Origin of the sequence: Hyphomonas sp., assembly GCF_016125515.1 — a bacterium.
Lineage (GTDB): Bacteria > Pseudomonadota > Alphaproteobacteria > Caulobacterales > Hyphomonadaceae > Hyphomonas.
Map to the genome: position 1 here is coordinate 1 of NZ_WGLO01000017.1, position 56,911 is coordinate 56,911.

The 56,911-nt window shown below is 62.5% G+C and carries 50 protein-coding genes, 2 tRNA genes and 1 pseudogene (1 of these 53 cut by a window edge); 24 read left to right on the forward strand and 29 right to left on the reverse strand.

Features of this window, described 5'->3' with window-relative positions; genetic code table 11:
* Positions 1-116 precede the first annotated feature (116 nt).
* Genes ccoS through ccoN form a run of 8 tightly spaced genes read right to left on the reverse strand, consistent with a single transcriptional unit; the run spans position 117 to position 8,013 of the window.
* The gene (gene ccoS, locus GC148_RS12815) at positions 117-305 is read right to left on the reverse strand and encodes a cbb3-type cytochrome oxidase assembly protein CcoS (protein WP_291071245.1); all 189 of its coding nucleotides are present in this window, start codon (positions 303-305) and stop codon (positions 117-119) included.
* Positions 302-2,518, reverse strand: a complete 2,217-nt coding sequence (locus tag GC148_RS12820) for a heavy metal translocating P-type ATPase (RefSeq protein ID WP_291071247.1) — start codon at positions 2,516-2,518, stop codon at positions 302-304. The genes ccoS and GC148_RS12820 overlap by 4 nt, the downstream gene beginning before the upstream one ends.
* Positions 2,515-3,036, reverse strand: coding sequence for a FixH family protein (locus tag GC148_RS12825; RefSeq protein ID WP_291071249.1), 522 nt, complete (start codon positions 3,034-3,036; stop codon positions 2,515-2,517). Before GC148_RS12825 ends, GC148_RS12820 begins: the two co-directional genes overlap by 4 nt.
* A 2-nt stretch (positions 3,037-3,038) precedes the next feature.
* Complete coding sequence (ccoG, locus tag GC148_RS12830; RefSeq protein ID WP_291071250.1) at positions 3,039-4,505, reverse strand: cytochrome c oxidase accessory protein CcoG; 1,467 nt, start codon at positions 4,503-4,505, stop codon at positions 3,039-3,041.
* The gene (gene ccoP, locus GC148_RS12835; protein WP_291071252.1) at positions 4,505-5,392 is read right to left on the reverse strand and encodes a cytochrome-c oxidase, cbb3-type subunit III; all 888 of its coding nucleotides are present in this window, start codon (positions 5,390-5,392) and stop codon (positions 4,505-4,507) included. Before ccoP ends, ccoG begins: the two co-directional genes overlap by 1 nt.
* Positions 5,385-5,546 (reverse strand): cbb3-type cytochrome c oxidase subunit 3, encoded by a 162-nt coding sequence (locus tag GC148_RS12840; RefSeq protein WP_291071254.1) that lies wholly within the window; start codon positions 5,544-5,546, stop codon positions 5,385-5,387. The genes ccoP and GC148_RS12840 overlap by 8 nt, the downstream gene beginning before the upstream one ends.
* Before the next feature lie 11 nt (positions 5,547-5,557).
* Complete coding sequence (gene ccoO, locus GC148_RS12845) at positions 5,558-6,325, reverse strand: cytochrome-c oxidase, cbb3-type subunit II (RefSeq protein ID WP_291071255.1); 768 nt, start codon at positions 6,323-6,325, stop codon at positions 5,558-5,560.
* Between the two features lie 11 nt (positions 6,326-6,336).
* Complete coding sequence (gene ccoN, locus GC148_RS12850; RefSeq protein ID WP_291071257.1) at positions 6,337-8,013, reverse strand: cytochrome-c oxidase, cbb3-type subunit I; 1,677 nt, start codon at positions 8,011-8,013, stop codon at positions 6,337-6,339.
* A gap of 142 nt (positions 8,014-8,155) precedes the next feature.
* Between ccoN and GC148_RS12855 the strand changes: the two genes are divergently transcribed.
* From GC148_RS12855 to GC148_RS12870, 4 genes are all read left to right on the forward strand, one after another.
* Positions 8,156-8,431: a hypothetical protein gene (locus GC148_RS12855; protein WP_291071259.1), complete on the forward strand. Its 276-nt coding sequence runs from the start codon at positions 8,156-8,158 to the stop codon at positions 8,429-8,431.
* Between the two features lie 43 nt (positions 8,432-8,474).
* Positions 8,475-9,620 (forward strand): PAS domain-containing sensor histidine kinase, encoded by a 1,146-nt coding sequence (locus GC148_RS12860; RefSeq protein WP_291071261.1) that lies wholly within the window; start codon positions 8,475-8,477, stop codon positions 9,618-9,620.
* Entirely contained in the window at positions 9,620-10,246 is a 627-nt protein-coding gene (locus GC148_RS12865; RefSeq protein WP_291071263.1) for a response regulator, read from the forward strand. Before GC148_RS12860 ends, GC148_RS12865 begins: the two co-directional genes overlap by 1 nt.
* A gap of 71 nt (positions 10,247-10,317) precedes the next feature.
* Positions 10,318-10,701, forward strand: coding sequence for a response regulator (locus GC148_RS12870; protein ID WP_291071265.1), 384 nt, complete (start codon positions 10,318-10,320; stop codon positions 10,699-10,701).
* 9 nt (positions 10,702-10,710) lie between these two features.
* Here the strand turns inward: GC148_RS12870 and GC148_RS12875 are convergent, their stop codons facing one another.
* From GC148_RS12875 to GC148_RS12885, 3 genes are read right to left on the reverse strand one after another with little or no spacing between them, the layout of a single operon-like run.
* Entirely contained in the window at positions 10,711-13,974 is a 3,264-nt protein-coding gene (locus GC148_RS12875) for an error-prone DNA polymerase (RefSeq protein ID WP_291071268.1), read from the reverse strand.
* On the reverse strand, positions 13,971-15,572 hold the full coding sequence (locus GC148_RS12880) for a DNA polymerase Y family protein (protein WP_291071270.1): 1,602 nt from the start codon (positions 15,570-15,572) through the stop codon (positions 13,971-13,973). The genes GC148_RS12875 and GC148_RS12880 overlap by 4 nt, the downstream gene beginning before the upstream one ends.
* The gene (locus tag GC148_RS12885; RefSeq protein ID WP_291071272.1) at positions 15,472-16,206 is read right to left on the reverse strand and encodes a hypothetical protein; all 735 of its coding nucleotides are present in this window, start codon (positions 16,204-16,206) and stop codon (positions 15,472-15,474) included. Before GC148_RS12885 ends, GC148_RS12880 begins: the two co-directional genes overlap by 101 nt.
* A gap of 185 nt (positions 16,207-16,391) precedes the next feature.
* Here GC148_RS12885 and GC148_RS12890 point away from each other — a divergent pair, with 185 nt between their 5' ends.
* Complete coding sequence (locus GC148_RS12890) at positions 16,392-17,612, forward strand: alpha/beta fold hydrolase (RefSeq protein WP_291071274.1); 1,221 nt, start codon at positions 16,392-16,394, stop codon at positions 17,610-17,612.
* 10 nt (positions 17,613-17,622) lie between these two features.
* Here the strand turns inward: GC148_RS12890 and GC148_RS12895 are convergent, their stop codons facing one another.
* A complete protein-coding gene (locus GC148_RS12895; RefSeq protein ID WP_291071276.1) occupies positions 17,623-18,489 on the reverse strand; it encodes an alpha/beta hydrolase in 867 nt (288 codons plus the stop codon).
* A 163-nt stretch (positions 18,490-18,652) separates the two neighbouring features.
* Between GC148_RS12895 and GC148_RS12900 the strand changes: the two genes are divergently transcribed.
* Entirely contained in the window at positions 18,653-20,620 is a 1,968-nt protein-coding gene (locus GC148_RS12900; RefSeq protein ID WP_291071277.1) for an alkyl sulfatase dimerization domain-containing protein, read from the forward strand.
* Between the two features lie 6 nt (positions 20,621-20,626).
* On the opposite strand, the gene GC148_RS12905 is transcribed toward GC148_RS12900, so the two are convergent.
* From GC148_RS12905 to GC148_RS12935, 7 genes are all read right to left on the reverse strand, one after another.
* Entirely contained in the window at positions 20,627-21,004 is a 378-nt protein-coding gene (locus tag GC148_RS12905) for a hypothetical protein (protein WP_291071279.1), read from the reverse strand.
* A 75-nt stretch (positions 21,005-21,079) separates the two neighbouring features.
* A complete protein-coding gene (locus tag GC148_RS12910) occupies positions 21,080-22,087 on the reverse strand; it encodes a DUF3137 domain-containing protein (RefSeq protein WP_291071281.1) in 1,008 nt (335 codons plus the stop codon).
* Between the two features lie 67 nt (positions 22,088-22,154).
* The gene (gene ilvD / locus GC148_RS12915) at positions 22,155-23,882 is read right to left on the reverse strand and encodes a dihydroxy-acid dehydratase (RefSeq protein ID WP_291071283.1); all 1,728 of its coding nucleotides are present in this window, start codon (positions 23,880-23,882) and stop codon (positions 22,155-22,157) included.
* A 116-nt stretch (positions 23,883-23,998) separates the two neighbouring features.
* A complete protein-coding gene (locus GC148_RS12920; RefSeq protein WP_291071285.1) occupies positions 23,999-26,722 on the reverse strand; it encodes a valine--tRNA ligase in 2,724 nt (907 codons plus the stop codon).
* 86 nt (positions 26,723-26,808) lie between these two features.
* Positions 26,809-27,453, reverse strand: a complete 645-nt coding sequence (locus GC148_RS12925) for a DUF2497 domain-containing protein (protein ID WP_291071288.1) — start codon at positions 27,451-27,453, stop codon at positions 26,809-26,811.
* A gap of 112 nt (positions 27,454-27,565) precedes the next feature.
* On the reverse strand, positions 27,566-28,846 hold the full coding sequence (locus GC148_RS12930; RefSeq protein ID WP_291071289.1) for a TolC family outer membrane protein: 1,281 nt from the start codon (positions 28,844-28,846) through the stop codon (positions 27,566-27,568).
* Between the two features lie 102 nt (positions 28,847-28,948).
* Positions 28,949-29,602, reverse strand: a complete 654-nt coding sequence (locus tag GC148_RS12935) for a protein-L-isoaspartate O-methyltransferase (protein WP_291071291.1) — start codon at positions 29,600-29,602, stop codon at positions 28,949-28,951.
* A 149-nt stretch (positions 29,603-29,751) separates the two neighbouring features.
* On the opposite strand from GC148_RS12935, the gene GC148_RS12940 reads away from it, so the two are divergent.
* Together GC148_RS12940 and GC148_RS12945 are read left to right on the forward strand one after the other, a co-directional pair.
* Positions 29,752-29,825 (forward strand) — tRNA-Cys (locus GC148_RS12940).
* A gap of 292 nt (positions 29,826-30,117) precedes the next feature.
* A tRNA-Asn gene (locus tag GC148_RS12945) sits at positions 30,118-30,193 on the forward strand.
* 30 nt (positions 30,194-30,223) lie between these two features.
* On the opposite strand, the gene feoB is transcribed toward GC148_RS12945, so the two are convergent.
* Both feoB and GC148_RS12955 read right to left on the reverse strand, forming a co-directional pair.
* On the reverse strand, positions 30,224-32,053 hold the full coding sequence (gene feoB, locus GC148_RS12950) for a ferrous iron transport protein B (protein WP_291071293.1): 1,830 nt from the start codon (positions 32,051-32,053) through the stop codon (positions 30,224-30,226).
* Positions 32,050-32,283, reverse strand: a complete 234-nt coding sequence (locus GC148_RS12955) for a FeoA family protein (protein ID WP_291071295.1) — start codon at positions 32,281-32,283, stop codon at positions 32,050-32,052. Before GC148_RS12955 ends, feoB begins: the two co-directional genes overlap by 4 nt.
* Positions 32,284-32,686: 403 nt before the next feature.
* Here GC148_RS12955 and GC148_RS15980 point away from each other — a divergent pair.
* The 5 genes and pseudogenes from GC148_RS15980 to GC148_RS12975 form a co-directional block, all read left to right on the forward strand.
* Positions 32,687-32,770 (forward strand): annotated as a pseudogene (locus GC148_RS15980) (plasmid stabilization protein); the annotation flags it as partial.
* A gap of 124 nt (positions 32,771-32,894) precedes the next feature.
* Positions 32,895-33,359, forward strand: a complete 465-nt coding sequence (locus tag GC148_RS12960; RefSeq protein ID WP_291071297.1) for a PIN domain-containing protein — start codon at positions 32,895-32,897, stop codon at positions 33,357-33,359.
* A 158-nt stretch (positions 33,360-33,517) separates the two neighbouring features.
* Complete coding sequence (locus GC148_RS12965; RefSeq protein ID WP_366063872.1) at positions 33,518-33,790, forward strand: transcriptional regulator; 273 nt, start codon at positions 33,518-33,520, stop codon at positions 33,788-33,790.
* A 227-nt stretch (positions 33,791-34,017) separates the two neighbouring features.
* Positions 34,018-34,374, forward strand: coding sequence for a helix-turn-helix transcriptional regulator (locus GC148_RS12970; RefSeq protein ID WP_291071301.1), 357 nt, complete (start codon positions 34,018-34,020; stop codon positions 34,372-34,374).
* Positions 34,364-35,653 carry a HipA domain-containing protein gene (locus GC148_RS12975; protein WP_291071303.1) on the forward strand — a complete coding sequence of 430 codons (1,290 nt, stop codon included), beginning with the start codon at positions 34,364-34,366 and terminating at the stop codon, positions 35,651-35,653. Before GC148_RS12970 ends, GC148_RS12975 begins: the two co-directional genes overlap by 11 nt.
* A 312-nt stretch (positions 35,654-35,965) precedes the next feature.
* Here GC148_RS12975 and GC148_RS12980 read toward each other — a convergent pair whose 3' ends face one another.
* The 6 genes from GC148_RS12980 to GC148_RS13005 form a co-directional block, all read right to left on the reverse strand.
* Positions 35,966-37,570: an AMP-binding protein gene (locus tag GC148_RS12980; RefSeq protein ID WP_291071305.1), complete on the reverse strand. Its 1,605-nt coding sequence runs from the start codon at positions 37,568-37,570 to the stop codon at positions 35,966-35,968.
* Positions 37,563-38,339: an SDR family oxidoreductase gene (locus tag GC148_RS12985; protein WP_291071307.1), complete on the reverse strand. Its 777-nt coding sequence runs from the start codon at positions 38,337-38,339 to the stop codon at positions 37,563-37,565. Before GC148_RS12985 ends, GC148_RS12980 begins: the two co-directional genes overlap by 8 nt.
* A complete protein-coding gene (locus GC148_RS12990) occupies positions 38,332-40,230 on the reverse strand; it encodes a CocE/NonD family hydrolase (RefSeq protein WP_291071308.1) in 1,899 nt (632 codons plus the stop codon). The genes GC148_RS12985 and GC148_RS12990 overlap by 8 nt, the downstream gene beginning before the upstream one ends.
* Positions 40,227-41,279 carry a phytanoyl-CoA dioxygenase family protein gene (locus GC148_RS12995; protein WP_291071309.1) on the reverse strand — a complete coding sequence of 351 codons (1,053 nt, stop codon included), beginning with the start codon at positions 41,277-41,279 and terminating at the stop codon, positions 40,227-40,229. The genes GC148_RS12990 and GC148_RS12995 overlap by 4 nt, the downstream gene beginning before the upstream one ends.
* 91 nt (positions 41,280-41,370) lie before the next feature.
* Positions 41,371-42,012, reverse strand: coding sequence for a TetR/AcrR family transcriptional regulator (locus GC148_RS13000; protein ID WP_291071310.1), 642 nt, complete (start codon positions 42,010-42,012; stop codon positions 41,371-41,373).
* Between the two features lie 9 nt (positions 42,013-42,021).
* Positions 42,022-43,041, reverse strand: a complete 1,020-nt coding sequence (locus GC148_RS13005; RefSeq protein WP_291071311.1) for an NAD(P)-dependent oxidoreductase — start codon at positions 43,039-43,041, stop codon at positions 42,022-42,024.
* A 102-nt stretch (positions 43,042-43,143) separates the two neighbouring features.
* Here GC148_RS13005 and GC148_RS13010 point away from each other — a divergent pair, with 102 nt between their 5' ends.
* From GC148_RS13010 to GC148_RS13030, 5 genes are all read left to right on the forward strand, one after another.
* Complete coding sequence (locus tag GC148_RS13010) at positions 43,144-43,977, forward strand: metal-dependent hydrolase (protein WP_291071312.1); 834 nt, start codon at positions 43,144-43,146, stop codon at positions 43,975-43,977.
* A 40-nt stretch (positions 43,978-44,017) separates the two neighbouring features.
* Positions 44,018-44,566 carry a 2,4'-dihydroxyacetophenone dioxygenase family protein gene (locus GC148_RS13015; protein ID WP_291071313.1) on the forward strand — a complete coding sequence of 183 codons (549 nt, stop codon included), beginning with the start codon at positions 44,018-44,020 and terminating at the stop codon, positions 44,564-44,566.
* Between the two features lie 11 nt (positions 44,567-44,577).
* Complete coding sequence (locus GC148_RS13020; protein WP_291071314.1) at positions 44,578-45,630, forward strand: zinc-binding dehydrogenase; 1,053 nt, start codon at positions 44,578-44,580, stop codon at positions 45,628-45,630.
* Complete coding sequence (locus GC148_RS13025; RefSeq protein WP_291071315.1) at positions 45,627-46,526, forward strand: alpha/beta hydrolase; 900 nt, start codon at positions 45,627-45,629, stop codon at positions 46,524-46,526. The genes GC148_RS13020 and GC148_RS13025 overlap by 4 nt, the downstream gene beginning before the upstream one ends.
* Before the next feature lie 272 nt (positions 46,527-46,798).
* Complete coding sequence (locus tag GC148_RS13030) at positions 46,799-47,947, forward strand: hypothetical protein (protein WP_291071316.1); 1,149 nt, start codon at positions 46,799-46,801, stop codon at positions 47,945-47,947.
* A gap of 12 nt (positions 47,948-47,959) precedes the next feature.
* On the opposite strand, the gene GC148_RS13035 is transcribed toward GC148_RS13030, so the two are convergent.
* Positions 47,960-49,513: a class I adenylate-forming enzyme family protein gene (locus GC148_RS13035; RefSeq protein WP_291071317.1), complete on the reverse strand. Its 1,554-nt coding sequence runs from the start codon at positions 49,511-49,513 to the stop codon at positions 47,960-47,962.
* A 143-nt stretch (positions 49,514-49,656) separates the two neighbouring features.
* Here GC148_RS13035 and GC148_RS13040 point away from each other — a divergent pair, with 143 nt between their 5' ends.
* Positions 49,657-51,825: a TonB-dependent receptor gene (locus GC148_RS13040; RefSeq protein WP_291071318.1), complete on the forward strand. Its 2,169-nt coding sequence runs from the start codon at positions 49,657-49,659 to the stop codon at positions 51,823-51,825.
* A gap of 61 nt (positions 51,826-51,886) precedes the next feature.
* Here GC148_RS13040 and GC148_RS13045 read toward each other — a convergent pair whose 3' ends face one another.
* The gene (locus tag GC148_RS13045) at positions 51,887-52,525 is read right to left on the reverse strand and encodes a TetR/AcrR family transcriptional regulator (protein ID WP_291071319.1); all 639 of its coding nucleotides are present in this window, start codon (positions 52,523-52,525) and stop codon (positions 51,887-51,889) included.
* Between the two features lie 209 nt (positions 52,526-52,734).
* On the opposite strand from GC148_RS13045, the gene GC148_RS13050 reads away from it, so the two are divergent.
* The 5 genes in view from GC148_RS13050 to GC148_RS13070 are tightly spaced (at most 18 nt apart) and all read left to right on the forward strand, a layout consistent with a single transcriptional unit that may run on beyond the window.
* The gene (locus tag GC148_RS13050; protein ID WP_291071320.1) at positions 52,735-53,940 is read left to right on the forward strand and encodes an acetyl-CoA C-acyltransferase; all 1,206 of its coding nucleotides are present in this window, start codon (positions 52,735-52,737) and stop codon (positions 53,938-53,940) included.
* On the forward strand, positions 53,940-54,755 hold the full coding sequence (locus tag GC148_RS13055) for an enoyl-CoA hydratase/isomerase family protein (protein ID WP_291071321.1): 816 nt from the start codon (positions 53,940-53,942) through the stop codon (positions 54,753-54,755). Before GC148_RS13050 ends, GC148_RS13055 begins: the two co-directional genes overlap by 1 nt.
* Before the next feature lie 4 nt (positions 54,756-54,759).
* Positions 54,760-55,224, forward strand: coding sequence for a MaoC family dehydratase (locus GC148_RS13060; RefSeq protein WP_291071322.1), 465 nt, complete (start codon positions 54,760-54,762; stop codon positions 55,222-55,224).
* Positions 55,225-55,242: 18 nt separating this feature from the next.
* Positions 55,243-56,178, forward strand: coding sequence for an SDR family NAD(P)-dependent oxidoreductase (locus tag GC148_RS13065; RefSeq protein WP_291071323.1), 936 nt, complete (start codon positions 55,243-55,245; stop codon positions 56,176-56,178).
* A 1-nt stretch (position 56,179) separates the two neighbouring features.
* Positions 56,180-56,911 carry the 5' portion of an MFS transporter gene (locus GC148_RS13070; protein WP_291071324.1) on the forward strand. It continues 585 nt past the right edge of the window, so only the first 732 of its 1,317 coding nucleotides appear in the window; its start codon is at positions 56,180-56,182; its stop codon lies beyond the right edge, outside the window.

Sequence of the window (56,911 nt, forward strand, 5' to 3'; positions counted from 1 at the left end):
CAAGAATAGCTCGGCGCAGAAGCCGAAATCGAAAAAGGAGAAGGCATCGTCTTGACCCGCAAATGAAACTCGAAAGATAGTCTAAAGGCGGGTCAGTTCTCGATGGAAACCCCGGGTCAGTTCTCAGCAGAAATCAACAGCCCAGCGGAAGTATCAGCCAAGGGTTCGTCCGGCGAGATCAGGATGCGAACCGCCGACCCTTCGGGGTCGTCGAATTGACCCGTGCGAACCGCCCAGAAGAAGGCCACGAGGCCGGTAAGCCCCATGAGCAATGCGATCGGGATGAGCAAGACGAGTCCGGTCATGCGGCCACCTTTTCTTTGACGTTGAGGCGCAGGGCGTTGAGGCAGACGATGGTTGAGGAGGTGGACATGGCGATTGCGGCGACAAGTGGTGTAGCGTGGCCCAGCACGGCAATCGGAACGGCCACAAGATTGTAGGCTGCCGCAAAGCCGAAATTCTGCAGCATGGCGGAGCGTGCGCGCCGTGCGGTGCGGATCAACACGGGCAGCGATGCGAGGCCGTTCGAGTACACGGCGTCAGACGCGGACTGACTGATGTCCAGCGCGCCGCCTGGCGCTGCCGATGCATGTGACAGCGCCAACGCGCCGGCATCATTCAGACCATCACCCACCATCAGCACGCGCCGGCCCGCCGATTCGAGGGCGCGTAGCCGCTCGACCTTGGCCTGCGGAGACGCCGCTGCCGTCCAATGCTCGACGCCCAGCCGCCGCGCGGTCTCCTCGACTGCGCTGGTGTGGTCGCCCGAGACGATCTCGAAAGAAAGGCCCAGTCGCTGAAGCTGCACGATAGTCGCGTCTGCGCCGGGTTGGATATCGTCTTCAAAACGCAACTCGACGGGCAATTCGTTGCCACGCACGAAGAACAAGGAGGCGCCGGTGTGTCCCGAAGCGCGCGCTCCGGTCCATTCCGCGGAGCCGAGCCGGCACATGGTGCCGTCGATCTCCGCTTCGAGGCCGAGGCCTGGACGTTCTTGCACGTCGCGGGCAACCGGGCCGGGGCCTGCAAGGGCGGTCAGCGCGCGGGAGAGGGGATGACGGCTCGCGCGTGCAAGACGGGCGGCGTCAGCAAGAATGGCCGGATCGACGTTGGTGGATGAAAGGCGCGGTGTGCCGAGCGTGAGCGTTCCGGTCTTGTCGAACACAATATGGTCGCACGCCGCTATGCGCTCGAGCGCATCGCCAGAGCGCAGGAAAATACCGCTGCGGAACAGACGGCCGGCTGCGACGACCTGCACCACCGGGGCGGCCAGTGCGAGCGCGCAGGGGCAGGTGATGATCAGGGTCGAGACCGCGATCAGGATGGCTTCGCGCACGCCGGTTCCGGTGAGCCACCAGCCTAGGAACGTGAGCAGGGCCGCAGAATGAACAAAGGGCACATAGAACGTCACTGCCCGGTCGGCGATCCGGCGATAGGTCGACCGTTTCTGTTCGCCTGCATCAAGCATCCGGCCGATGTCGGACAGAAGGGAGTCGGCCGCCGCGGCGGTCGCGCGGCCGGTCAGCGTGTGGGTCAGGTTGATCGCGCCCGCGAGCATTTGTGAGCCCGGCGCCGCGCAGCGTGGCAGGCTTTCGCCGGAGACCAGGCTCTCATCGACTTCGGATGTTCCCTCTTCGATGACCATGTCCACAACAGCGCGCTCTCCCGGCGCCAGCAGGATACGGTCGCCGGGCCGCACATCTTCGGCGCGCGCTGGTATCGGCGTGCCGTTGGCGCCCAATCGTGTGACCGTGCGGTTCGACAGGGCGGCGAGATCGCGCGCTGCGGAATAGGCACGACGGCGCACGCGGGCATCCAGGAAACGTCCGATCAGCAGGAAGAACAGCAACATGCACGCCGCGTCGAAATAGGCGTGCTCGCCGCCCGAGATCGTTTCGGCGACGCTGACGCCGAACGCCAGGATCAGGGCGAGCGAGATCGGCACGTCCATGTTCGTACGGGCGTGTTTCAGCACGTTCCATGCGGAGCGGAAGAAGGGGCGGCCGGAGAAAAGGAGCGTCGGCAGGGCGATCAAGCCAGAGAGGGCATGGAGGCCTCGGCGAGTCGCCTCGCCCATCTCGCCATGACCGCCCCAAACCGAGACAGACAGAAGCATGATGTTGGCGGTGGCGAAACCGGCGACACCCATCGCCAGCAGCAGTGATTGTTCGTCCTTCCGGTTGGCGTCGTCGCCCTTGCCGGTGTCCAGCGGCGCGACACCGTAGCCGAGTGCGCTGACGGTTTCAGAGATACGCCGCGCGGCAAGATCGCCGCGCCAGCTGATGTCGAGCTGTCCAGAGGACAGGTTGAGGCGAACCGCGTCAACGCCCGGCAGCTTGGTCAGCGCCCCCTCGATCTTGGACATGCAGCCGCCGCATTTGGCGCCGCGCACAGACAGTGACAGGCGGTTCTGACCGCCAACCCGGCGGACGAACGGCGCCGGGTCCGTTACGTCTGATCCGCTGGGTGGGGCGAGGCCGCTCGGGCATCCCTCTGCGCTGAACGCTGCGTCGGTCATTGAATTTCGAGCTGCTTGCGGGCTTCGAACTCGAAGCCGTCCTTCTCGGGATCAATATCAGCCTCGACCCGCGCGGTCCATGTTCCGGCCTCCAGACCGGACAGGGCGCCAACATACTCACTGCCGCCTATTGCGGTCAGCTCGACCACCTGATCGAGGTTGCGGTCTGCCGGGTGGCGAAGCGTCACCGACACCGTTTCGGCGGCGAGCGGCGCATCCGCGCGGTTCAGCAGGCGGACCCGGAGCTCGGACGCCGCGCCGGCGGGCTCGACGCCGACCTCCGCGTGCCAGCCTTGTTCGGACTGGTAAGCCCGGCGGGCGAGTTCCTGATTGTAGTCAACACCGGCGAGATAGGACTTGTCCACGTCCTCGCCGGGGAAGGTGGTAATGGCGGTCCAAAGGAAGATGCCATTCACAACGAACATGAAGCCGAAGAAACCCCCAAACCACATCAGGGCGTGCCAGCCTTTCAGGGTGCCTTTGGGCGGCTTCGGGACGGCAGGGGATAAGGCGGTCATGGTCAGCGGTCTCCCATGGAGAAGGGGGCATCGGCCCGGGCGATTTCACCCGTCTGGGTGTCTTTGATCTCGACCGTGAGCGTGCCACGTCGCTCACTTTCGTTCTCCGGAACTGTGACGAGCAAGCGGTAGCGCCCAACGCCATAGGCTTGGGTCTCGATGTCGAGCGTACCGTTGGCCGGAGCCTCGCCGATGCCAACAATTTCAAATTCGGCATCATCCAGGCCAGACACAGACACGGTAACAGAAGACGGATCCGAATTCTTGTTGACGATCTTGAGCGTATAGCCGTTGCGGATGCGGCCATCCGACAACTGGATATAGGGCGGCGAGCGGTCCTTGAGCACGTTGAACTCATAGGTCGACTTGGACGCATAGGCCCAAAGCAGGAGCGATCCGATGAGCGCGATCAGGACGGCGTAGAGCACGGTCCGGGTGCGGAACAGGTGATAACGCGGCTTCTCGCCAGCGACGCGCAGGCTGACGGCCTTGTCGGTATCGTAGGCAATCAGACCGGTCGGTCGGCCGACCTTGCGCATCATGTCGTCGCACGCGTCGATGCAGAGCGCGCAGTGAATGCACTCCAGTTGCGCCCCATCGCGGATGTCGATTCCCATCGGGCAGACCTGGACGCACTGATTGCAGTCGATGCAGTCGCCGCGGCCTTCCCACGGTTCACCCTTGCGGTGAGGCCCGCGCGGTTCGCCGCGGTCGTAGCGGTAAGTGACGTTCAGCGCGTGTTCGTCGGTCAACGCGCCCTGGATGCGGGGCCAGGGGCAGAGATAGGTGCAGACCTGCTCGCGCATGGTTCCCGCCAGAGCATAGGTCGTGAAGGTCAACACGCCGGCGAAGAAATAAGCCGTGAGCGGGGACTCGCCCTTGAAGAAGGTGCGGGCGATGGTGGGCGCATCATGCCAGTAGAGGATGAAAGCGCCGCCCGTCAGGAAGGCGATGAGCAGCCAGACTGCATGCTTGCCAATCTTCCGCGAGGCCTTGTTGAAGGTCCATGAGCTCTTGTCGAGACGCATGCGCGCGGCGCGGTCGCCTTCGAAGGCGCGCTCGACCCAAATGTACAGGTCCGTCCATACCGTTTGCGGGCAAGTATAGCCGCACCAGACGCGCCCGAAGAGGGACGTGACCAGGAACAGGCCCAGCGCTCCCAGGATCAGCAACCCGCCCAGGAAGTAGATCTCCTGCGGCCAGATCTCAAGGAAGAAGAAGTAGAATTTTTCGCCCTCGAAATCGGCCAGCACGGCCTGATCCGGGATCCCGTCGCCGCGCGGCCAGCGCAGCCAGGGGATTGCGTAATAGACCGTCAGGGTCGCGGCCATCACCAGCCATTTGACCATCCGGAACTTGCCATGGGCCAGTTTCGGATAAATCTGGTGACGCTTCTCATACAGGGAAGGGTGACGCTCCGGACCCGGAGCGCCACCTTCTTTCGATGAGATCAAGGTGACTTTCGTCACTATTCGCCTCCACCAAGGGAGTGCACGTAGACGGCCAGCGACTTGATCGTTGCGTCATCCAGGCGGCCCTGCCAGGCCGGCATGTGTGCGTTCCTTGCGTTGAAGATGGTTTGCTGGATGTCGCGGGGTTCACCGCCGAACAGCCAGTCGCGGTCGGTCAGGTTGGGTGCGCCCAGGGCGCGGTTGCCCTTGGCGTCTGCGCCGTGACAGACGACGCATTGCTGCGCGAAGATCGGGGCGGCGCGGCTCACCGCTGCGGCGTCCGCCTCGCGGCCCGAGACGTTGAGAACATACTGCACCAGATCATCAATCTGGTTGCCGGTCAAAAGGCCATCCCGGCCGAAAGCCGGCATGGCGTTCATCCGGGTCAGCGGATCTTCGGTGTGACGGATGCCATGACGGAGCGTGGTCTCGATCCCGCCCAGTGTACCGTCCCAGAGCCAGACGTCGTCGGCCAGGACAGGATAGCCCTTGGCGCCGCGACCGCCCGCACCATGGCAGGTGGCGCAGTTGTCGCCGAAGGCGCTTTCGCCCATGGCCAGAGCGAATTGCTGCAGTTCCAGGTCGTTCTCAATCTGGGTGAGCGAAGCGCCGAGCAGTTTGGTCGAGGCGGCCTTGCGGTCGGCGTGCAGCTTGTCGATGTCCTGAGCGACGAGCGCGCGGTCGGAATGGTGGCGCAGGCCCGGCGTGTTGGTGCCACCCATGCCAGGAAGGGCGGGAATGGCGGGCATGAAGATCATGTAGATCACGGCCCAGACGATCGTGCTGTACAGCACGAACAGCCACCAGCGCGGAAGGGGCGTATTGAGTTCCTTGATTCCATCCCAGCTGTGGCCGGTGGTTTCAACGCCAGATACTTCATCGATGTCCGGTTTATGGTCAGTCATCGGACGGTGCCTTCTCAGTGAGGGGTTGGTGGGCGGCTTCCCGGAATGTCTCCCGGTTGCCGGGCCAGAGGGCGTAAGCCACTGCGACCGAGAACATCAGGACGAAGAGGCCAAGACCCCAGGTCTGTGCGAAGCTTGCGAGTGTTTCGTACATGGTGGGTTCCCTCAGCGCCTGTTGTTCAGGTCATCGGCTTCGTAGGTCGAGAAATCGACCAGCGTGCCCGTCATCTGAAGATACGCGATCAACGCATCCATCTCGGTAGGTTCGCCCGGGTTGCGGTCAAAGTCGGAGACTTTCACCGAACCTTGGCGGCCCGACGCGGCCTCATACCGCGCGACGAGCGCGTCTTCAGCGTCATAGTCGGCGCCGGGCGAGGCTTGGGCGACCAGGTCGGCCTTGGCGTTCGCGATCATGTCGTCCGTGTAAGGCACCCCCGCCATCCGAAGGGTCTTCAGATGGTCCTCGATGTCATCAAAGCGCAGCTTCTTCTTCTTGAGGAAGGCGTAGGGCGGCATGACCGAGTCCGGCACCACCGATTTCGGCTCTGTGAGGTGATCGACGTGCCATTCATCCGAGTACTTGCCTCCGACGCGGGCGAGGTCTGGCCCCGTCCGTTTGGAGCCCCATTGGAAGGGGTGGTCGTACATGCTCTCGGCGGCCAGAGAGTAATGGCCGTAGCGTTCCACTTCGTCCCGGAGCGGGCGCACCATCTGCGAGTGGCAGACATAGCAGCCCTCACGCATGTAGATGTTTCGGCCCTTCAGTTCGAGCGGCGTGTAGGGGCGCATCCCCTGGACTTTCTCGATCGTGTTGTCGAGATAGAAGAGGGGCGCAATTTCGACCAGGCCGCCGATCGCCACGACGACGAGGATACCGATGGTGAGGAGCAGCGAGTGACGCTCAAGCGTTTCGTGCCGTTTCATGAAAGCCATGTCAGTGCTCCTTATTCAGCAGGCTGAAGGGCAGGGTTAGGGGTGGAGGTCTCATCGGTCGCGGTGCTGCGCGCTTCACCATGACCCATCGCCGTGCGGATGAGGTTGTAAGCCATCAGCAGAGCGCCGGTCAGGTAGAGCAGGCCACCTCCGGCCCGGACCATGTACATGATGTGCTTGGCCTTGACGGTTTCGATGAAAGAGTACTCGAGGAAGCCGAACTCGTTGTAGGCGCGCCACATGAAGCCTTCCATGATGCCGGCCACGTACATCGCAACGATGTAGAAGAGGATGCCGAGCGTCGCGAGCCAGAAGTGCCATTCAACAAGCGACTTCGAGTAGAGCGCGGGGCGTTTCCAGAGCCACGGCACGAGGCAGTACAGCGCGCCGAAGCTGATGAAGCCGACCCAGCCCATCGAGCCGGAGTGGACGTGGGCGATGCCCCATTCGGTGTAGTGCGATAGCGAGTTGACCGCACGAACACTCATCAGGGGGCCTTCGAAGGTCGACATGCCGTAGAAGGCAAGTGCGACGATCATCATGCGGACGACCGGGTCGGTGCGCAGCTTGTCCCAAGCGCCCGAAAGGGTCATGACGCCGTTGATCATGCCGCCCCAGCTGGGCATCCACAGCATCACCGAGAATACCATGCCGAGCGTTTGAGCCCATTGCGGCAGGGCGGTGTAGTGCAGGTGGTGCGGGCCGGCCCAGATGTAGATGAAGATCAGCGACCAGAAGTGCACGATGGACAGCCGGTAGGAATAGACCGGGCGGTTCACGCGTTTCGGGATGAAGTAGTACATGATGGCCAGGAAGCCGGTGGTCAGGAAGAAGCCCACGGCGTTGTGGCCGTACCACCACTGCGTCAGTGCATCCTGCACGCCGGCGAACAGCTGATAGCTCTTGGAGCCGGTCAGCGAAACCGGAATGGCCAGGTTGTTGACGATGTGCAGCATCGCAATGGTGACGATGAAGGAGAGGTAGAACCAGTTGGCCACATAGATGTGGGGTTCCTTGCGTTTCCACAGCGTGCCGAGGAACACGAGGAGGTAGACGACCCAGACGATGGTCAGCCAGAGGTCAGCGTACCATTCCGGTTCGGCATATTCCTTCGATTGGGTCACGCCCAGAAGGTAGCCTGTGCCTGCGATGACGATGAACAGGTTGTAACCCCAGAAGACGAACCAGGGCCACAGACCGCCGGCAAGACGTGTGCGGCACGTGCGCTGGACGACATAGAAGCTGGTCGCAATGAGAACGTTGCCGCCGAACGCGAAGATCACGGCCGAGGTGTGCAGCGGACGCAGACGCCCGAAATTGGTCCATCCGAAGTCCGGGAAATAGAGCAGGTTCGGGAAGGTCAGCTGAAGCGCGATAATCAGCCCGACGAGGAACCCGGCGATGCCCCAGAACATGGCGGCGGCAACGCCGAACTTGACGATCGTATCTTCGTAGAAAGCTGGATCAAAAGGATCGCGCTTCTGGAGCGAGCCCGCCCAGAAGCCCGTGATCAGAAGGCCGGACACAGTCAGGAAAAAGAATATCCAGGCGTGTGCGGCCATCATGGGATCGGTAGCGTTCGCTGCGATCAGCAGCACGGCCAGAGAGACCGCGCCGACGAGTAGACTTACAGTGCCGACGCTGAAGCCCCAGCCCGTTCGTTGGTTTGCAGTAGTATGTGCGCTCATGGATCAGCCCTTCGCGAGTCGTGTTGGCGACATTGATCGCTAACTGCCGTAGGGGGGGCGAGCCCTGTATAGGGGGATGTACCTATGGGCTGGCCTGTCGCACCCGCACTATTCCTGCGGCGAACTTCCAAGGAGCGCAGTCATGTGGAAATGGATGATATCGGGCTTGGCCTTGCTTGTTGCCGGGAGTGTGCGGTTTGCATTCCATCTGAACCGGACGCCGACACTTGAGGACTATCTGGCATTTCGCTGCGGCGGGCAGACTGCTGGATCAAGCGGCGCGTTCCATATCGATGCGCTGGCCTCAGCAGGTCACTGTTGGGGCTGCTATGCCATGGCAATCGGTGCGGCGATGATTGTGGTTGCGGCGGCGCAGATGGCCGGCCGTCACGTATCTGACGCGGCCTTGCGCCGCTGAGATTGTCCGGGCAGTGAAGAACGCGCCGGAGGTGCCGCTCGAAATGGACAAGACATCGCTTGAAAAGCTGGATGCATCCGCACTCCAGCTTCATTTTGAGTCGATTCTTGATTCTGTGCCCGATGCGATGGTCGTGACCGACGAGGAAGGGACGATCCTGGCTTTCAGCCGGGCGGCCGAAAAACTCTTCGGCTACCTCGCCGCTGATATGACGGGCCAGCCGGTTGCGCGCCTGATGACAGGCCGAGACCGGACAAATCACGATACGTACATCAAGACCTACCTTCAGACGGGCGAACGCCAGATCATCGGCAAAGGCCGCGTGGTCATTGCGGCGCGGGCGGATGGGGCGAATTTTCCCATCGACCTGAAAATCGGCGAAGCGCGGATTGGAGATCGCCACCTCTTCACCGCCTTTATCCGGGATCTCACTGAACAGCAGAGCGCTGAATTGCGGATGCAGGAAATGCAGTCGGAGCTGGTGCATTTCTCGCGGCTCAGCGCCGTCGGCACCATGGCATCGGCCCTGGCGCACGAACTTAACCAGCCGCTGACGGCGGTCGCGAACTATCTCGAAGCGAGCCGGGACCTGATCGATTCGCCTGATCCCGACATGAAGGAAATCCTGCGCGAAGCTTTGTCCGAAGCGGCCGTGCAGGCCGTGCGTGCCGGCGAAATCGTTCGAAAGCTGCGCTCCTACGTTTCTCGCGGAGAGGTCGATGCGCATCCGGTGTCGCTCGCGCCGATTCTTGCGGACGCAATTGCGCTGTCCAAGATCTCCCGCGACCGTGCCGACATGCCGGTCAAAGTCGAGATCGCGAAGGGAATTGACCGGGTGCTGGCGGATCCGATCCAGATCCAGCAGGTCGTCATCAACCTCATCCGCAATGCCATGGACGCCCTCGCCGACCAGCCGGACGGCGCCATCCAGCTGCGGGCCTTCCTGGCGGACGAGCCGGGCTTTGTCGCGATCGAGGTCTGCGACAATGGGCCCGGCCTGCCACCGGAAATGAAGCAGACCGTGTTCAAGCCGTTCGCGACGACCAAATCACAGGGCATGGGCCTTGGGTTGTCGATCTGTCAGACCATCGTTGAAGCCCATGGCGGAACCATCCGCGTGGTTTCGCCGCCCCGGGGCGGGTCGTGTTTTCGGTTCACGCTTCGGCAGGAATTGGATAATACGGATTGATGAACGACGCACGTTTGGTCCACTTAGTAGACGACGACGAGGCTATCCGGCATTCGGCAAGCTTCATGCTGCGCCATGCGGGCTTTCGCGTGAAGACCTATACCGACGGGGTCGCTTTCCTCGAAGCCGTCGGGGAGGCCGAGCGTGGCTGCATCCTGCTGGACGTGCAGATGCCCGGCATGGACGGTCTTGAGGTGCAGGAAGTCCTGAACCAACGCGGCGTGGCGATGCCGGTCATCGTGCTGACCGGGCATGGCGATGTGGCGGTGGCTGTCCGTGCGATGAAAGCCGGCGCGACCGATTTCGTCGAAAAACCTTATGCCAAACAGACCCTTGTGGATGCTCTGACCCGCGCGTTCGAACGCATGGAGGCGCGCCGCAAGGAAGAGGTCCTCGCCGAGGAAGCGCGCGGACTGATTGAGCGGCTCACGGCACGCGAGCGCGATGTGCTGCTGGGGCTCGTGGAAGGGCATACCAACAAGGTGATTGCCGAATCGCTGGATATCTCGCCGCGCACGGTCGAGATCCACCGCGCAAACCTGATGGAAAAGATGGACGCCGCGAACCTGTCCACCGTGCTGCGCATCGCATTTGCAGCAGGTTACGGTCTTTCGGCAACGCCCTAGGAACTCTACCTAGAGATTCGATGGGGCAAATCGCCCTAGATGGCGCATCGATGTAAATTCGGCGCATCCATATGGCTTTACCTGCTTCTGTTGAACCCATTCGTCGTGTTGCCGTCGTTGACGACAGCGAGGCCGTGCGTCTGTCGCTGCGGCTATTGCTTGGGCGGCGCGGATTTCTGGTCGATACCTATGCCAGTGCGTCGGACCTGTTCGCGGGTATGGTGGACGTCGACTATGATTGCTTCGTGATCGACTTCAAACTGGACGATCTCGATGGCTTCGGAGTGCTCGCGCAGATCAGAGGCAGCGGCTACGAGTCGCCGGCCATCCTGATTTCGGGTTGGGATTCGGGCACGCTCGACGCAAGGTCGCTGAAAGCCGGGTTCGTGGCTTTCGTGCGCAAGCCGATGCTGGAGACCTCCCTCGCCGACGTGCTGGACAGAATCCTCGGCTGACATCCCTGCTCAGTGAAAATCCCGGCTCTTGGGAATGACGCGCACATTGCGGGGATGACGGGCGCCGTCGCGTCTGGCACCCGGCGCCGTGCGCTCGCCGACCGGATGCGCCACCTCATCGGACCGCGCCAACACGCCCTTCATGGCATCGCGTATCGAGTCTTCTGACAATAGCTGCAGGTCGTCCGTACAGTCGGTCAGCTGTTCGGCGACGATATGGGTCACATTGTCGGCCGTCTGGACCCTCCCTTTGACGTGCAGGATGCGCGCACCCATGACGACGGGGCGGAAACGCTCCATCACCCGCGGCCAGACGACGAGGTTTGCAATCCCGGTTTCGTCCTCAAGGGTTATGAATACAACACCGCTGGCCGACCCGGGCCGCTGGCGCACCAGTACCAACCCCGCTGTCTCCACGCGCCTTCCACTGGGCAGGGCCACCGCCTCCGCGGTGGGAAGGATCCGGCGTGCCCCGTATCCCTCACGGAGAAAGCTCATCGGGTGGCCCTTCAGGGACAGGCGCGCGGTCTGGTAATCCTGGATCACCTGTTCTGAAGGTGGCATCAGCGGCAGCCGCGTTCCGGCTTCCTCGCCCTGTTCGGAAACGCCGGTGGCCGCAAACAAGGGCAGGGACTGGTGCACCACTTCGCCGCGCACCTGCCACAGCGCCTCGCGGCGCGACAGGCCCATGGATCCGAAGGCATCGGCCGTGGCCAGACGCTCCAGCGGTGCGCGGTGGAGGCCAGTGCGCTGACGCAGGTCTTCCGTCGAGGTGTAGCCCGGCCCCCGGGCCGCCATCAGTGTTTCCATCTCGCTCTCGCGCAGACCGTCCAGCTGGCGGAATCCAAGCCGCACCGCGCAGAGACCATCGCCCTTGTCCACCGGCTCCAGCGTATTGTCCCAGTCGGAGTAGTTCACATCGACCGGGCGAACCTCCACCCCATGCTCACATGCGTCGCGCACGATCTGCGCCGGCGCATAAAACCCCATGGGCTGGCTGTTCAGCAGCGCGGCGCAAAACACATCCGGATGGTGGCACTTCAGCCATGAGGAAACATAGACCAGCAGAGCAAACGAAGCGGCATGGCTTTCCGGAAAGCCATACTCGCCGAAGCCTTTCACCTGATCGAAGCACCGCTTGGCGAATAGCGGATCATATCCGCGTGCCATCATCCGCGAGACCATCATCTCCTCATAGTTCTGGATCGTGCCGACCCTCCGGAACGTCGCCATCGCCCGGCGCAGTCCGTTGGCTTCTTCCGGCGTGAACTTGGCGGCGTCGATCGAGATCTGCATGGCCTGCTCCTGGAACAGCGGCACGCCCAGCGTGCGCTGCAGGATGCGCGAAAGCTCATCGGCTGGGCCATGGATCGGCGAGGGGCTGGGGAAGTTGACCGGCTCCAGCTTCTTCCGGCGGCGGAGATAAGGGTGCACCATGTCGCCCTGGATCGGCCCGGGGCGCACGATGGCGACTTCGATCACGAGGTCATAAAAGGTGCGCGGCCTGAGGCGCGGTAGCATGTTCATCTGCGCCCGGCTCTCCACCTGGAACACACCCAGGCTGTCGCCTTCGCACAGCATGTCATAGGTGGCGGTGTCATCCGGCGGGATGGTGGCGAGGTCAAAGCGAAGGCCCTTGTGCAGTTCGAGAAAATCGAAAGCCTTCCGGATACAGGTCAGCATGCCGAGTGCCAGGACATCGACCTTCAGGATGCCCAACGCGTTGATATCGTCCTTGTCCCACTCGATGAAGGTGCGCGCCTCCATCGCCGCATTGCCGATAGGCACGGTCTCGATCAGCGGGCCGCGCGTCAGTACGAAACCGCCGACATGCTGCGACAGATGGCGGGGAAAGCCGATCAGCTGCTGTGTCAGCTGGATGGCACGCCGGATCAGCATATTGGCCGGATCCAGGCCCGCGCCCGCGATCTGCGCCGCCGAGATGCCGCTACCCCAGCTTCCCCAGACCGAACCTGCCAGTGCGCCTGAAATGTCCTCGCTGAGCCCCAGCGCCTTGCACACCTCGCGCACGGCGGAACGTGGGCGGTAACAGATGACCGTTGCCGTCAGCGCCGCGCGGTGGCGCCCATACCGTTCGTACACATACTGGATGACTTCCTCGCGCCGCTCATGCTCGAAATCGACATCGATGTCTGGCGGTTCCTTGCGCTCGCGCGAAAGGAAACGTTCGAACAGCAGGCTCGTCTCCGCCGGGTCGACACTGGTGACCCCGAGACAGAAACAGACTGCCGAATTCGCCGCAGAGCCGCGCCCCTGGCAGAGGATGCGCTGAGCCCGTGCCCACGCGACTATGTCATGCACTGTCAGGAAGTAGGGCGCGTAGGAGAGCTCCTCGATCAGCTGAAGTTCCTTGCGTACCTGGATCGCGACACTCTCGGGAATACCCTGGGGATAGCGCCAGCGCGCGCCTTTCCAAGTGAGGGATTCAAGATGCAGCTGCGGGGTGGTGCCGGGCGGCACAGGCTCGTCCGGATATTCATAGGCAAGCTCATCGAGACTGAACTTGCACCGTTCGGCAATCTCCAGCGTCCGCGCCAACGCCGGCTCAAACCCCTTGAACAGGCGCGCCATCTCCTTCGCGTCCTTGAGGTGGCGCTCGGCATTTGCCTCAAGCCGGAAGCCAGCCGTGTCGATGGCGCAATGCTCGCGGATACAGGTCAGCACATCCTGCAGCGGGCGGCGCTCCGGCTGATGATAGAGCACGTCATTGACAGCGATCAGCGGCGCGCCGTGCCGCGCGGCCAACTCGGCCAGTCGCGCAAGGCGCTCACGGTTGCGTCCGGCATAACTGTAGCGTGCGGCCAGATAAGTCCGCCCCGCCGCCGCCTCGGCGATGTGCGATAGTTGCGCCTCGAAAGCGGCCTCCGGCCGGTCCGGCGGCAGTACGATGAGGATCATCCCCTCGGCCGCGCGGAGGATGTCCCCCAGTTCCAGATGGCACGCGCCTTTCTCCGCCTTCAACTTGCCCTCCGACAGGAGGCGCGACAGGCGGCCATAAGCGGCGCGGTCCATCGGGTAGGCGAGCAGTTCCGGCCCATCTACCGGCACCAGCCGCGCGCCGACCAGCAGCTTCAGCCCAACCTCCTTTGCGGCGAGGTGCGCGCGCACAACGCCTGCCAGCGTGTTGCGGTCCGCCACGCCGATCGCCTGCAGTCCAAGCCCGGCGGCGTGTTTCACCAGTTCCTCCGGATGGCTTGCGCCTCGCAGGAAGGAGAAGTTCGTCGTCACGGCGAGTTCTGCATACCCGTTCATCCGAACAGTCCCTGTACGAACCATTCCGGCATTTGCCCGCGCCCGTCATCATAGAGGCCTTCGCGGAATACCCAGTAGCGCCGGCCTTCCGCATCCTCGATCCGGTAATAGTCCCGCGTGCGGGGCAGTGGGGCGGGTTTCGCGTCCGTATCGGGCAGGTGCGTCCACCATTCCGGCGAAATCCGCTCCGGTCCGTCCGAACGCACGACCCGCCGCATCACACGCCGCCAGATGAAGCTGAGAGGCGGTCCGTCCGGCACCTGTGCGATCACGTCCACGCGCTCCGGCCAGTCCAGCATGCGCACCGGGCGCGGTGCCTCACCGGCCGGCATTGCGGGTGCAGCTGGGGCCAGTTCACCCGTAAAGGGCATGCGCCGCTCGGCTTTGTCAGGGGCGTACCGGGCCTCACAGCGGATCAGGCTCACGGTCCCGTCGCCCAGTCTCGCATTGATCCGGTCTGCCAGCGCCGACAGCGCAATCTCATCCATTGCCGAGCCGGCGAGGTCGCCCGAAAGGGGCCGGCTGCCCACGTCCATCGGCCCCGTCCGCCGGGCCTCCAGCAGCAGCAGGTCGACACCGAAACCCGGATTGATCGTTCCGATCTTTTCCCGGAACAGCCGCAGGATATGCTCCGGCGTACGCACAGGCCGCGCGGCCTGGGCGGAAGCCTCGGAGACCTGCCCATCCGAATGGAACGCGCTGAACACGAAATGCCGCGCGCCGACGCCCTTGTCCGACAGGTCTGCGCAGAGCGCCTGTGTCAGTTGCTGCAAGCCTGCCTCAAGGCCAGCGCCTTGTGTGAGCGGTTCGGGGCAGGGCTGGCGCGCTTGATATTCCGGCGGCGGACAAAGCGGCACCATCGGCTCAGCCCGCAGGCCCAGGGCCTGGTCGAGCCTCAGGCAGACCGCATCCGCCGCGCGCCGCGACTGGAACCGCCGGGCCAGTGCCTTCCGGTCGATCCCGTAGAGCTGGCCGATCCGCGTGAGGCCGAACCGGCGCAGCAGTGTGGCCGCCTCCGGCGACAGGCGCAGCGCCTGTGTGGGCAGGTCTTCCAGCCCCGCGCGCTCGGCTCCCGGCGGCAGGATCTGCGGCGCCCCCTCTGCGGCCGCGTAGCGGGCCAGCGCCTGCGCCGCACCAGGCGTACTGGCCAGCGCGATCCGGTGGCCATAGCCCGTCCGGGTCAGGCGCTCTGCCAGCCGCGCGGCCATCGCCGTCTCGCCGCCGAACAGGTGATCGCAGCCGGTTGTCTCCAGCAATACCCCATCGAGCCCGTCGACAGCGACGATCGGGGAGAAGCCGGTCATCCACCGGGCCAGCACGCTCAGCGCGCGGGCGTCCTCCTCGCGGTCGATCTCCTCGGCGATCAGGTTCGGCAGGCAGACTCGCGCATCGCTGAAGCGCATGCCCGCATGGATGCCTGCCGCGCCTGCCGACGTGTTCGCGGCAGCCACCGTCAGCCCATGGGCGAGCTTCTCATGCAGGACAAAAGGCGGCGGTTTAGCTGGCCTTGCGGCGGGCAATGGCTTCCCGCGCCACCGGACACGGCGCAGCCGGTCCAGCGGCCAGTCCGGAAACCACACCGAGAGATAGCGTTTCATCATTCCACTCGAGATCAAAGACGGTGCCGGCCGCGTTCGGCGCTGTGCGGCAACGTTCCAGAACGGCCCGCCAGCGGGGGTGTCCGGGGGCGTGCGGGTCGTACCGGTTCGGGGCAGAGGGGCGGGGGCTGATCCGCCAGCGCGTGGCAGCGGCTGTTGCGCCTTCGCAGGTCGGCGGCATCAGTAGCACGACCGGTACTCCATGACGCCCGGAGGCCAACGTCAGGCGCCGCGTTGCCGTGAAGTCTGCGGCCTCGATCTCGGCCACGACAAGGCTCACCGCTCCGGAGACCACCGCCTCCTCAACGGCCCACAGCGCATCCGGCAGCGTCCGCGCGGTCAGGCTGAGGCGAGGGGGCGGCGCGCCGCCGGTCACCTGGCGCAGCGCGGCCTCCGGCACCAGTCCAAGGTCGCCGGCGAATTTCGTCTGGGTGATCCACAGCCAGGCGCCTGCCTGCGCTGGCCGGGCCGCCGTCAGAACGAAGCCGGTCATCGCGGCCCGGTCGCCATAGGCGGCCTCCGCCACCTCATGCAGGCCGCGCGTGCCCAGCCCGAAGGGAAAGCCCACCGCCGCTACCGGCGGGGCCGAAACGGCCCTCAACAGACCCTTCGACTTGAGTGTGGCAATGTCCATATGTTCTTATTTTGTTCTTTTGGGTTTGAGTCAATCCCTTGCCCCGCCCGCAAGTCCGGCAGCGGGCTGGTTTGTGTCCGCCTGCGGCGCCACGTCTCGCCATGGCGCCATGTTCACGCTAGAGGCTGGCCCTACATCCAGGTCACTGGATCAACCCCGGCTCCGCCCGGATACCGAGGACCGCCATGGCACACACGCAGTTCAAAGGTTTCGCCGGCATCCTCCTGAGGGGCGATGTCTATGGCGATCCTGACGATCCGCTGGTGTTGCTGGTGCATGGCGGTGGCCAGACCCGCGACATCTGGAAGGAAACGGCCTCCGCCCTCGCGCGTGCCGGACGCCAGGTGATCGCGCTGGACCTGCGCGGCCACGGCGAAAGCGAATGGCCCGACGACGGCCGATATGATTTCAGCGCCTATGTCGAAGACCTGCGCGCTGTGCTGGCCCAGCTGCCCTCCCGGCCCGTGATCGTGGGTGCGTCCTTGGGCGGATGGGTCGCCGCAGCCGCTGTAGGCGAGGAAGGGGCGCATCTCGCATCCGGCCTCGTGCTTGCCGATGCGCCGCCGGATCTCGACCTCACCAATATCCGCGCGGCCGCCGGCGTGCTGCGCGCCGCCTCCGAAACCGCCAAAGGCGCCTGGGATCCCCGCATGCTGGAACGCTTCCAGCTCGAAGACGCCCTGGCCCGGTTCAAGGCGGCGGCCCCCAACATCCAGATGCCGGTCCTGTTCGTGCGCGGCGCGCTCAGCGACATCACCGATCCGGTTTCGGCCAGCCGCATCGTCGAACAAATTCCGGGTGCGGAATATGCCGAGATCGGCGATGCCGGGCATGTGGTTGCTGCAGACCGCGCTGACCTGTTCAGCGCGACGCTGTTGGCCTTCATGGAGCGGCGTGTGCCGCGCTTCGTGCCGGAATACCGTTCAGGATCAGATGCGCGCACCCTGCGCGAGGCGCTCGGCTGCTTCGCCACCGGCGTCACTGTTGTGACGGCTTTCGAAAAGGACGGCGAACCGGTGGGCCTGACGGCCAATTCTTTCACATCGGTTTCTCTTGATCCACCTTTGTTGCTCGTCTGCGTGGCCAAGACATCCAACAGCCTGAAGGCCCTTGAGGCAGCCGAACACTTCGCGGTCAATGTGCTCCATATCGGCCAGCAACCCGCCTCGCGCCTGTTCTCAAAGCCGGGCGAGGAACGTTTCCAGCAAACGCCATGGAAACGCGGCCGGCATGATGCGCCGCTGCTGTCCAACGCGCTCGCCAACTTCGAATGCCGGCGCCACCAGATACATGACGGGGGCGATCACATCATCCTCGTCGGCGAAGTCCTGCGCGCCAATTTCGACCCACGCCGTGATCCGTTGCTCTACTTCCGGGGCAAGTATCGCCGGCTGCACTTCTCGTGATTCAACCCGCCTAAAGGAAGGCCTTCAGGTCCGCGACAAAACGGTCAAACTGGTCATGGTGCAGCCAGTGTCCTGCGTTGTCGTAGACGCGCACCTGTGCATTTCTGAAGTGGGTGATGCGGCCATCCTTTTCAGGGTTCGAGGCCCAGCTGTTCTTGCCATACAGCAGCAGTGTCGGGCAGGTGATTTCCTGCCACAACGCTTCAACATCCTCGTTCGCCATGTCGTAGGGCGCCATGACGCGGAAATGGTTATCGAACTTCCAGGAATAGGTGCCGTCCTCATTCTGGCTGATGCCGTGGATCGTCAGGTGACGCGCCTGGGCATCATTCAGGTAGCCGTTCTCTTCCTTCATGCGCTGATAAGCTTCTTCCAGCGTCGCATATTTCCTGGGATTGCGCCCCGCCGCTGCCCGCTTCGCATCGATCCACTCGCGCATGCGCTGGCCGATGGGAACGCTCAGGCGCTGCTGCAGCATCTTGGGTGACGGTCCGAGCCCTTCGATGGCGACAACCTTGCGCACGTTTTCCGGATAAATTCCGGAATAGCGCAGCGAGATGTTCCCGCCATAGGAATGCGCCACGATCGTCACGGGGGAGAGATTTTTCTGGTGGATCAGCTGCGCCAGGTCATAGACGCAGGACCTTAGCGTGTAGTCGCCATCGGCCGACCAGCTGCTGTCGCCGTGTCCTCGCAAATCCGGCGCGATCACATGCCAGTTATGGCGCAGCTCATCGGCGACCCAGTCCCAACTGCGGCAATGATCGCGCCCGCCATGCAGCAGGATCAGCGGTGGCGCATCGGCATTACCCCAATCGACATAATGAAGGCGCAGGCGCTGCGAGAAATAGCTGTGGGAAGTGGGACCAGTAATCATCGCTCCAGTTAGCCCCAGCCGTGCAGCAGCGTCCAGCCTTGGCGTTGACTGCTGCCGTTGGGGCAGGGCATCCCCCCGGTTGCGCCATTCCGGAGGCGCGATAGTCTGCGCGCACAGAGCGCGGGCGGATGAGTCTCGCGAAACATGTTCCTGGGAGACGTCCATGCAGAAAATCCTCGCAGCCTTGGGCGCGGCCGCCTTCTGTGCCGCCTGTACCGTGTCCGGCGCGCCAGTGACGCCGTCGACCGGGGAGGCGACCGAAGCCACCATCGCGGCGAATGAGGCGTTTGCACAGGGCCTTCCGTGGGATGATGACAGCGAAGCGCGGCTCGCGGGCAAAGGCTTCATCGCCACGCTCGATGATCCGAAGATTCGCGCCGCAGATGGCCGCGTTGTGTTCGATGCCAGTGCTTACGACTTCGCCGATGGCGAAGCGCACGACACCATGAACCCGAGCCTCTGGCGTCACCTTAGCCTGATGAACAATCACGGCCTGTTCGAGGTTGTGCCCGGTCTCTGGCAGGTGCGCGGGCTCGACTTGTCGGTGATGAGCGTGATCGCTTCGGAAACAGGTTACATCCTGGTCGATCCGCTCACCTCGGTCGAAACCTCCGCGGCCGCCTTGTCGCTCGTGCGCCAGCATCTTGGCGACAAGCCGGTGGTCGCGGTGATCTACACGCACAGCCATGGCGACCATTTCGGCGGCGTGAAGGGCGTCGTCAGCCAGGCGGATGTGGATGCCGGCAAAGTGCAGATTATTGCGCCGGACGGATTCATGGAGCACGCGGTCAGCGAAAACCTGATCGCCGGCCCGGCCATGACGCGCCGTGCGAACTACCAGTTCGGAACGCGCCTCACGCCAGGACCAACGGGTCAGGGCGGCGCAGGCATCGGCACCGGACTGCCCAGCGGAACGTTCAGCCTGATCGCGCCGACCCATACTGTTGAGGAGACAGGCGAGAAGCTGGTCATCGACGGTATCGAGATCGAATTCCAGGTGACGCCGGGCACCGAGGCGCCGGCGGAAATGAACTTCTACCTGCCTCACCTGCGCGCGCTCTGCCTTGCAGAAAATGCCAATGCCACGATGCACAATGTGCTTCCGCCCCGCGGCGCGCTGGTGCGCGATTCCAAGGCGTGGGCGGATTATCTCACCGAGTCGATCCACCTGTTCGGCGATCGTACGGATGTGATGTTCGTCTCGCACGGCTGGCCGCGCTGGGGGCAGTCCGATGTGGTCACCTTCATGGGCTTGCACCGCGATGCCTACAAATACCTCCACGACCAGTCGGTGCGCCTGATGAACAAGGGCTACACCGCCGAGGAGATTGCCGAGGTCATCGCCTTGCCCGAGCCGCTGGCCACGAAATGGTACAATCGCGGATATTACGGCACCATGGCCCATAATTCGAAAGCCGTGTATCAGCGCTATCTTGGCTGGTATGATGGCAACCCCGCCAATCTCAATCCCTGGCCGCCCGAGGAAGCCGGCAAGCGCTATGTCGATGCCATGGGCGGCGCCGGCAAGGCGCTTCGCATTGCGCAGAAAGCCTACAAGGACGGCGACTATCGCTGGGCCGCTGAAGTCGCCAGCCATATCGTGTTTGCGGATGCGACGAACATGGACGCGCGAGAGGTGCTCGCGCAGGCGTTCGAGCAGATGGGCTATCAGGCCGAAGGTTCGCTTTGGCGGAACATGTACCTGACCGGCGCCGCCGAAGCCCGGGTCGCACCAGAAGCCGCCTCCATCTCTGCACTGTCACAGGATGTCGTTTCCGCGATTTCCATCGAACAGGTTTTCGACATGCTTGCGGTGCGTGTGGATCCCGACCTGGCGACCGGCAAATCCGTTTCGATCCTGTTCGACTTCCCGGATGTCGGCGAAAGCCGGCTTGTGACGATCCGCAACGCGGTGCTGGTCCACGAGGCTGGCGAGGGTCAGATGGCTGACGCCACCTTGCGCCTGCCCAAGATGGCCTTCCTGGGCATGATTTTCGGTGGTCAGAAGGCCGCCGATCTCGTTGCCAAGGGCGTGTTGCAGATGGATGGTAATCCTGCGGCCGCCGCCACCTTGCTGGGCGTGCTGGACCCGCCTGCGCCGCCGGAGCCGTTCGCGATTGTGACGCCCTAGGCGGGGTCAGCCTTTGCGAGTGCACCGCGTGTTGAACGCCGCGACGTCGGCATTGAACTGTTGCAGCGTATCCTGCAGCGCCGTCTCATCCTGCTCCAGTTGCGCGCGGGCCGCCTCATAGGCCGCTTTGCCGGCATCCGCAGCTTCGGCATGGCCCTTTGACACGAGCCGGTGGATCTCGACATCCTCCCAGGCCTGACCTGCGTCCTCGAGCGCGACTGCGGACGCATCACGTTGCGCGACGAGGTCGTTGATCCCGGTCTGCCGGGGAACAAGCGCCGCCTGCATGGCCTTGCATGTCGTAAGGTCGGTCTTGCCAGCAGCCATTGCCGGGCTGGCAAGGGCTGCGGTGAAAGCGGTGAGGATCAGGAAGTTTCTCAGCATGAAGACTCGTCTCGCAACGCACTGCGGCAATTATTCGGCAGCATCATGAAGCCCGTATGAACGCCTGCGCGCCGCTCAGCCTGCGGGCGGCGGCATCCGGCTGCGGCCGGCGGTGACCGCGTCGATCAGCTGGAATACCGCCGCAAAATCCTTCAGCAATTCTTGCACCCGGTCGACACTGTCGAGCGGCTTGAACATCGACCCGGGCTCGAACAGGTTCCCGCCCTGCACGGTGATGAACATTTCGCCGCCGTCGAAGGCAGCCTTCAGTTTCCCGCCATGGAAGACCTCTTCAAGGTCCACCAACTTCTGCATCAGGTCCGGTGTGAGCAGATACCGGCTCTCGACCTGGTCGGTCGTATAGACTTCGAAAATCTTCTCGAACTTAGGGTCTTCCAGTGCTGCCCGCTGCATGCCCTTGGCGCCGCCGAAGCGGTTGAAGAAACCTGCATCGCGGGTGATCAGCGTGCGGCCATAGAATTTCTTGTGGAAGTCGAGGCGTAGGCACTGGCCCCGGAACACGGTCACCCAGGTCGTCTGTGTACGTCCTTTGGAATCCGTCGTCGTGCGGCGTTCTTCGAGATGGGCCTCGAACAGCTCGAAATTCACTTGTCCGCGGCTGCCCGTCACGAGGTCCTCATACTTCGACCTGTCCCAACCCGGCACCACGCCGACTTCGCGGTGACGCATGATCGATTCGCACTGCCCGGGAGCGGCCGTGAAATAGAGGTTCAGTCTGTTGGCAATCGGCTCCACGATCAGCGCCTTGGCTTCGCTTGCCATGCGCATGATGCCCATGTTGCCCCAGCCTATGACGCCGAAACCGATGATCGCGATCATGATTGCGGCAACCGGCGTCTTCAAGACGATCAGCCCGAGGGCGGCTCCGGCGGCGATGATCGCGCCGCCCGCCCAGCGTGTCTGGATTGCCTTACGGGCCGCGGCTTCCCGCTCCGCCTCCCGGGCGAGCAGGCTGGGGCGGATCTCCTGTTCGTAAACCCGCCCGAAATCGGCGAACTCGGAAGGCAGGTGTGCAAGATCCAGTCCCGCCGTGGGCGTCGCGGCTTCGTCGGGTTCACTCATGCCGGGTTCCCCCATTGCGGCTCACGCGCAGCCTAGAGGCCGCTTTCGTGGACGGAAAGAGACGTACTCAGATATCGGCGTAGACGTGGCGCTCGCCTTCGAAACCCGGATGCGTCACCGCGCCTTCATGGGCCGGGCCCACGAGCTTGGCGAATTTCTGCAGCGCGCCCGATCCGTACATCGTGCTGCGCGGCTTCCACTCCCGCTTGCGGTCCTGCATCTCGGCCGGTGTCAGGCGCACGTCGATGGTGCCCTTGATGGCGTCCAGCGTGATGATGTCACCGTCCTTGATGAGGCCGATCGGGCCGCCATCCGCTGCTTCTGGACCAACATGGCCAACGCAGAAGCCGCGCGTTGCGCCAGAGAAGCGGCCGTCGGTGATCAGTGCCACCTTGTCGCCCATGCCCTGTCCATAGAGCGCCGCTGTCGTCGACAGCATCTCGCGCATGCCCGGGCCGCCTTTGGGGCCCTCATAACGGATGACCAGCACGTCGCCTTCCTTGTAGGCGCGCTCCGAGACGGCCTTGAAGCAGGCTGCTTCGCCGTCGAACACGCGCGCCGGTCCGGAGAAGGTCAGGTTCTTGAGGCCAGCCACTTTCACGATCGCGCCATCCGGCGCCAGCGAACCCCACAGACCGACGACGCCGCCATTCGGCGAGATCGGATCGTGCGCCTCGCGGATCACCTTCTGGTTCTTGTTGAACACGATGTCCTTGATGTTTTCCGCCACCGTCTTGCCGGTCACGGTCATGCAGTCGCCATGGATCAAGCCGGCATCGTAGAGCGTGCGCAGCAGCATCGGCACGCCGCCCGCTTCGCCGAAATCCTTGGCAACATATTCGCCGCCCGGCTTCAGGCTGACGATGTAAGGCGTCTTCGCGAAGATCTCCGCCACATCCTTCAGGTCGAACTGGACGCCGCATTCATGCGCCATCGCCGGCAGGTGCAGCGCGGCGTTGGTCGATCCGCCGGTCGCCGCCACAACGACCGCCGCGTTCTCGAACGCCTTGCGCGTGCAGATGTCCCGTGGACGGATGTTTTTCTCGATCAGGTTCATCACGGCCTTGCCGCTTTCGACGCAGTATTCATCGCGGTCGAGGTTGGGCGCAGGCAGTGCAGACGACAGCGGCAGGGCGAGGCCGATGGCCTCCGACACGCAGGCCATCGTGTTCGCGGTGAACTGGCCGCCGCAGGCGCCGTCACCGGGACAAGCCAGCTTCTCGATGGCGTGCAGTTTTGCTTCCGTCATGTCGTTCGATCCGGCGGCGTGCGCACCAACCGCTTCGAACACATCCATGACGGTGATGTCCTTGCCTTCGAAATGGCCGGGCATGATCGAGCCGCCATAGATGAACACGGACGGCACATTGAGGCGCAACATGGCCATCATCATGCCGGGCAGGGACTTGTCGCAGCCCGCAATGCCGACCAGCGCATCATAGGAATGCCCGCGCATCGTCAACTCTACAGAGTCCGCGATCACTTCGCGGCTCACCAGCGACGAACGCATGCCTTCATGGCCCATCGCGATGCCGTCAGTGACAGTGATGGTACAGAACTCGCGCGGCGTGCCGTCCGCTACTTTGACGCCCTTGCTGGCGGCATGCGCCTGACGCATCAGGGCGGTGTTGCAGGGCGCGGCCTCGTTCCAGCACGACGCCACGCCGACGAACGGTTTCTTGATGTCCTTCGTCGTCAGGCCCATCGCATAATAATAGCTGCGGTGCGGCGCCCGTTCGGGGCCTTCCGTCACATGGCGGGAGGGCAGGCGGGATTTATCCCAAGTCTTGGTCATTGACGTATTCCCGTTCGGTGTTCCTGATTGGGCCTAGCGCGCAATTTCCTTCCGGAAAAGGGCCAAATGATCGCCGCCAGCGGCAATATTTGCCCCGCTCGCGCGACGCCCGGCCTTTACGAAATTCCCGCCAGCGCTGTGCGCGCAGCCTTCAGCTTGTCGCGGCGCAGCGTCCAGTCTTTCACCCGCTCGCGGTTCTCCTCGACAATCTCCTCCGGCGCCCGCGCCACGAAATCCGCATTGGCGAGCTTCTTCTCGGTCGACGTGATGTCCTTCTCGAGTTGGGCGACTTCCTTGTCGAGACGCTTCTGGGCTTCGCTGATGTCGATCAGGTCCGCGATCTTGAGAGCGACGACAGAGGTGGCGACCATGGTCGACACCGCGCCCTCCGGCAGGCCGGTCGACGTGCCCGTATCGTCCAGACGCGCCATGCGGCGCAGCACATCGTCGTGCCGCTCAAGGCGCTCAGCGTCCACATCGGCCGGATTGACCAGCATCATCGGAACCTTTGCGCCCGCCGGCACGCCCAGATCGTTACGCAATGAGCGAATCTCGGAGATCATCTCAATCAGCCATTCGATTTCCTCAGTCGCCGCCGCGTTGCCGAAGCCGGTGATTTCCGGCCAGGCCTGCAGCATCAGGAAGCCCTGCTCGTCGGCGCGTCCGGGCGCGCGGCGCTCCCAGAGTTCCTCGGTCACGAACGGCATGAACGGGTGCAGCAGTTTCAGCGACTCGTCGATCACGTAGCCGCAAACGGCGCGTGTTTCGGCCTTGGCGGCGTCATCCATGCCCATCAGCAGCGGCTTGATCAGTTCGAGATACCAGTCGCAGAGCGTGTTCCAGATGAACCTGTAAAGCGTCCCGGCCGCCTCGTTGAACCGGTATTCCTCGATGCCCTTGGTGACATCGGCGACGCAGTCGGCGAGTTCGCTGAGGATCCATTGATTGACCGGACGTTCAGCCGAACACGGATCAAACTCGCCCGGCGCGCCGCACTCGTTCATCTCGGCGAAGCGCGCGGCGTTCCACAGCTTGGTCGAGAAGTTGCGATAGCCTTCCACGCGCTGCTTTGACAGGCGGATATTGCGGCCCTGCGCGGCCATGGCCGCCATCGTGAAGCGCAGCGCGTCGGCGCCGAACTCGTCCACGAGTTCCAGCGGGTCCATGGCATTGCCCTTGGACTTCGACATCTTCTGCCCCTTCTCGTCGAGGACGAGGGCGTGGATGTAAACATCCTTGAACGGAACTTCTCCGGTAAACTCGATTCCCATCATCATCATGCGGGCGACCCAGAAGAAGATGATGTCGAACGCCGTGACCAGCGTGCTCGTCGGATAGAAGGTCTTCAGCGCCTCGGTCTCGTCCGGCCAACCTTGCGTCGAAAACGGCCAGAGCGCGGAGGAGAACCAGGTGTCGAGAACGTCTTCGTCCTGCTTGAGCGCAACGCCCTTTCCAGCTTTCGCCCGAGCCTCCGCTTCGGTGCTGGCGACATAGACTTTTCCGTCGTCGGCATACCACGCCGGAATCCTGTGGCCCCACCAGAGCTGGCGGCTCACGCACCAAGGCTGGATATTGTCCATCCAGTTGTAATAGGTCTTCGACCAGTTCTCCGGCACGAACCGGGTGAGGCCGTCCTCGACCGCCTTGCGCGCCGGCTTGGCCAGCGTCGCGGCATCAACATACCATTGATCCGTCATCCACGGCTCGATCACGACGCCCGAACGGTCGCCGAACGGCTGTTCGATCTTCAGATCCTCGATGCGCTCCAGAAGGCCTGCCGCTTCGAACGCTTCGACCACCTTCTTGCGCGCCTCGAACCGGTCCAGTCCGCGCAGTGCTTCCGGTATCTCGGCCGCATCGGCCTCCGCACCATCGACGATTGCGGCGACGGCGTTGAGGATGTTGAGGGGCTTGTGGCCTGCGCGTTTGCCGACTTCAAAGTCGTTGAAGTCGTGCGCCGGGGTGATTTTCACCGCGCCCGAGCCCTTTTCCGGGTTTGCATAATCGTCGGCAACGATCGGCACGCGGCGGCCTACGATCGGCAGCTCCACGAACTTGCCGACCAGCGCCTTGTAGCGTTCGTCCTCGGGGTGCACCGCAACGCCAGTATCGCCCAGCATCGTCTCGGGCCGGGAGGTCGCGACCACGATATAGTCCCGCGTTTCCAGTGTAATGTTGCCGTCGTCATCCTTGACCGGATGGTCATAGGTCACGCCGTCCGCCAGCGGATAGCGCAGGTGCCAGTAATGGCCCGCCACTTCCTTGGTCTCGACCTCGAGATCCGAAATCGCCGTTTGAAAATGCGGGTCCCAGTTCACCAGCCGCTTGTCGCGGTAGATCAGGCCCTTGTTGTAGAGGTCCACGAACACCTTGGTCACGGCCCTGGACAGGCCCTCATCCATGGTGAAGCGCTCGCGGCTCCAGTCGCAAGATGCGCCGAGGCGCTTCAGCTGGTTGACGATGCTGCCGCCGGACTCCTCCTTCCAGGCCCACACGCGTTTGACGAATTCTTCGCGTCCGAGGCTTGCGCGGCTCTCATTGCCGCCCGCAGCGGCGAGCTGGCGCTCGACCACCATCTGCGTCGCGATGCCCGCATGGTCGGTGCCGGGCTGCCACAGCACGTTCTTGCCGCGCATCCGCTCGAAGCGGACCAGCAGGTCCTGCAGCGTGTTGTTCAGCGCATGGCCCATGTGCAGCACACCGGTCACGTTCGGCGGCGGGATCACGATCGAATACGCCTGCGCGCTCGTGTCGCCCGAAGGATAGAAGCAGCCGGCTTCCTCCCAGGCTTTGTACAGCCGCGGTTCGGCGCCGGTGGGATCGAATCTCTGGTCAAGCATGTGTCTGGTTCAGTCTGGAAAGGGCACAAAAGAAAAGCGCGCCTGTGAAGGCGCGCCGTTCCCTATATCAAGTTTGGGAAATGAGGCTAGCGCGCCATGCGGGCGATGCGCTGTACTTCAGCCTCTACTTTCTCTTCAACGATCTTGGCCAGGTTGGCGTCGAGCCAGTCCTTGATCATCGGCTTGAGCATCTCCTTGACGAGGCCCTCGATCGTGTTGTCGCCGGAAATCTCCATCTTGGAGATCAGCTTGCCGAGCGCGCCGGCAGCCAGATCGGCGGTCGAGTCGTCAGTGAGTACGGTCTGTGCGTAGCGGGCGCTCGTGGTCATGTCGGTCTCCGGGGCGTGGAATGTGGGCCGGGCAGGAACTGCGCGGGGGATCTGGGTGACCGGAGCGGGCTCCGGCGGGGCTTCTTCTGCGGCCTGGCGGGCGGTTCCGAGCATCTCCTCGAAGGAGAATTCCGGCCCGGTCACCTGCGGTGCGGGCGTCGTTTGCACGGGCGCCGGCGCGAAGGTGTCCTCTTCGTCTGCCTCGATCTCGAACATCGACTGGTCGGTTTCGTCGAGGGCCTCTTCGCCGAGTTCGGTGAGGTCGTTGACCGGTTCGGGCGGAACCTCGCGCAGGGGCGCAGCCGAAGCGCGCGCCGTCATCGGCTCATCGTCCGAGATGATCTTGCGGATCGATGCGAGGATCTCCTCCATCGTCGGTTCTTTGTGTGCTTCGTTGGCCATTTTAGCCCCTCGTTACTGGAATCGCTTCCCAGACCTGGAGTCAGGGGTAGGCCGAATCCGGTTAACAACCCTTTGACAAAGTTAACGCGTTCGGGGCGCGAAAGCCAGCGGTTCAACCGATAGTGTCGAGACCACCCGTGGCACGCAACAGCTGGTGGGCGGCCACATAGGCGTCCCGCTCCGCGCCGACCAGAGCCAGACGCGCTTCAAACAGCTGCTGTTCCTGGTCCAGAACGTCCAGCGTGGTGCGCACGCCGACCGCCAGTTCTTCCTTGGCGCCCTCATAGGCGATCTCGGCCGCTTCGACCTGACGGCGCGAGGCCTCGATGGCCCGAGTAGCCGCCTCATAGCCGTACCAAGCCTGCGCAACCTGCGCCCGAACCTGCGTTTCCAGCGAATCGACCCGGCGGCGGGCCTGTTCGCGCTGCAGCTTGGCGGCATTGACCGAGGCTTTCACCGATCCGCCGTTGAACAGCGGGATCGACCCCTGTGCGACCGCCGACACGCTCGTGTCGCGGCGATCAAGATCGCCCCAATATTCCTGCACACCGGCCGTACCGACCAGGTTGATCTGTGGCCGGCCGTCCGCCTTGGCAGAATCGACGCCGGCATTGGCGGCGCGCAATTCCTCGCGGGCGGCCCGGATCGACGGGTTGTTCTCATTCGCGTCCGAAAAAGCGGTCTCGATATCGACCGGGAGCGGCGGCAGGGCCGGCGGCGTCACCAGATCGCCCGGTCGCTGGCCCGTCAGGTATTCATAGACCGCTTCGCTGCCCTGCAGGGTCGCTTCGGCCCCGGCCAGCGCCGCGCGGGCGCCTTCGAGACGCGCCTGCGCCTGCGCCACGTCGGTGCGCGTCACGACGCCCACTTCAAACCGGTCTTCGGCCGCCCGGACCTGCTCGCCCGTTACTTCAACGTTGTTCTGGCGAATCGCCACGGCCTCACGATCACGGCGCACATCGACATAGGCCGTGATCACGTCGAGGATCAGGTTTTGGCGCGCGGCGTCGAAACTGCGGTCAGCCGAGTCGATTCCAGCGCGGGCCTGACGGATGCCGGCCGAGATCTTGCCGCCCGCGTAAAGCGGCTGGACGGCCTGCAACTGGGCGCTGGCGCTCGGGCTTTGCCCGGTGCCGGTGTTGAAGAAGGCGGTCGTGTCGGTCGATTGATAGCCGCCGCTCGCAGAAAGGTTCACTTTCGGAAGTCCGGCCGACCGGGCGAGATTGAGATTTTCCTTCGCAATATCCGTGCGGTAGCGCTCGATCTCCAGTTGAGGGTTCGTCGCAAAGGCCGCCGCGACGGCGTCCTGAAGCGTCTCCGCTTGCGCCGGGGCTCCCAGGATAAGGCTGGACAGGCTCACGCTGATCAGAAGCGGCAATTTGTAGACGCGCATTGGAATGTCCCTCGACTAGGCAGTGGCAATATAGGGGCGGCTCCACAGAAGGTGAACAGTGTTCACCTTGTAGCAGAGTCGCACTCGCGCCTTGTCTAAAGGTCAGAAGCTAAAGGTCGGTTTCCGGTCGAAGGCCGAAAAACGCGGCGGGCAGGCGTCAAAGCCTTCCCGCGAGGCCAGCGTCTCGCCCGCTTTCGTGAACACTTTGCCGCGGCCCATGCCGCCGGGGCCTGCCATTACTGCGACCAGCCGTCCGCCGTCGCGCAGCTGTCCGGCCCAGGCTTGCGGCATCTCTTCGATCATGCCGGCCACATATATAACGTCAAAGGGCGCCTGTTCGGGCAGACCTTTGGCGAGTGGTCCGGCCACCGGCGCGGCCCGGTCGATACCAATGGCGGCAAACCGCTGCGACATCGCCTCCACCAGCGCTTCAGTCTCGTCGAGCGCAATCACCGTGTCGGCCAGGTGGCTGATGAGGGCGGCCTCATAGCCTGCGCCCGCGCCGACAACGAGCACCACATCCGTCGGCTTGATTCCTGCCAGCTTGATCAGCTTGGCGGTATCACGCGGCGTCCAAAGCGCGCGGCCCGGCGACGTGGTGATCTCCATCTCGGAATAGGCGACGCCCTTGCGCGAATTCGGCACGAACACTTCCCGGGGCGTGCGCAGGAAAGCCGAGACGATCGGCGGGTCTGTCACGTCATCCGGGCGGATCTGGCTGTCCACCATGATCTCACGGGCTTTGTCGAAATCCATGCGAGTCACTTCCGTTTGCGAGGGCCGGTTGTCCTGCGCCATGTATCATGCCCGCGCGCCGGTGCAATCTTGCCCGTGCCGCGAATTTAGCCTGCGCGGACCGATTGTCTCAACCGGCAAGCCTTGCTAGGGACGGCGCGTCTGTCCGAGGCTCCATGGCGGAGTGGTGACGCAGCGGATTGCAAATCCGTGCACCCCGGTTCGATTCCGGGTGGAGCCTCCAGACCAGCCCTCAGGACCCCGCCGATCCAGGATCCGCTTGGCGTCCCAACCCGTAAACGCGCGCCGGCCAGATTGTTTCAACTCGTTAACCCTGAATTAACCATATCGGGTGACCTTGTGCATGTCTTCTTTGGAGACACCCACCATCACCCAACGCCTTTGGCGGGAGCTCACGCTCCCGCCGTTTTTCTTTCGGGGCAGGGGTTTGTGGAAACTTCCCAGAAATTGTGCAGCTGCCGCACTTAGGCACTTGAACCGGGTGCGCGGTCTGCTATTCCCCCGTCTCCGGCTATTCCGTGATAGCTCAGTTGGTAGAGCAGGCGACTGTTAATCGCCCGGTCGCAGGTTCGAGTCCTGCTCACGGAGCCACTTTTCCCGAACCATTTCAAACGTGTGCGGCTAGAGGCCGAGCCAGGTTGCCGTCCAGTATGTGGCGCCCGCGGCGACATAGGCCATGGCGAAGAGGTAGACGATCAGCAGCGCCGTCCAGCCCCAGGAGTTCATCTCCCGCCGGGCCACCGCGAGGCTCGCCAGGCATTGCGGCGCGTAGACATACCAGGCGAGGAAGGCGAGCGCGGTCGGCAGCGACCAGGCGGTCTGGAGCAGGGTCGCAAGGCCCGCCTCGTCATTGCCCTGCAACGCATAGACGGTGCCCAGTGCGCCGACGGCGACTTCCCGCGCGGCCATGCCCGGCACCAGTGCGATGGCAATCTCGAGGTTGAAGCCGATGGGCTTCAGGATGGGTTCAAGGACCGAGCCGATCATGCCTGCGAACGAGCCGCGGATGCCATTGTCCGAGGCCGGATAGCTGGCCAGGAACCATAGGACGACCGATACCGTGAAGATCACCGTGCCCGCCCGGCGCAGGAAGGCCCAGCCGCGCGAATAAAGGTTGATCACGAAATCCTTCAGGTCCGGCATCTTGTAGGTCGGCAATTCCATCAACAGCGCCTGCGGCGGCCCCTTAGTCACCGTGCGCTTCAGGATGAAAGCCACCACCACCGCACTGACGATGCCAGCGAGATAGAGCCCGAACATCACCAGCCCCTGCAGGCCGAACGGACCCACACTGGTCGGCGGAATGAACGCGGAGATGATCAGCGTATAGACCGGCAGACGCGCTGAGCAGGTCATCAGCGGCGCCACCATGATCGTGGTCAGCCGGTCGCGCTCGTTTTCGATGGTCCGCGCGGCCATTATGCCCGGAATGGCGCATGCAAAGCTCGACAGCAGCGGGATGAACGCCCGGCCGTTCAGGCCGACCCGCAGCATGATCTCGTCCATCATAAACGCGGCCCGTGCCATGTAGCCGGACGCTTCCAGGATCAGGATCAGGGAGAACAGGATCAGGATCTGCGGCAGGAAGATGATGACGCTGCCGACGCCCGCGATAATGCCGTCCGTGATCAGGCTGCGCAGCCAGATGTCGGGCATCGTCGCCGAGATCCAGTCGCTGATCGCCGCAACGCCCGTATCAATCGCATCCATCGGTGCTGTCGCCCAGGAGAACACCGCCTGGAACATCAAGAACAGGATGGCCGCCAGGATCAACGGTCCGGCAAACTTGTTCAGCACGACCCGGTCGATGGCGCGCGTGGCCCGGTTGATGGCGGGCTCTTCCAGGATCACCTCGCGCGCCACGTGGCGCGCTTCGCGTTGCAGCGCCTTGAGATCGGCGCTGTCCGGCGCCTTGCCCTCGGTCGCGGTCCAGCCCTCCGAGGCGATGGCCGCGTCGAGCCGCTCCAGCAGAGCCGCGCGCCCGCTCGCCCGCGTCGCGCGGGTCGGCACCACTGGCACACCCAACCGCCGCTCCAACGCTGGCACATCAATCCGTACCCCGTCGCGCTCGGCGAGGTCGATCATGTTCAGCGCCACCACCATCGGCCGGCCCAGCGCACGGACCTGGAGGATGAAGTGCAGTTGCGTGCGAATGTCGCCGGCATCGATCAGCACCAGCAGCCCATCCGGCGCCGGCTCGTCCGGATTGCGCCCGAGAATCGTGTCGACCGATACCCGCTCATCCAGCGAGCGCGTCGTGAACCCGTAGATACCCGGCAGGTCCAGCAGGTCGACCGCATGGCCCGCCGGCGTCGTGAACACGCCGTGGCGGCGTTCCACCGTCACGCCGGCATAGTTCGCCGTCTTGGCCCGTCCACCGGTGAGACCATTGAACAGCGTGGACTTGCCACTGTTGGGCGCCCCGACCAGCGCCAGCCGAACCCTGTTCACAGCGATTGATCCACCTGGATGGCGCGTGCTTCCTCGCGGCGCATGGCAATGATCCGCCGGTTCAGCCGGATCGCCAGTGGCTGACCCGCCAGCGGCCCGCGTGTCAGCAACTGCACATCGTCGCCCTCGCAGAATCCGATCTCGCGCAGTTTCGCTGCAAGATCGGCCACCCCGTCATCGATCGAAACGATGCGGGCGCTCGCGCCTTCGGTCAGTTGATCCAGATTCATGGTGCCATTCCTCGTGGAACGATCCCTGACGGCTTTGCGAATGATTTGCAAGTACGTAATCGCCGCAGCTCTGCCAAACGCAACTCGACCCCGCATCGGAAATGGCGGGCGTCAGGCAAACAAGGCGGGAAATACGGTGCTGGGGGCGGAATCGCGACCGCTCTTAGATCGTTGTTTTAAAATAAATTTTTTACTGTTGGCATCGACCTGTGCCATGAATTCTGCCAACAGGCGGATTTCGCAAATGGTTCGGTTCCGAATTCCACAATAAGGAAATTCGAAGCTTATCCCTGAGTCTCCTAGGAGCGTCAATTCGCCGGAAAATTGCGTAGAAAGTGACAGTATTGCTGTCAATGGATGCGTCGTGACAACATGCTATGGCTGACTCAAAAGGAAATGAACGATGGCGACCCTTACCATCAGGAACCTGGATGATGACGTGAAGGAGCGGCTACGCGTTCGCGCCGCTTTGCGCGGCCGATCAATGTAAGAAGAATCGCGCGATATTCTACGCAAAGCAGTCGGCGGCGCGACCGGGCCTTGCCTTTGGAAGCGGTCGCGCACGCTGTTTGGTGGAGACAAAGGCATCGAGCTAGAGTATCCGCCGCGCATTGAGGATCGAAGACCGGCCACTTTCGATTGGTGCGCTGTCTGAGATGATCGTCCTCTATACAAACATTGTCTCCGAGCTGTTGCGGCCCGTTCCCGATCCGGTCATCGGGCGATGGATGTTGGGGCTGGGCGAAACCCCTCTGTCGACCACCTCGGTGACCATTTCCGAGATCGCCTGCGGACTTGAGCGGTTGGAAGACGGGCGCCGAAAGAATGATTTGATTGCGCGCTTCGAACAGCTGGTTGCCCCGGTTAGTGATCTGACCGTCCTGCAATTTGACGAGGCAGCGGCGATGCTTTGTGGAAGATACAGAGCCCTGAGAGAGCGGCAGGGATTGCATGCTCCGCTTTCGGACATGATGATCGCTTGTATTGTTGACGCATTCGGGGCCGACATCGCAACGAGAAACACAAAGGACTTTTCTGGCCTGCATTTGGTCGTCGTTGATCCCTGCCGCAATTGAAGAAAGATCTTGGTACCAGCGGCAATGCAGGTCGCGGGTACCAATGACGATCGGCACCGTCTGGACCGGGGCGTTTGTATCAGCGACTTTCACCGGGCCTTCGATGCGTTTGGGAACCGGTCTTTGTAAAAGGTGACAAGACCAACGACGCGCCAAGCATCAAACAAGGCCTCCACTGGGCTCTTACCCACGCCAAAGGTCACGAGGCGGGCGCGCGGGTTCATCATATCGACGTGCCGGAGCTGGATGTGGCCGCAATCCACCAGCGCTCGGGACTGTCGCCGGCCGAATTCGCTGGCAGCATTGGCATCGCCGCTGGAACGCTGCAAGGCTGGGAGCAGGGGCGCTGGCGCCCTGAAGGACCGGCGCGGGTCTTGCTCGCGCTTATAGAAAAGCTCCCCTGGATCGTGCGCGACGAGCTTCGGCGCTAATCTGGGGTTGTCAGAGCCCAGTTCTGTTACAAAGGCGCGCTCTTCTTCTAGTCCATTGCCTCGTTCTGTCTGGAGTGGGGTACCCCGAGAGGATGCGGGTTGCTGCACGCGCGTTTGCTGCGGGCCCGGCGGGGCTTTTGTTCCGGGTCTCTTCAGGCAATGGCGCATTGGAGTGCATGATAAAAACGTTGCAATAATCAAACATAAACCTATTTAAAGTTTGATATATGAAACATTTGGGTGTTTTGATGGCTAAGCAGACCCGTACCTATGCGTCGATGACAAAGGAAGCGCTGGCCCTCATGGGCAAGCAAATCCAGCTTGCCCGCAAGGCGCGCCACATGTCAGCCACTGATCTGGCAGAGCGCGTCGGCGTCGCGCGCTCTACGCTTTGGCGTATCGAGCAGGGTGAGCCCGGCGTCGAGATTGGCCTGGTTTTTGAGGCGGCAATACTGGCTGGCGTCCCGCTCTTCGAAAACGCGAGCGGTTCACTGGGGAAGGAAATTAACCGGCTGAACGACAAACTGGCGCTGCTCCCGGCATCCATCCGTGACCGTCCTGCGGAGTTGAAAGATGACTTCTGAGGCGCCAGCCAGCGAAGCCTATGTCTGGGTCTGGCTGCCAGGCTGCGGGGAGCCAGTGGTGGCGGGCAGGATATCGCGGGACGCAGACCTGTTGGTGTTCAACTATGGCCAATCCTACCTCAGCCGCCGCAATGCGATCTCTCTGTTTGCGGATGAACTCCCTCTTCGTGCCGGACTGCAGCGTCCGAGGCCGCCGCTAACCATGCCCGGTTGCCTCAGGGATGCATCCCCGGATGCCTGGGGACGCAGGGTCATCATCAATCGACTGACCGGCCTGAAGGGGCAGGCGGCCGGCGCGGCCGAACTCGACGAGCTGACCTTTCTCCTCGAATCCGGATCGGACCGGATTGGCGGCCTCGATTTCCAGGCTCAAGCGGATGCCTACATTCCCCGAGGAGGAAGCCAAGCCACGCTCGAGGAACTGCAGGCCTCGGCCGAAAAGGTGCTCGCGGGTGAACCGCTGCATCCTGAAATCGACCGGGCCCTGCATCATGGCAGCTCCATCGGCGGGGCGCGGCCCAAAGCGCTCCTCGCAAGCGGCGACCGGAAGCTGATTGCGAAGTTTGCCGCCTCGTCGGACACCTACAGCGTCGTGAAGGCTGAATACACCGCGATGCGCCTCGCAGCCCTGTGCGGCATCGATGCCGCTCCCGTTGACCTCGTTTCGGTGTCCGGCAAAGATATCCTTCTCGTCGAGCGCTTCGACCGCGTCGCAGCAGGCGGGCAATCGTCGCGCCGGATCATGATTTCTGCTCTGACGCTGTTCGGGCTCGACGAGATTGCGGCGCGCCATGCCTCCTACGAGGACCTCGCCGAAATCATCCGGGTACGGTTTACTAAGCCCAAGCAATCACTGCGCGACCTGTTCCGCCGGCTCGTGTTCAACATTCTCGTGGGCAACACCGATGATCATGCCCGCAATCATGCCGCCTTCTGGGATGGACAAAACCTCACCCTGACTCCCGCCTATGACATTTGTCCCCAGTCACGCACTGGCCGCGATGCCAACCAGGCGATGAAGATTCACGGCGAGGCGCGTCAGAGCCAACTGGTGACAGCACTCCGCTTCGCGCCGGCGTGCCTGCTGGATGACGCCGAGGCGGCGCAGATCACCATCGGCCTCGTTGAGCAGATTGCCGGGCTCTGGGGAGGTATTGCCGATGAAGCGGGCCTGACCGACGTTGATCGTCGGTTTTTGTGGCGACGCCAGTTCTTGAACCCCTATGCCTTCGAAGGGGTTGGAGGCGTGCTCGGCAGGCTGGCGCGTTGGGCGGAGTGACCGGTATTTGTCGGGGGTGACCGTATTGGCACGACCCGCCAGGGTGAGTTCTACAAACAGCGCGATAGTCTCAAGATCTGCCGCGCGTGGTTGCTTGCCCAAACACACATAGCTTCAGGCCCAGACAGGGCCTTTGGATCTTTTCATAGAGTCATTGCTTTGCGTAATTTTTGTTGATCAAATTTTATATCTGAGAGGTTATCTGCGCCGAATCGCACGTATAGCTCAGAAGCAATTCCCTCAATCGGGATGCAGAGCGCCGGTAATGCGCCAACTCAGTCGGTTTACGTAAAGCTTGATGGGGCAGACCAATCAGGATCCCGAGCCGAACAGGGCCCTTGCGGACGTATAGTCGGCCTTTCCATTGGGGCCGCGAGGCACCTGATCAACAACCCTGATCGCTTTCGGGACCTTGTATCCGGCAAGCTTCTGCCGAACGAAGGCGGTCAGTGCATCGAAGTCGGTTGGTGCCTTCTGCGAAACGATCGCCACAACCCGTTGTCCAAGCCTTGGATCTGCTTCGCCGAATACCAGTGCATCAATGATGCCAGGAAACTGTTTCAGCACTTCCTCGACTTCTTCCGGGTAGACCTTCTCCCCGGCCGTGTTGATGCAATGATTGCCGCGGCCGAGCAGCGTGATGGTTCCATCCGCCTCGAGACGCGCATGATCGCCGCTGATCATGTGCCTCACGCCGTCGACGATGCGGTAGGTCGACGCCGTGCGGTCCGGATCCTTGTAATAGCCCAGCGGCAGGGCACCAGCCTTGGCGATGACGCCGATCTTTCCGGAACCTTCCTTGACCGGTTCAAACGTCTCCGGATCGACAACAATCACGTCGACCGGCGAGAACCGCGCTGCCTCCGGCACGATGTCTTTGGTCGTGACCGAAAAGGCGATGCTGGAGGCCTCACTCGCGCCCAGGCCATCTGAAAGCACCGCCTGCGGCAGATGCTTCAGGAGGCCTTGCTTTGCTTCATGACTCCACATCATTCCGCTCGAGACGATGGCTTCAACGAACGTGAGATCATAAGCGCCGGGTGCCGCGTCGAGCGCGTCGACGATCGGGCGGGCAAACGCGTCCCCGACGATGACGACACCGGAACATCTGTGCGCTTCAATCGCGCGCAGGGCGGCGGCTGCCTCAAAGCTTTTTGCGGCGCTGCAGACGACGGCTCCGCCGCGCGACAGGACGCTGACCGCCGAGAACAGTCCCGTGCCATGCATCACTGGCGGCGCAATATAGTAGGCTGGCGGTGTCTTGCTCACGCGCAGGAGCGCTGCGAGCGCGTCCAGCGTCATGGCTGAAGGATCGTTCAGCCCGGCGCGGCGCGCCGACGCGAGCGCTTCCCACATGGACTGAGAGGGCCACATCACGCCCTTCGGCATGCCCGTGGTTCCGCCCGTGTAGAGCAGGAAGATATCGTCGCCGCTGCGGCCACCTGGCAAAGGGCCGGTGGCTTCTGCATAAAGCGTCTCGATCGCTTCTACGCCGGGGGAAGGGCCGCGGGCTGATATCTTCAGCTTTAAAGTTGAGGAGTTCGCTTTCTCGAGGGTGCCAGAAAACTCGGCGTCAAAGATCACCGCTTCAGCATCGGCGTTGCTCAGAAGGTAGCTCAGCTCTCCGGGGCCATACCGGTAGTTGATGTTGACTGAGACGAGGCGCGCTTTGAAGCAGGCGGCAAAAGCGATCAGGTAATCAGCGCCGTTGCGCATGTAGAGCGCAACCTTTGAGCCCGGCGCGAGGCCTCGCCGCAGCAGCGCGCTCGCCAGGGCGTCCGACCTTGCCTGAAAGGTCTGCCAGTCCGTCTTGTCACCGTCGCAGATGATCGCCGGAGCCCCCGGATCGATGGTTGCCGCGACCAGGTCGAAGACATCGCCATAGCTGATCGAGGCGGGCATGTTTGGTTCAGGCATTGGCGGCGACTCCTCCGTCCACGATGAGGGTGGCGCCCGTGACAAAAGCCGCGGCCCTGGAGGCGAGGAAAATGGCCGGGCCTGCCGCATCCTCCCAGTCACCGCTGCGCCCGAGCGGGACCATGGCGTCCGTGCGCCGGCGCTGTTCTTCAGTTTCATAGAGAAACGCTGTCATGCGGCTCGGGAACATGCCCGGGGCGACCGCGTTCACGGTAATGTGCGAGCGGGCGAGATTTGCAGCGAGATGACGTGTCAGTGCGATCAGGCCTGCTTTGCTCGCGGAATAGCTGAAATTGTCCATATGCGAATGGCGCATCGCATTGATGGAAGAGACATTGATGATCCGGGCCGGCGCTTCGGGCGAGGCGGACGCTTTCAGAAGCGGCAGGCATTTCTGCACAAGGAAGAACGGCGCTTTGAGGTTCAGGTCGAGGACCCTGTCCCATCCGGATTCCGGAAACACATCGATCGGAGCGCCCCAGGTCGCGCCGGCATTGTTGACCAGTATATCGAGTCGGCTTTCACGGCCCGCCAGTTCCTGCGTCAACTGTGAAATGCCCTCTGCTGTCGACAGGTCGGCCGGGACCGGGATACAGTGTCCGTAGGCGGATAAACCCTCGGCCGTCGCAACAAGCTCTGCCTCCTTGCGGGCGCTGATATAGGTCTTCACGCCAGCTGCAACGAGGCCGCGGGCAATCATGGCCCCGATCCCGCGGGAGCCGCCGGTTACCAGCGCTGTCTTGCCCTCAAGACTGAAGAGATCAGACATGCTCGTCCTCCAGGTAATGGAACGCGGCGGCGTGCCGGCCTTCGAACCGCGCGCGAGGCTCGAGAGCGGCGGTTTGTGGGGCACATTCATCAATCAGAGGCAGGTAGAGGCAGCTTGCCGGCTCGCCGCCGGTCAGAAGTGTCAGCGTCGGCGCGGGGGTTTCGGGCAGGACGAACAGGTTGTCTGCATCCGCGCCGGCGAGGGTCATTCTTACCCGGCTTTCCGGCTGCAGCCGCCAGGCGACCGGATAGAATTCAAGAGCGACCTCCAACACCTCGCCCGGGGTGACGTCCTTCAGATCACGAGCTGACTGGCTGTGGAACGCGCGCCCGTCATGCGGGCGCGGGCTGTCTGAGATCTGGCGGTGGAAGAAGTTCAGCCAGCCCTCGGTGATGTAATGGGCCCGGCCATCACTGAGGACTTCTTCGAGCGTCGCAATGAGCGCGCCCGAGCGGCCTGTCGTCTTCAGGTAAGCAACAAGCTCAGGACGGCCGTTGAGGCGCCCGCCGTCTCTGAATGGCTCTGTGTGGAATGCGAGGCATCGCTGCGACCGGCGGTTCAGGTCCGGGGGCGAAATCCGCTTGTCGCTGCGAAAGAAGAAGCGTGACCGGCTATGGTCGCCCAGCGTGACGCCGTAGTCGACGGCGTAGGTCAGCTCGGCCTTCCTTGCAGCCCCCGGCTCGGAAAGGTTGCCCTCGCGATCAAGGTCGAGGCGCTGCTTGCGGCTTTCGGGCAGCGGATAAGTCTCAGCGCTGAACCAGCGTTCCCGGCCAAACGTATCGACCTCAGCGAAGCAGAAAGGCGCCTCCGACATTGTCCCGTTGTCGATACCCTTCAGCCAGTAATCGAACCAGCGGTGTTGCTCGATATAGGAGACTTGCGGACCCAGATGGTTCCACGGACCCATCAGGAGCCGCTTCGGAACCGTCAGTGCCCTGTAGAAATCGAGTATGTGCCCGTTGAAACTGATATCCCACCAGCCGCTGACCAGCAGGATCGCAGTACCCGACGCATTGAGGCGCGCGGTTTCATCCAGGCTGTCACCGAGTGGCCCGAGTTCGGGCAGCGGCGGGTCAGGGGCGTCCTGGCGCACGGCCTGAAGCATCGGCTCCCGAACCATCTTCATCAGCGACAGCGGGTCCGGCGTGTCTGTCGGCAGCGACCGAGGCCGACGCTGCAGGACAGCCTCCTCCATCAGGCGCGGCCCCTCATTGCCATCAACGGGCAGGGCAGGAGCCTGTCCCTGCTGGTTGGCAACCATGCCCGCCCAGTCGACGGAGTAGAAGCCATGCAGGTACAGTCCTCCGTCGCAGACGGCGGAGAAGCCCTGCGAGGTAGCCATAGGGGCAATCGCGGTCAGGTGACGCGGATGATAGGCCGCCGTCGTCAGCTGGATCGTTCCCTCCCAGGAAATGCCGATCATGCCGATCCTGTCCGTCGACCAGTCCTGCGCGGCAATCCAGTCGATGATGAAGGCAATGTCAGCACTGTTGCGCCACATCAGGTTCGAGCCCTTCCCGAAGGAGGCGCCTGTGCCGCGAAGATCAATGCAGACGAGGTTGTATCCATGGTCAACCAGCCGTTTGGCGAGCAGGCTTTTCTCATAACCGGTTACGAGGTCGCCGACTTTCAGCTTCTTCCAAGCGGGCTGGTCGCCGCTGAGCGCCAGATCGGTTTCGCCAAAGAAGTAGGCCCTCCTGTATCCCGTCGCCTGAATGATCGTCGGAAGCGGGCCCTCGAGGACTTCGCCATCGAGGCATGGCCGCAGGATGTCGATGGCAATCCGGCAGCCGTCATCGACCGCAACATAGATCGACCGGCGCTCATAGCCGTTCGCAACCTCCGAGGTGTAACCCTCATAAACCCCCGGACCCGATATCCGGGCGCTCATTGGCCGGCTTTCTTGGCGCGCGCCTTCTGCCGCGCCCGCGATACGAATGCGTCAATGTCGGCGCCGCCGACCTCTGTGACCGACGGCCACTGGAACGTCTTGGGGGGCGGCGCGGCCGTCCTTGAAGCAAGTCCCGCAGCAACGCGCCAGGGGGCAGAGTTCCAGCGCGGAAACCTTGCCTCGACCCCTCTGATCGTGCGCTCTGTCCAGTAAGGGTTGCCGGGTCTTGGTACACCGTAGACGGACAATTGTTCGGGGCCAGCCATTTCCATGATGTCACGCCAGATCGGCAGAACAGGATGGAAATCGCCCCGGCGCGGACCAATCCAGGGCATGTCGCTGCGCCGGTATCCCGCGCCGACCACATGCCGGAAGGCGCCTGGCTCTGTGAGGTCCGTGCCCCGGTGAAAGGTCTCGCCCGAATAGAGCAGCACCGTGCCGCGCGGGCCGACCGCGCGGCGTTCGCCCCTCGCAAGCTCTGCCTGCCCTTCGCTGCCGGGCTGGCCGGCCTCGATACCGAAGCGCCGCGCCTCTGAGTTACGGACATAGGCGAGCGCGCCGTTCCCGAGGTCCACATCGGTAAGGTAGATGAACATCAGCACGGCGCCGTGCTCCGGCCGATCCGGCGGCACGAGCAGCTGATGGGTCGGATAGTCCCGGTGAAAGGGCTGGGCGTAATTGGTCTGGCCAGCGTCCTTGCGCCACGCATAGGACGTGTAGAGGAAGACGTCCCCGGTCCCCAGCAGCGACTGTACGGCCCGGATCAGCCGCGGATGCGCGGCCAGCAGGTTGAGGTCAGGGGCGCCGAGCGATGGCAGCGGGCGGATCGCTTCGAGCTGGTCGACATGGAACTTCGCCGTCTCGGCCGTATTGCCGGCCTCTGCTGTCGCCTTGCGCGCCGCAGGCGGCAGCATCTCGTAGATCGTCTGAAAGTCTTCGTGCGGTTTTTCGAGTTCTTCGGCGCTAAAGAAACCGGGCAGGATCAGGACGCCCTCTTCCCTCCAGGTCTGTATGTCGGCTTCGCTCAGCGGTGAGGCGTGCGTTTGCATGGCGTCTTCCCCGATCCGGCGCATTCGGCATGATGCGCTCTCCCACCGAAGAAACTATACAAACGTTCAGTCTTCAAGGCCTGGTTCGAAATTATCTCTCGGGCGGCGGCAGGATCGTGCCTGAGGCAAGCACGCGCACAGTGCGGGACCAGTTGTCGAACCGCGCGCGGTGCGCACTCAGATTGCCGCCGATGGACAGATCGAGCCCGATCCCCCGCACCAGATGAACGGATGTCTGGAGCGCGCTCCTGACGAAATCGGCTGAGCCCACCGGGACATCTTCAAGTGCGCTATCGATGAACGCGTCCAGAAGTGTTGAAAGCTCGTCGGCCCCCTTCCGGATCGCTTCGCCGAGTTCGGGCTCTGTGCGCGCGGCGGTGAGCACTTCAAGGCCCACCACGAAGAAGTCACCCTCAAGCGTCGACCAGAGCCAGTCCAGAAAGACATCTATTCTCTGGCCTGGCGCGGCGGTCTTCATCGCCGCGTCGAGCGAGGCCAGACTGCGCAGGCCGAGATCCACGATCAGCGCGCCGAACAGATCCGTGCGCTGCCGGAAATGATGCAGCAGCGTGCCTTTCGAAAAGTCGCCGGTTTCACACACGGCCCAGGTTGATGCCCCGGCATATCCGCGGGCCATCAGCGTATCATGCGCTGCCTTGAGGATGCGCTCGCGCGTGGCGCGGGTTCGATCGGCCTGGGTGCGGCGTAAGGGAAGTTTTTCAGTATCCGGCATGGCGCGAGTTTAAGCCCGTTCGCCAGAACCGGGAATGGCCGCGGCCGGGATCGATCGCCGCATCTGTTCAAGGGCTTCAGGATAGCGGATCTGCGGCGTCCAGCCGAGCTCGCGGCGGATCCGCGCGTTCGGGATCCGGTTATCAAAGCCAACGAGATTGACCCCCTCCATGAAGGGCAGCGCAGCATTTTCCGGGCCTTTCAGCTCGGCCGGGCTTTCATTGGCCTTCACGAGATCGAGGACGTCCTGAAGCGGAAAGAGCGGCGGGCGCTGCCGGCCCGCGAGGGCGGCCATGTCGGTCATGAAGCGGGCCCAGGTCACGTCTTCGCCGTCGCAGACATTGTAGGTGCGTCCGATGGCGGCCGGGTGCGTGCCCGCAAGGAAAATGGCATCCGCCAGATTGTCGACATGCGTCAGTCCGGCATTGTTCGTATCCGCTTCGCCAATCAGCGCGCCGCCGGACGCCCGGATCGCCTCGATCAGCCGGTCGCCCCAGGCCCCGCCGCCGCCGAGCCCGTAGACATTTGCCGGACGTATGAGCGTCAGGGGCAGTGACAGCCTTGAGGTGACCTGCAGCGCAGCAGCTTCCTGGCCCTGCTTGGCCCGGCCATAGGCCCCCGCCCAGGGCCCGTGACCGGCCTCCTCGTCGCAGACGCGTGTCTGAATGTGTGTACCATAGACCGCGATCGAAGTCGCAACGACGAGCCGCGCACCTACGCGGCCAGCCGCCTCGCAGACATGGCGTGTGCCATCAACGAAGATGCGCCACTGGAGGTCATAGTCGCCGCCATGTCCGACGAGCCCCGCCAGATGGATCACGAGATCGCGGTCCTCGCAGGCCGCGGCCAGGCTTGTCGGCTCGAGGAGATTTCCCGAACGCGCGGCGACCCGGCCTTCCCAGTCACGGGGCAGCGCTTCTCCGGGCAGGGCAAAGGAGGCGACATCGTCTCCATCGCTCAGGAAGCGGCTGACGACCCGGCGGCCGATAAACCCCGTTCCGCCGGTAACCAGGACGCGTCGCTGCTGCATTTTGACCTCCGTATTCATCCGCATATTGACACTGAACAAACGTACAGTCCATATGGACGGTAAGTGGAGTCGAGCGCCGCTTGTCAACGCGAGGAGCAGGTCATGAGCATTGCTGAAGACATTCCGATCCGCCGGATGAACTTCGAGTTTCCCGACGACATGGATCTCGTCTTCATCGAAGACGATCCGGCTTTGTCCTACCTGTTTGTCGGGGCCTGGATGATGTTGCCCTACCTTGAACCTTTCCTGATCCGGACCGTCCAGGCGGCAATGCCCCGGATCAAGGACGAGAACCTCAAGGAAGAAGCGCTGCGCTTCTGCGCGCAGGAAGGCCAGCACTTCCGCCAGCACCAGAAAATGAACGATGTCGTTAAACGCGTGCACCCGGCGGGCCGGCGCCTTGCAGAGCTCGAAAAGGAAGTCGAAGCCCTGTTCGACGACTGGAGCCGCAACAAGCCGCTCAAGTTCTGCCTCGCCTATGGCGAAGGCTTTGAATCGATGACCTGCGCGGCTGCCCGTGCCCAGATCGAGACGGGCATGTTCGACCATATGAAGGAACCCATCCGTGGGCTGATGTACTGGCACATCATGGAGGAGGTCGAGCACCGCAGCGTTGCGCATGATATCTATCATGCTTGCGGCGGCGACTATTTCCACCGGATGAAACTCGCGATGTTCTTCCAGCGCCATTATCTCGGCCTGTGCGGCCGTTTCCAGGCGGCCATGATCGAGGCCGATCCTGAAACCATCGCGCGCTACCAGACACCGGAACTCGAAGCCAAGCGTGCGGCCCGGATGAAGGCCTATAACAAGGTCTTCCTGCCAAAATTGCTGGCGACCTACATGCCCTGGTACAACCCCTCACGGGTGCCGCTGCCGGGGGGCTACGAGACGGCGAGGACGACCTACTCGAACCTCGCTCTCAGCATTCGCTGAACTTCAAGACAACTTCAAAGACAGATCCCGGGAGGACAAGATGGCAGACGGACAGGCTAAGGTCAGCATGGAAGAGAAATTCGCTCAGTATGCAGCGAAGGTCGCCGCGCGCGGTACGTTCCCGGTTTGGGACGCACCGACACAGCTGGTGCGCGACGAGGACCTTCCCTGGGCGGTCGCCCCGGACGGTACCGCCATCAAGCTGCTGCATGTGGATCTCAACCAGGGGCTCTGGATCTCGATGACCCGGCTTCCCGCAGGCGCAAAAGTCATCAAGCACTTCCATACAGGGTTCGTCTATGCCGTCACCCTGCAGGGAAGCTGGTACTATCTCGAGAGCCCAGAAGAAGTCTCCGGGCCCGGCTCCTACCTCTTCGAGCCCGCCGGCTCGACCCATACGCTTGTGACGCCGCCGGACCAGACCGGTGAGACCATCGTCTGGTTTGCGATCTACGGCGCTAACATCAATCTGGATGAGGAAGGCAAGCCGGTTTCCGTCGTTGATGCCCGCGCCGCACTCGAAATGTACCGGGTCTATTGCGACGCCATCGGCGCAGATTGCTCCAAGCTGATCGTTCACGGTGAATGATGATGACGGGCATGCGGGCAAGCGTCCTTTACGGCCAGACGTTCCGGACTGAAAACCGTCCCGTACCTGAACCGGGGCCCGGCGAGGTGCTGATCAAGGTCCGCTCCTGCGGTATCTGCGGATCGGACCTGCACGTCTTCAAGCACCAGAAGCACACGATCGAAACGGCGCGTTCGCTCGGCGCGGATGTGACCGAACTCGAGCGCGCCTACAATCAGGGCGTCGTCCTCGGGCATGAGTTCGTCGGCGAAGTCTGCGCCTTCGGGCCAGGGACCGAGCGCGCCCTCGCCGTCGGCGACCGTGTGGTCTCGATGCCATTTGTCCTGAAGCAGGGCGCGCCTGTTCTCATCGGATCCAATCCGGAAACGACAGGCGCCTATGCCGAATACATGACCCTTACAGAAGCCATGCTCCTGAAGGTACCAGAGACGGTTCCGACAGAAGCGGCTGCCTTCGTCGAGCCGCTCGGGATTGCTGTTCATTCAGTAAACAAGGCCGCCCTGCCTGACGGCGCAGCGGCTGTGATTGTTGGCGCCGGGCCGATTGGCCTCGCCATCACCGCCGTGCTCAAGGCCCGGGGCGTGAAGACCATCATCGCGTCAGATCTTTCACCGAAGCGCCGGGAACTCGCCGCCCGGATGGGCGCAAGCGATGTCGTCAACGGCGCCGAGCAGAGCCCGATCGCGCTCGCTGCGGAAAAAGCGCCCGGCGCCCCGCTGGTCATCTTCGAGAACACCGGAGCGCCCGGCATGCTCGGACGGCTTGTGCTCGAAGCCCCTCAGAATGGCCGGATCGTGGTGACTGGTATCGCCTCCGGCAATGAGAGTTTCCTGCCAATGTTGGCCATCGCCAAGGAACTCTCCATGGTGTTTGTCATCTATTACTCGCCGGAAGAGTTTACCGATGCGCTTCGCCTGATCGAGCAGCGCCTGTTTGACTGGCGAGCGCTGCACACAGGCACCGTCGGCCTCGACGGGATTGCCGTCGCCTTCTCTGAGCTCGCAGATCCGGAAAAGCATGCCAAGATCCTGATCGATCCGTGGTCGGACGGGAGCCTGAATTGACCCTGCCGCCGATCGACGGCGCGGCCGTCCGAACCCTCAAAGTGGGCGGGCTGTCCTTTACCGCGCATGAGATGGGGGAAGGCCCGCTCGTTCTCTGCCTGCATGGGTTTCCCGATACGCCGCAGACCTTCCGGTTGATGCTGCCGGCGCTCGCCAAGGCAGGCTTCCGGGCGGTCGCGGTCACGCTGCGCGGGTATGAGCCCTCCTCGCAGCCCGCAGACAATGATTACAGCGTCGCTAGCCTCGCAGAGGATGTGCGCGGATGGATTGACGCGCTTGGCGCAGACAAGGCCCACCTCATCGGTCATGACTGGGGCGTCAATCTCGTCTACAGCGCCGCCGCGCTTTGCCCCGAGCGGATCGGCCGGGTCGTCATGATGTCCGTGCCGCAACCCGCCGCCTTCGCAGGGGTCATGGCCGCAGACTATGACCAGACGCGCAGGTCCTGGTATGTCTACTGGTTCCAGGTACGCGGCGCGGCTGAGCTCCTGTTGCCGGCCAATGCGTTTGCCTTCCTTAAGCGCCTCTGGCGCGACTGGTCTCCGAACTGGAGCGATACAGCGTCCCTCACCAACGCAGAGGCGGCGCTCTCCGGTCCCGGCGTGCTGGGCGCCGCGCTCGAATATTACCGGTCGGCCTTTGACTTCGCCCATCCGCGTGCTGCCGAAAGCCAGCGCTTGCTCTCGTCGCCAATTGCGGCGGCGACGCTCGGGCTCTGCGGCGCCGACGATGGCTGTATCAGCGCGGCGATCTTCGAGGCCGCTATGCCGGCCGCCTTCTTTACCGGCGGTGTGCGTACGATGACAGTTCCCGGTGCAGGTCACTTCGTTCATCTGGAACAGCCAGGCTTGGTGCACGACGCGATCCTGGCTCACCTCGATGCCGAGAATCGTTGAAGCTCGAAGACCAGAGCCTGATCGTTCAATTGCATCGGGCATTGCTCCTGGCGATAGCGTTCAGGCCTGAACGTGCTCGCGTTTTTGCTTGTTCCGGAGATTGATCGGAGCAGGCATATTTGCAGGTCAGTCGAGGCAATGCGACGCTGAACCTGACAGGAGAGGTAAGGTTGAGAATTTCCCGACCCAGCAGGCGCCAGGCCCTGTCACTTCTGTTGGCGTCTGGTTTGTCAGCCTGCATGACGCGAGGAGGGCAGCCGACTGAAGTCCCGATGTCCGAAAAACTTCTCCAACTCGCGTCCTTTGGCATAAGGCGAACCGGCTCTGCAGGTGAAGAACGCACCCGCGACTGGATTTCCGCGGCCCTTGAGTCTGCCGGATACAGAATCCGATCGACAGCATTTTCGGCAAACACGCTCGTCTATCCGGAGGTGAAAATTGGACTGGGCAGCGAAACTTGCGAGGGGTTCCTGCAATGGATGCCGCCTGTCGCCCTGCCGGCTCCTTTAGAAGGGGGTGTTCATTTGTCCCTGCCTGGCGACGCCCGTCCTGGGGACTGCGTTGTTCGTGCCATGCCTGGTCCGTTTTCCGCCTACTGGACGGATGCACTTGAAGCAGAAGTTAAGGCAGCGGCCCATCGCGGGGCGGCCGCTTACCTCATGTGCACCGAGACACCGTCCGGTTCGATCTTTGCCTACAACCGGTCCATCAGGTTGCCAGACCTTCCCATCCCGGTGGTCCTTTATGCGCGGCGTGATCACGACCTGATCCTGGCAGCAGCTGTGCAGAAGCATGAGACTCGCCTGTCGCTTTCGGCGACACGTACCGCCGTGTCCGGAGTAAGTCTGATAGGGGCGAGACCTGGAAAGGGGGCCGGACTTGTCATCTCGACGCCGATGACGGGATGGTTCGGATCGGTGGCCGAGCGCGCGCCCGGGATCATCCTCGCGAGGCAACTGGCCGAAGCCTATGCCGAGGCCTCGTTCCCGGTCTGGATTGTCGCCAGCAGCGGTCATGAAATCGGCCACCTTGGTATGCAGCAAATACTCGGGGAACTGGCCCCCTTGCCGGAAGAGGTCGGCCTCTGGATTCATCTGGGCGCTAGCCTTGGCGCAACCGCGCAGGATGAAGACTATCTGCTGAAATCGCTGCACTTTCGTATGGCAACGCCTGGCATTGCAGCCCTTGTTGACGAGGCCTTTGGCCCGATGGGGCTCTCGCCACTCGATCCGTCTCAGATGCGTAATGGCGAAACAGGAGACGTTCTGTCCGCCGGCTACAAGGACGTCCTCGGGCTGACCGGAGTCGCGGCGACATTTCATACGCCGGTCGATGATGGAGCCGCAGTCAACACGGGCCGTCTGGAACAGTATGAACGGGCCCTGCGCGGTGTGATCGACCACAGGTTTGGACAAGCCTGACCTTTGGCGGTCTCAACCCGCTGGCTGGTAGGCAGCCCTGAGACCGCGCTTGTCCGTCTTGCCGTTTGGCAGGCGAGGAAAGGCCTCGAGGATCTGCCAGGATTTCGGGATCTTGTAGCCGGCGATCCTGTCTTTGAGGAAAGCCTTGAGGTCATCTCCAGCGAGACTGGAGCCCGGGCGCAGGACGAGGAAGGCATGGCCGACTTCCTGAAAGGTGTCGTGCGGGACTTCAATCACGGAGGCTTCCATCACGTCAGGATGCTCGCAGATCGCAAGTTCCACCTCTACCGGATAAACATTGTATCCGCCCGACTTGAACATCTCTTTCAGGCGGCCGGCAAAGACTATGTTTCCATCCAGGCGCTGAATGCCAAGGTCCCCCGTCTTCAGCCATCCATCTGCTGTGAACGCCTCTTTGCTGGCGTCCGGCTTGTTCCAGTAGCCCGACATGACCGAGACACCGCGAACCTGGATTTCGCCAGTTTCACCAACAGCAATAGGCGCGCCATCGGGAGCCGCAATCCGGATCTCGTTTCCGCGTATGGGTTTGCCGATGGTTTCAGACATGACGTCGAGGCCGGCGTCTTCCTCCGTATACGTCATCATTCCGGTTGTCTCGGTTTGTCCATAGACACTTGACATGCGCGCGCCGGTCTTGCGCACATGCTCAAGCTGGGCGATCGTCGATGCCGCACCGCCGAAGACAATCAGTTTAAAGAAACTTGCCGCCGAGAAGTCCATGCCGGCAGCGATCATCATCGCCCAGGCGGTCGGGCTGCCAACGAGATAGGTGGGCTGCTCGCGGGCGTTGAGAACCGAAATGGCCGAGCGGTCAACGCGCGGAAAGAAGATGATCCGCCCGCCGGCGGCGAATACAGTAAAGCAGACATTGTTGAGCCCGCCCACGTGATTGATCGGCGCCGCGCAGAGTGTAGCGCTGAGGCCTTCGGTGGGCATCCACGCGATATTTGACAGCGCCGTCTGGACGACCGCGCGGTGGGAAAGCATGGCGCCTTTGGGCTGACCCGTTGTGCCAGACGTGTAGACGATCACGGCAATATCCTCTGGATCGACGGCAGCTCGGGCGCTTTTCAGGGACCCTTCCGGCAGGCTCGAACTTAGCTCAAGTCGTGTGTCACCCGTCCCTAGCGCTTCAGCATACAGAGGAACCAATTGCGCGCTTCCGTCCGAGATTGCCTCAAGCTCCTCGAAATAGTTGCGTCCATCGAAGTCAGTATGCGCAAAGATGAGGCTGGGGGAGGCGTCGGCAAGAAGGTAAGCGTACTCGTTACGCTTGTAGGCCGGATTCAGGCCCTGCCAGATAGCGCCAATTGAGGTTGCAGCCAGAAAGGTTATCCAGAAGTCGAGACATGGCGGGGCGAGTGTCGCAACCCTGTCGCCTTTGCGGATCCCGGAAGCCAGAAGAAAGGTAGCGACCGTGTCGATTCGTCCGGCCAGGTCCTGATTTGTAAGCCTCAGGCTGTCCTGCAGCACGGCTTCTCCGTTTGGCGCTGATTCCACGCGCCAACGCAGCACGTCATAAATATTCTTGGCGGTTTCCATCATGAAGATATCCCTCGCAGTGTGTCCGAAAGGCCTCATGCCTTCCCGAAAGTAAACTCAGGCCTTGTGAAAGACTGAACAATTGTATAGTTCTTGGATCAAAGCGGTCTGTCCGACAAGTGGCAGCGCGTATCTGGGAGGATTTAATGAACAACCGTGCAATGCTTTTGTGTAGTGCAAGTCTGATCGGCGCTCTGTCTTTCGCGCCGGCCCTCGCGCAGGAAGCTGATGACGAGTCAGGCGCCAAACGCCTCGGCACTGTCACTGTGACCGCCCAGAAACGGGAGGAGTCGATCCTTGATGTTCCGTTGTCGGTTCAGGCAATCGAAAGCGAAACGCTTGAGAATGCCGGTATCAAGGATGTCGCGGGCCTCGTAAAGCTGATCCCCGGCGCTTCGGTGGTGTCGGCCAGCTCGCGTGGTTTTGAAACCATCCAGATCCGCGGGATTTCAGCAGGCACAACAGGCGACGGGCTGACCGGGTATTATGTGGATGACTTTGCGTTCGGCGTGCCGAACCTCCAGCTTTCGCCGCCAGCGCGTCTTCTCGACCTCGATCAGGTTGAAGTTATCCGCGGCCCGTCCGGTACCATCTGGGGGCAGGGGTCGATGGGCGGAAATATTCGCCTGATTACAGCAGATCCAGATACGGACGCATTCTCCGGAAAGCTTGTCGGGGAGTACTCGAATACTGAGGGCGGCAGTGACAATTATGCCGTCGATGGTGTCGTCAATATCCCCATCGCCAAGGACAAGTTCGCAATTCGTTTGTCGGGCGGCTATGATGAACTTGGCGGTTATGCAGACGTGCTCCAGACCGGCCAGACGGACGCTAACGGGTCGAACGGGTCTAACTTCCGCATAAAGGCGCTCTACACACCGACCGACCGGTTGTCCGTCCGGGCGACATACTGGACGATCGACAACGAGCAGGGGTTCAGCAATTCGGTCATCACGACCAATCCAGCCACAGGCCTTCCGCTTTCCGAGCCCGCACTGAACGGCGCCGGAAGCGTCACGAACGGTCCGGTAGACGGTTTCGTCGACACGTCGATGGATATCGGCTCAGTCGCAATCAAGTATGACTTTGACAAGGTGACGCTCACCAGTTCGACGTCTTATACTGAGCATGAACTGGATTTCGAAGCGCCGCTCACGCTCGGGGCTTTCAACTACAACAATGACTCCACTTTCAAGACCGATTCTTTCACTCAGGAATTCAGGCTGACGAACACGAATGAGGCCGTCTTCAACTGGATTGCAGGTGTTTATTACCGCGATGCGACGATAAACAGCGACATCGACTTCTATCTTGATGGCACGGACTTCGCCCTGGGTCTGATCCCGCTGATCAGCATTACTGGCCCGCTCGAAACGAAGTCCTGGTCGGTATTCGGAGAAGCGTCCTGGAAACTGTTCGATGGAAAGCTCGTGCCGCTCATCGGCGTTCGCTATTTTGAAGACGAGCGCTCCTCAGGTCCCGGCTTTGACCGTGTGACCAGTCTGCCGAGACCCAAACTGTCTGAAACCTTCGACAGTGTAAGCCCGCGCTTCAGCCTGAAGTACCTTCCGAACGCCAATACGACAATCTATCTCAACGCCGCGCATGGCTTCCGAAGCGGCACCATTCAGACGGACGCGCAGGTTGCTGCCGCAAATACGCTTGGCGTTCCGGCCCAGCGCGGCGTCGATCCTGACGAACTTTGGACTTATGAGCTCGGCGGAAAATTTTCGCTAGCCAATGGAACAGTCCTGATTGATGGCGCTCTGTATCGTACTGACTGGACCGACGTGCAGCAGCCATTCGGTCCTCTGTCTTCAGTCGCCAATGTCGGCGATGCTAAGATCGAAGGCATCGATATCGGACTGGCCTGGTTGACGCCGGTGGATGGCCTGTCGTTGCAGGCGAATGCCAATATGCAGAATGCTGAGTGGGACACGGTTCGACCCAACGTCACCGCGTCTCTTCCGTTTGTCACGCCGGGCGCAGAAGTCCTCGCGGTTCCCGAGCAGACGTTTTCGCTCGCGGCAAACTATGAGCGGGACGTCAGCGTTTTCGGAGGTTCGGTCCTGTCGCTGAATTCGACCTACGCCTACAGGTCTGACAGCCTTCAGCAAACAGGTACGCGAACGGACGATATCAAGGATCTGTCCCTCAGCGCCAACCTGAAAACAGCCTCGGGCGTCACGCTCGGCGTATTTGCGTTCAATGCGCTCGATGAAGACGGCGCGGCGCAAAGGATCATCTATGCAGGGGACCCGATCGTTCGCCCATATCCGCGCCGTATTGGTGTCAAGCTTGGGGTAGAGTTCTAAGCGGTCAGACTCCTCCCTTCCGCTCTCATCTGGGCCGCCTCTTAATGAGGCGGCCCTTTTTTTATCTGGGTGAGGCCCCATTCCAAAATAGGTGCTTCATTGCTTTCTGGAATCTGCCCCACATTTCCGGATCGTAGGTGGACTTGCCCATCATCGCCTTGACGTAGGGATCGAGCATGAGGGGGCCGATCAGCATGAACATATACAGCAATGGCAGCCAAAGCCGGTCCGCGTCCTCCGATACGCGCCCCTCAGCGTCAAAACGCATGATCATCTTCGAGATTGAATCATAGTACTCGCGAAACAGGTGCTCGCCCCACTCGCTGTTCTCGGTAATGGCCCGGCGCAGATAGGCGGCAAAGCTCGGCCATTCCTCGGCATACTGGCGGATCCAGTTGCGCTGGTACTCGGCAACCTTGTCGAGATCCGGGCTGGCCATCTCTCTGGACGCGCGCGTAATTGCCTTCGACGTTCGTTCGAGGAAATGCGCATCGACCGCAGCGCGGAGTCCCTCCTTGGAGTCAAAATGGTGGTTGATAAGACCGATGGAGACGCCGGCCTCCTTGGCAATGTCGCGGACCGTGACCCCATCAAACCCGCGTTCTGCGAAAAGCTGCATGGCGACCATGATCAGCCGGTCGCGGCCCTTCAGGGCAGGGCGTTCGGGTTCCAAGGCTGAGGGCGGAATGTTGTCAGGCATAACTTGGACCCTAACGGACTGGTGATCGAACGCGAAGCCTTTGTTCAGTCCTACACGCCAAAAATTACGAAAATGGTCAATTTCCGGCCGGGACTTGATCTAAGGACTGAACTAATGTTCAGTTCTTAGATCAAGGAAAGCGGTGCTTCGCTGATCAGGACTGTTCAGCCGCCGGGGCCGCAAAACAAAGCAAAATCAGGGAGCACCTTATGCGCGAGGCCGTCATTGTTTCTACAGCCCGGACGGGCATGCCGAAGGCTGTCAAAGGCAGCTTCAACAACACTCATCCCATCGCCTTTACCGGTCACGCGCTGAAAGCGGCGATCGCGCGCGCAGGGATCGACCCAGGTGAAGTCGAAGATGTGGTGCTCGGCTCCGGCATGCCGGAGGGCGCAACCGGTTTCAACATCGCGCGCAACGCCGCAATCAAGGCGGGCTGCCCGGTGACGACCTCCGGCGTGACCGTCAACCGCTATTGCTCCTCCGGTCTCCAGGCGATTGCGATGGCCGCCGGGCGCATCATCAATGAAGGCGACACCATCGTCGCAGGTGGCGGCGTCGAGTCGATCTCGATGGTGCAGCTCTCCGGCAAGATGAACATGACGGGCGCCGTCGAAGAGACCCTCTTCGCAGACAAGCCGTCGCTCTGGATGCCGATGATCGAGACCGCCGAAATTGTTGCGCAGCGCTATGGCATCTCCCGGGAAGCTCAGGACAGATACGCGCTCCAGTCCCAGCAGCGCACAGCAGCCGGCCAGCGTGAGGGCAAGTTTGCGGACGAAATTGTTCCGATGGATGTCGTCTGGAAACGTCCGAACAAGGAAACAGGCGAGCCCGAACTCATCAATGTCCGGGTTGAACGGGACGAGTGCAACCGCCCTGAGACGACACTCGACTCGCTTGCAACACTGAGCCCTGTCCTTCGCAGCGGCATGGTCGTGAAGGAAGGCAAATACGTCACAGCGGGCAATGCCTCCCAGCAGTCCGACGGCGCCAGCGTCTGTATTCTCGTGGAGGGCAAGGAAGCCGAACGCAGGGGCCTCAAACCGCTGGGCATCTTCCGCGGCTTTGCCGTTGCCGGCTGCGAGCCAGACGAAATGGGGATCGGTCCCGTTTATGCAGTCCCCAAACTCCTCAAGCGCGCCGGCCTCAAAGTCTCCGACATCGGCGTCTGGGAGCTCAACGAGGCCTTTGCCAGCCAATGCCTCTATTGCCGCGACGAACTCGGCATCGATCCGGCAAAATACAACATCAATGGCGGGGCGATCTCGATCGGCCATCCCTATGGTATGACGGGATCGCGCTCGACCGGGCACGCGCTGATCGAAGCGAAACGCCGGGGAGAAAAATATGTGGTTGTCACCATGTGTGTCGGCGCCGGTATGGGCGCGGCCGGCCTGTTCGAGGTAGCCTGATGTCCGACTACGAACATCTCATCGTCGAGGAGGCAGACGGCATTGTTACCGTCCGCCTCAACCGCGAACCGGAGCGCAATGCGCTGAACCGGAAACTGATGGCAGAGCTGACCGAGTTCGCGAGAGCCTACCGCACGGCGCCGCATGTGCGTGCCATCATCCTGCGCGGCGCAGATACGTTCTTCTCCGCTGGCGCCGACCTCGGCAGCTTTGGAGAGGACCGCGGCCAGAAGCCGGAAAGCTCCGAAAGGCCAGGGCTCATGGTGCTGCGCGAAGCGGTGCTCGCGGGCCCTGACATGTGCAAGGCATGGGAAGAAATCGAGCCCGTCACGATCGCCGCGATCGAAGGCTACTGTGTTGGCGGCGCCGCTGCACTTGTCCTCTGCTGCGACTTCAGGATCGCCGGCGAGGGCGCCATGATGCGACTTCCGGAAGTCCCCCTCGGCATCAATATGAGTTGGCGCACCCTGCCGCGCCTTGCAACGATTGCCGGGCCGTCGCGCGCCAAGCGGTTCACGATGTTTGGCGAGCCCACGAAGGCAGACACTTTGCACGCCTGGGGCATGGTGGATGAACTCGCCCCCTCTGGCGGCGCCTATGCCGAAGCTTTCGCCTGGGCGCAGAAGCTCGCCGCGCTACCGCCCATTCCGGTGCGCATGACCAAGGAAGCGATCAATGCGGCGGCCAATGCGCTGCATCATGCCTCGACCTTCATGGACCGCGATCAGTACCTGCTGACTTTCCTGTCAGAGGATTTCCAGGAAGGGGTCAAAGCCTTCTTTGAAAAGCGCAAACCAGACTTCAAGGGGAAGTGATCTCATGACCGTCAAACTTCATACAGTGGACGAAATCCGCGCGAAGATCGGTACTGAAATCGGCGTGTCCGACTGGATGATGATCGATCAGGACATGATCAACCGCTTTGCCGACCTGACCGATGATCACCAGTTCATCCACATCGATCCGGAGGCTGCCGCCAAAACGCCTTTCGGCGGCACGATTGCCCACGGGTTCCTCGTCCTCTCGATGCTTGCCAGTATGGGAAAGGCGGCAAGCTTTGCGATGCAGGGCATCTACATGGGGGTCAATTACGGGTTCGACAAAGTGCGCATCATGGCGCCGGTGCGGTCCGGCAAGCGGATCCGCGGACGTTTCGCGCTGAAGGACATGGTCGAGCGCTCGCCCGGCCAGTGGATGGCAACACTCGACTGCACGATAGAAATCGAAGGCGAGGACAAGCCGGCCGTCAAGGCCGAGTGGCTTTCCTTGCAGTTTGTAAAATAATCAGGAGACGGAATTATCATGTCGATTCGATTTGACGGGCGTGTCGCCATCGTCACGGGCGCAGGCGCCGGGCTCGGCCGGGCTCACGCTCTGGAACTCGGCCGCCGCGGCGCAAAAGTCGTCGTCAATGACTTTGGCGGCGGGGTGGACGGAACCGGCGGCTCCTCTGGCCCTGCTGAGAAAGTCGCGGAGGAAATCCGCGCCGCCGGCGGGCAGGCGATCTCGAACGGCGCCGATATCACGAACCGAGAGCAGGTTGAGAACATGGTTGCCGGCGCCCTGGAAGAATGGGGCAGGGTGGATATCCTGATCAACAATGCCGGCATCCTGCGTGATGCGAGCTTCGCCAAGATGACGATCGCGGATTTCCAGAAGGTGATGGATGTCCACCTGATGGGCTCTGTCATCTGCACCAAGGCGGTCTGGGGACACATGCGCGACGCAGGCTATGGCCGTATCCTGATGACGACCTCCTCGTCCGGGCTTTACGGCAACTTCGGGCAATCGAACTACGGCGCCGCGAAGATGGCGCTCATCGGGCTGATGAACACGCTGCAGATCGAAGGCGAAAAGAACAACATACGCATCAACGCCCTCGGGCCAGGTGCAGCAACCCGCATGACGGAAAGCCTGCTGCCTGCGCCGATCGTCGCCCTGATGACCCCGGAATCGGTCACACCCGCTGCGATCTACCTCGTCAGTGAAGATGCACCGCGCCGCACCATCCTGAATGCGACTGCCGGCGGTTATTCGCACACCATCATTCACGAAACCGATGGCATCTATCTCGGCCCGGCAGACCAGTCCGCCGAGAACATCGCTGCGCGCTTCGGCGAGATCTCGGATGAGGCAGGCCAGTCAGCCTATGCCAATGGCGGGCAGCAGGTGACCAAGTTCATCACAAAGGCCGCACAAGCTGCCGGGGTTTCGCTCGCGCCGAAGGCGACCGGATAGGATGTCGAAAGGCATCACGACCGTCTCTATCCCGCCGGCAAGCCTGCCGGTCACCGGATGGGCCCGCCGCTGGGCAATGGTCCTGATTTTCCTGATTGCCGTAGTCAATTATGCAGACCGCTGGATCTTCTCGGTCCTGATCGAACCCATCAAGGCCGAGTTCGGCCTGTCCGACACGATGGTCGGCCTGCTCACCGGGCCCGCCTTCGCGATATTCTACGCACTCGTCGGTATCCCGCTGGCCCGGATCGCCGACAGCTGGAACCGGCGCGTACTGATCTCTGCCTGCGTCTCCTTATGGAGCCTCATGACGGTGATGTGCGGGATGGCGGGTAATATTGTTCAGCTCTTCCTGTTCAGGGTGGGTGTCGGCGTCGGCGAAGCCGGCGCCACACCGCCGTCCCACTCGCTGATTGCGGATTATTATCCGCCGGCTGAACGAACCGGCGCGCTGTCAGTGTTCAATCTGGGCCCTGTCATCGGCTCACTGGTCGCGGGCATCGGCGGAAGCGTCCTCGTCGCGCTGATTGGCTGGCGCGAGACCCTGATCTGGATGGGGCTGCCCGGCATTGTGATCGGTCTTCTTGCCTATATCTTCCTCAAGGAACCACGCAGCGCGCCAGTCATGCCGTATCTCTCGCGATTGTGGCCTGACATGATGTCAGCGCTCAAGCCGGCGCTTCGCAAACCGGCCTTTGTACACCTCCTGATCGGGTTCACGCTGAACGGGTTC

Excerpts from the sequence above, each read along its gene's own strand:
- ccoS (WP_291071245.1), bottom strand. The coding sequence starts at position 305 with ATGACCGGACTCGTCTTGCTCATCCCGATCGCATTGCTCATGGGGCTT.
- GC148_RS12820 (WP_291071247.1), bottom strand. The coding sequence starts at position 2,518 with ATGACCGACGCAGCGTTCAGCGCAGAGGGATGCCCGAGCGGCCTCGCC.
- GC148_RS12825 (WP_291071249.1), bottom strand. The coding sequence starts at position 3,036 with ATGACCGCCTTATCCCCTGCCGTCCCGAAGCCGCCCAAAGGCACCCTG.
- ccoP (WP_291071252.1), bottom strand. The coding sequence starts at position 5,392 with ATGACTGACCATAAACCGGACATCGATGAAGTATCTGGCGTTGAAACC.
- GC148_RS12840 (WP_291071254.1), bottom strand. The coding sequence starts at position 5,546 with ATGTACGAAACACTCGCAAGCTTCGCACAGACCTGGGGTCTTGGCCTC.
- ccoO (WP_291071255.1), bottom strand. The coding sequence starts at position 6,325 with ATGGCTTTCATGAAACGGCACGAAACGCTTGAGCGTCACTCGCTGCTC.
- ccoN (WP_291071257.1), bottom strand. The coding sequence starts at position 8,013 with ATGAGCGCACATACTACTGCAAACCAACGAACGGGCTGGGGCTTCAGC.
- GC148_RS12855 (WP_291071259.1), top strand. The coding sequence starts at position 8,156 with ATGTGGAAATGGATGATATCGGGCTTGGCCTTGCTTGTTGCCGGGAGT.
- GC148_RS12860 (WP_291071261.1), top strand. The coding sequence starts at position 8,475 with ATGGACAAGACATCGCTTGAAAAGCTGGATGCATCCGCACTCCAGCTT.
- GC148_RS12865 (WP_291071263.1), top strand. The coding sequence starts at position 9,620 with ATGAACGACGCACGTTTGGTCCACTTAGTAGACGACGACGAGGCTATC.
- GC148_RS12870 (WP_291071265.1), top strand. The coding sequence starts at position 10,318 with ATGGCTTTACCTGCTTCTGTTGAACCCATTCGTCGTGTTGCCGTCGTT.
- GC148_RS12875 (WP_291071268.1), bottom strand. The coding sequence starts at position 13,974 with ATGAACGGGTATGCAGAACTCGCCGTGACGACGAACTTCTCCTTCCTG.
- GC148_RS12880 (WP_291071270.1), bottom strand. The coding sequence starts at position 15,572 with ATGAAACGCTATCTCTCGGTGTGGTTTCCGGACTGGCCGCTGGACCGG.
- GC148_RS12885 (WP_291071272.1), bottom strand. The coding sequence starts at position 16,206 with ATGGACATTGCCACACTCAAGTCGAAGGGTCTGTTGAGGGCCGTTTCG.
- GC148_RS12890 (WP_291071274.1), top strand. The coding sequence starts at position 16,392 with ATGGCACACACGCAGTTCAAAGGTTTCGCCGGCATCCTCCTGAGGGGC.
- GC148_RS12895 (WP_291071276.1), bottom strand. The coding sequence starts at position 18,489 with ATGATTACTGGTCCCACTTCCCACAGCTATTTCTCGCAGCGCCTGCGC.
- GC148_RS12900 (WP_291071277.1), top strand. The coding sequence starts at position 18,653 with ATGCAGAAAATCCTCGCAGCCTTGGGCGCGGCCGCCTTCTGTGCCGCC.
- GC148_RS12905 (WP_291071279.1), bottom strand. The coding sequence starts at position 21,004 with ATGCTGAGAAACTTCCTGATCCTCACCGCTTTCACCGCAGCCCTTGCC.
- GC148_RS12910 (WP_291071281.1), bottom strand. The coding sequence starts at position 22,087 with ATGAGTGAACCCGACGAAGCCGCGACGCCCACGGCGGGACTGGATCTT.
- ilvD (WP_291071283.1), bottom strand. The coding sequence starts at position 23,882 with ATGACCAAGACTTGGGATAAATCCCGCCTGCCCTCCCGCCATGTGACG.
- GC148_RS12920 (WP_291071285.1), bottom strand. The coding sequence starts at position 26,722 with ATGCTTGACCAGAGATTCGATCCCACCGGCGCCGAACCGCGGCTGTAC.
- GC148_RS12925 (WP_291071288.1), bottom strand. The coding sequence starts at position 27,453 with ATGGCCAACGAAGCACACAAAGAACCGACGATGGAGGAGATCCTCGCA.
- GC148_RS12930 (WP_291071289.1), bottom strand. The coding sequence starts at position 28,846 with ATGCGCGTCTACAAATTGCCGCTTCTGATCAGCGTGAGCCTGTCCAGC.
- GC148_RS12935 (WP_291071291.1), bottom strand. The coding sequence starts at position 29,602 with ATGGATTTCGACAAAGCCCGTGAGATCATGGTGGACAGCCAGATCCGC.
- GC148_RS12955 (WP_291071295.1), bottom strand. The coding sequence starts at position 32,283 with ATGAATCTGGATCAACTGACCGAAGGCGCGAGCGCCCGCATCGTTTCG.
- GC148_RS12970 (WP_291071301.1), top strand. The coding sequence starts at position 34,018 with ATGAAACATTTGGGTGTTTTGATGGCTAAGCAGACCCGTACCTATGCG.
- GC148_RS12975 (WP_291071303.1), top strand. The coding sequence starts at position 34,364 with ATGACTTCTGAGGCGCCAGCCAGCGAAGCCTATGTCTGGGTCTGGCTG.
- GC148_RS12980 (WP_291071305.1), bottom strand. The coding sequence starts at position 37,570 with ATGCCTGAACCAAACATGCCCGCCTCGATCAGCTATGGCGATGTCTTC.
- GC148_RS12985 (WP_291071307.1), bottom strand. The coding sequence starts at position 38,339 with ATGTCTGATCTCTTCAGTCTTGAGGGCAAGACAGCGCTGGTAACCGGC.
- GC148_RS12990 (WP_291071308.1), bottom strand. The coding sequence starts at position 40,230 with ATGAGCGCCCGGATATCGGGTCCGGGGGTTTATGAGGGTTACACCTCG.
- GC148_RS12995 (WP_291071309.1), bottom strand. The coding sequence starts at position 41,279 with ATGCAAACGCACGCCTCACCGCTGAGCGAAGCCGACATACAGACCTGG.
- GC148_RS13000 (WP_291071310.1), bottom strand. The coding sequence starts at position 42,012 with ATGCCGGATACTGAAAAACTTCCCTTACGCCGCACCCAGGCCGATCGA.
- GC148_RS13005 (WP_291071311.1), bottom strand. The coding sequence starts at position 43,041 with ATGCAGCAGCGACGCGTCCTGGTTACCGGCGGAACGGGGTTTATCGGC.
- GC148_RS13010 (WP_291071312.1), top strand. The coding sequence starts at position 43,144 with ATGAGCATTGCTGAAGACATTCCGATCCGCCGGATGAACTTCGAGTTT.
- GC148_RS13015 (WP_291071313.1), top strand. The coding sequence starts at position 44,018 with ATGGCAGACGGACAGGCTAAGGTCAGCATGGAAGAGAAATTCGCTCAG.
- GC148_RS13020 (WP_291071314.1), top strand. The coding sequence starts at position 44,578 with ATGCGGGCAAGCGTCCTTTACGGCCAGACGTTCCGGACTGAAAACCGT.
- GC148_RS13030 (WP_291071316.1), top strand. The coding sequence starts at position 46,799 with ATGTCCGAAAAACTTCTCCAACTCGCGTCCTTTGGCATAAGGCGAACC.
- GC148_RS13035 (WP_291071317.1), bottom strand. The coding sequence starts at position 49,513 with ATGATGGAAACCGCCAAGAATATTTATGACGTGCTGCGTTGGCGCGTG.
- GC148_RS13040 (WP_291071318.1), top strand. The coding sequence starts at position 49,657 with ATGAACAACCGTGCAATGCTTTTGTGTAGTGCAAGTCTGATCGGCGCT.
- GC148_RS13045 (WP_291071319.1), bottom strand. The coding sequence starts at position 52,525 with ATGCCTGACAACATTCCGCCCTCAGCCTTGGAACCCGAACGCCCTGCC.
- GC148_RS13050 (WP_291071320.1), top strand. The coding sequence starts at position 52,735 with ATGCGCGAGGCCGTCATTGTTTCTACAGCCCGGACGGGCATGCCGAAG.
- GC148_RS13055 (WP_291071321.1), top strand. The coding sequence starts at position 53,940 with ATGTCCGACTACGAACATCTCATCGTCGAGGAGGCAGACGGCATTGTT.
- GC148_RS13060 (WP_291071322.1), top strand. The coding sequence starts at position 54,760 with ATGACCGTCAAACTTCATACAGTGGACGAAATCCGCGCGAAGATCGGT.
- GC148_RS13065 (WP_291071323.1), top strand. The coding sequence starts at position 55,243 with ATGTCGATTCGATTTGACGGGCGTGTCGCCATCGTCACGGGCGCAGGC.